Source organism: Halomonas sp. QHL1, from assembly GCF_001882345.1.
Lineage (GTDB): Bacteria > Pseudomonadota > Gammaproteobacteria > Pseudomonadales > Halomonadaceae > Vreelandella.
On the sequence record NZ_MINL01000001.1, the window covers coordinates 1,449,705 to 1,506,479 of the forward strand.

Here is a 56,775-nt window from a genome sequence, read left to right on the forward strand (position 1 = left end):
CGGACGGTCATCGTCTGGGTTGGTGCCGGGGCCACTGCCATCATCCACGATGGTGGCGTTGCCGGTATCGCTGGCACCGGATTCGGTGGTGGCTTCTAGCTGGAAGGTCTCTTCACCTTCGTAGACGTCGTCTTGGGTGGTTTCAACACTCACGCTCAGCGTGGTAATACCCGCCGGAACGATGTAGTTGCCTGCCCCGTCGGCGGTCAGCGTTTGGGTCTCGCCCTCGGCATCTTGGTAGGTAACGGTCATCGCACCGATGTCGCTGGCTTCCGCCGTGTTGTCACCGCCGGTCAGGGTCTCGAAGGAGATCGCATAGTCTGTCTCCGCCGCTTCATCCAGCGTGACGGTAAAGACCGCGGTGCTACCTTCATTGACGGTGCCCGCATCACCCACGGTAATGCCCGGACGGTCATCGTCTGGGTTGGTGCCGGGGCCACTGCCATCATCTACGATGGTCGCGTTGCCGGTGTCGGTCAGGTTGTCAGCTTCACCTAAGGCATCGCCCGCAATGGTTGTGCCGCTAAGGGTGGCGCTCAGGGTAAAGTCTTCACGCCCTTCAAAGACACTGTCGTCGGTGGTCGGCACGTTGATGGCGATGCCGTCCGCAGTGCCCGCGGGGACGTCGAAGCTGAAGGTGCCGTCACCATTGTCGGTCACGGCGACGGTTTCGCCGCCGATGGTGGCCGTCAGGCTGCCAATGTCGTTAGCTTCGATCTCACCGTTGAGTTCGAAGGTCAGCGTTGTGACATTGTTAACGGCGTTGCCCAGCGAGACGTTGAACGTGGCGGTGTCGCCTTCGTTGATGGTGCCAGCGTCAGTTACGGTTAATTGGACATTATCGTTATCAAGGACAACCGTAGTCACCCCAGATCCAAAAGCAGTATTTTCGTAATTACCGCCAGTGGCACTCTGGATACTAATCTCCTGAGAAGCATCACCTTGAACTAACTCATCATCTTCACGAGCCGGATAAGTTACAGCACCTGACACTTCGCCTATATCAATAGTGATCTGTTCGCCATTACTAAGCGTAATCACTAAAGGTTCACTTTCTGGAGCATTATCAACGCTAGCAGTGATAGTTATTGAATCACCTTCAGTGACCTGCTCAGGACCACTCAGCGTTATAGTCGTAGTATCGTTATCATCTACCACATTTACTGTATCGGTAGCTGTGGTATCGAGAGTGTCGTACCCGCCGCCAGAAGCATCAGAAATAGTTAATAATTGAGGCTCGTCGCCTTGAAGGTAAACATCGTCTGGGCGGCTATCGAAGGTTACACTGCCCGTGGTTTCACCAACGGCAATAGTAATCAACTGGCCATTACTCAGTGTGATTACCAGCGGGCTATTTTGGGGAGCGTTATCAACACTCGCCGTTACTGTAATAGGTTGACCTTCGATGACCTGCTGCGGAACACTAAGTGTGATGGTGCCAGACAAGCCCGGACCCGGCTCTGGTGTCGGCTCAACCACCTCATCTTCAGCAGCTACCGCATCGGGAGCACCGCCAAAATCAACGAACTCACTTTCTTCAAGACCACCTGAAGTTTCAAAACTTAACGGGTCGGTTTGTTCGGCAATACGTGCAAGACGCACGAAATCATGCCCCTCACCACCGCCGCCAGCGCCACCACCCGCGGCAGTTGCGTCAAGAATATCGAGAAGGTCACCTTCCTCATCTTCAAGGGCAGCTAACAGCGCTTCAAGATCCTCATCCTGTGCACTGGCATCTTCAGTGGACACAAGCTGGTCGCTGTCAAGTTCGGAAGAAACAACCACTTCTTGGCCGCCCTCCACGAAACTGCTGCCCGCGCCATCAGCAAAATCCAGTTCTACACTGCCATTACTGGAAGTAATGAGGACTTCACCTTCCTGCAACACATCACCAATACTCAGCTCACGCAGGTTACCTGATTCATCCCGTGCCCAAGCCTGACCAGAAATTGCAATAACGGTTGCAGTTGCCATGTAGATCTCCCGAACGAATAAAGAAGCCGCTTGCTAGCCCTTTGCACTAGGGAATTAGCGGCATATACCATCATCGTAGGCGGGTGAACTACAAAAAAATATTGTACTGATGGACAGAAATAGGCTTAGAGCTGCCTATGCCCAAGAAGGGAGGGGAAGCGCCCTTGTTTGCTTGATCTAGCACAGCTAAGAGCGTTGTAATTAATTAGTAGCTAGCAAGCTCTCTCGTCGAAGAGAGCTTGAGCATTAACTGCAGACGGTCACGTACCGCTAGCTTTTTGAAAATAGCACTTAAGTGAGCTTTTACCGTGCGCTCTGTGATCTCTAGCTGACGCGCGACCTCTTTATTGGTTGCACCCCGTGCAACCGCGAGGGCAACGCCTCGCTCGCGCTCGGTCAGCAAGTCCAGATAATCACTTCCGGCAGTTGATACCTCTTCTGTGCGCCGAGACAAAGCCTTAAAGGTTCCGCCAATAACCTTCGCAAGCAACTCTTGACCAACCCACACTCCTTGGTTGGTCACCACAAGAGCCACTTGCTTTAAAACATCGGCCGTCGCCAGCGTATGTACATAGCCACGTCCGCCTAAGTCTAATGCTTTAAGCGCCTCTTTATCGTTAGGCGCATAGCTAAGAATAACCACCGTTACTCCCATCAAAGCTAAGCGTTGGGTCAACTGCTGCCAAGATACAACGGTGGTTGCCACCCAAACTAAATCACCAGATCGGGCATTTTTCTCAATCACGTTGGGCGTTGACGGCTGAGCATTGGGGAAAGCCTTTTCCCAGCGTGCCTTGAGGCTACCATCCATTGTCACAAACCAATGATCCATTACCGTTCCCCCATCGAATCACGCCATGCCCGCAGAATAGGCTTGAGCAGAAACTGCATCACGGTTCGCTTACCGGTTATGATATCTACCTGCGCGGTCATGCCGGGAATCACCTGCAGTGAATCCGCTACATTTTCGTCGGCAAGGCTGCGAACTCGCACTAAATAGAAGGTGTTGTCGTCGTCATCTGTAATGGTATCGGCGCTAATGTGATCCAGTTCAGCTTTTAAACCACCATAGATGGCGTAGTCGTACGCTGTCAGCTTGATAGTGGCTGCCTGACCTGGGTGTAAAAACGCAATATCCTGAGGTGCAATACGTGCTTCGACCAACAATTGATCATCGCTGGGAACAATATCGACCACCTCTTGCCCAGGTTGAGCAACGCCACCAATGGTGCTGATATGTATTCGCTGAACCACGCCATCTACCGGCGAACGAATTTCGGTCAATCTCACCCTATCCTGAAGACCGGTACCGGATTGTTGAAGCGCATTCAAATCACCCAGCGTTTCGGCAAGATCATTACGCCATTCACTTCGGCGCTCTGCACCTAGTTCCAGCAATTGCCCTTCTGACTCTTCTACTGCCGCTTCTAAACGTGAAACAGCAGCATCAGCCTGGTTACGCTCACCGGTCGCACGTGATAAATCTCGCTGCAGCCTCAGCACTTCAACTTCTGAAACTGCGCCTGAATCCAACAATGGCCGCGTTAAATTAAGCTCCTGGCTGGACATATTGGCTTCACGTTGAGCGGTATCGCGCTTGGCAACGGCTTCTCTTAACTCTTCTCTACGCTGGCGTATACGATCATTTAAAACATTTTCCTGTTCACGCAGCTCTTCGCGACGGCTCTCATAAACCTCGCGTTCCTGAATGACAATGGTGGGTACTTCTTGGCGCAACTCTTCATCAGGCTCGAAAGGTGAGTCTGTGACTAAAGCGCGCAGCCGCTCGGCTTTTGCTTGCAACGCATAACGTTGAGCTCGATTTTCGCGAAAATCCGACACAAATCGGGTCGGATCAATTTGCATTAATACTTGTCCCGCTTCGACCACTTGACCTTCGCGGATCATGATCTGCTCAACGACACCGCCATCAAATGACTGTATCTGCTGCAACTGGCTAGCTGGAATAACGCGACCGCTACCCCGGGTCACTTCATCAATGGGCGCGTAGCAAGCCCATATAATGAGAGCCACAAAAGCCAAGCAAACGCCGTAGAGAAAAAGTCGCGCTCGCATTGGGTCTTGTTGCAACCGCGCCCAGTCAGTATCACTCGCCCAGTCGCGGCTTAAATGCGCCGAGGTAACTCGCCGTGCAAACAAGCGATCCATAAAGGGACGGAACGGTTTTTTGCCCTTTTCTGAGAACCGACCAATGGCCTCGAAGCCTTTCTGTTCAGCGGTCTCAATGTTTTTCTTAGCCATTAAGAAGCCCTCCCGATCTGACCTTTACGGAGCGCTTCAACCACCGTATCGCGAGGCCCATCCGCTACGACCTTGCCAGCATCCATGACGATAATACGGTCTACCAAGGAGAGCAGAGACGTTCGATGCGTCACTACGAGCACTGTTTTGCCTTGCGCCACCTTACTGAGATTCGTTTTAAAGGCTTCCTCACTGGCGTTATCCATAGAGCTGGTTGGCTCATCCAATAGCAATATGGCGGGGTCATGCACCAATGCCCGCGCAATGGCCACAGACTGCTTTTGACCTCCCGACAGAGACTGCCCTCGCTCGCCTACTTGCAAATCAACGCCGCGAGGGTGGCTATTTACCAAGGATTGCAAACCTGCAATATCTAATGCTTTCAGCAACTCCTCATCATCGATACGCTCACTGCCACCACCCGCGACAATATTGTCGCGCAGCGACCCAGAGAACAGACTGACGTCTTGGGGGACATAGCCAATATGGCGGCGCAGCTGTATAGGATCGATCTGTCGGATATCAACGCCGTCGAGTAAAACGGCACCCGCGCTGGGCTGATAGAACCCCAGCATCAGCTTATTGAGTGAAGACTTGCCGCAGCCTATTCTGCCTAGCAGTGCGACTTTTTCACCTGCCTTAATAGAAATTGAGACATCGCGCAACGCATCGCGCTCTTCATTGGGGTAGCGCAACGTCACTTTTTCTAGCTGAATGGCGCCAGCAACACTGGGCTTTTCAACATAAACCTTGCCTTCGTGACGCTCGACGCGCTTATCCATCACCTGATTGAGCGAATCTAACGCTGTTGATGACTGGTGGTACTGCGCCAGTAGCGCTGCCGCCTGGCTAATCGGCGCCATGGCCCGCGAGGAGAGCATATAAGCGGCAATTAGACCGCCTTGAGAAAGGTTGCCTTCAATAATCTGATAGACGCCGACGATAATGACGCAGACCGCCACACTGTGCTGCGCCCACTGCGCCACATTCGAAACGGAAGTGCTCACCAATCGCAGCTGGGCACTGGTGCGTGATAAGAAAGCCGTGGCTTTTTCCCAGTGGCGCTGAATGCGGCTTTCAGCGCGCAATGCTTTGACATTCTCTAACTGCGAAACAGACTCGACGAGCAGGGCATTACGTTGAGCACCCACTTCCCAAGTTGTCTGCGATAGCTCATGAAGCTTGCCCTGAGCGGCCAACGCATAAAGCAATACAAACAGGATTCCAGCTATAACAGGCAATACAAGCCATGGATTAATCAGCACGATAATCGCCGCAAATAACAGCACGAAAGGCAGGTCGACGATACCTAGAATGGTAGCCGAACCTATGAATGCTCGTATTGACTCAAAGGATTGCAGCGTGGAGGTGAACGACCCGGTTGAAACTGGCCTATCCTCTAAACGTAACCCTAACGTTTTAGCCATAATAGAAGAGGAAAGTTTTACATCCGCTCTGCTAGCGGCTAAATCGACAAAACTACTGCGCATGAGACGCAGCGCCAAATCAAAACAAAGCACAATGAAAACACCGCCAGCAAGTACCCAGAGTGTTTCAGTCGCTTGATTGGGAACTACGCGATCATAGACGTTCAGCACAAATAGCGGCATGGCCAAGGCGAATAGATTAATAGCAACTGACCCAATAAGAATATCGCGGTACAGTTTTCTATTTTCCTGAATGACACTCCAAAACCAGTGTCCGCCCTTCTTTTTCTTAGTTTCGGGATTATTGTCTAATCGAAGACGAGGACGAACGTAAATAGCGTCACCCGAATAGCTAGACGCCAGCTCATTGAGCCCAACTTCAACTTCCGCTTCATTCAGTTCAGGAAATACAGCTTTGACGAGCCCTTTTTTAACATCAATGGCGTTGACGATGCATACCCGTCCAGGCTCAAGAAGCACAATAACGGGAAACAGTTCTGGATTAAGATTTACTAGCCCACTCTTAACAATTTGTGCCGTCATACCCGCGCGCGCAGCAGCCCGGGCAAAAACGGAGGGTGTCAGCTTACCGTTTTCGAGTGGCAATCCCGCAGTTAACGATTCGGAAGAAACTTCATGTTGATGCATTCTAGCCACTGCCTGTAAGCAGATAAGAAGCTCATCATGATCCAATGAAGAATCTTGCGACTCCTTACCAGACAGCGTTTGATCATGCTCTAACAATGTCCACCTCTTATAATAAAATAGCACATAGCATATTTTTCAACGCTATGTGCCACATACGCTTATCCAAACAGTCTCAGCATTCGTTCAGATCAAGGAATAAAAATGTGTCATTTAAGTATTGATCTCATCAAACCGCTCTAAGGTAATTTCTACTCGCCGATTTTGCCCGCGACCATCTACCGTGTCATTTGAGGCTATAGGCCGATTAGACCCATAACCCTCTGTTTGGATTAAAGTCGGCTCAACGCCTTGGTCTGCAAAAAACCGAGCGACGCTATCAGCGCGCTGTTGAGAAAGAGGATCATTAATTGCATCTGAACCTGTATTGTCCGCATGACCAGCTATAAAAACTCGCGCAATATCATTACGCGCATTGATATCGGCAGCTAACCCAGCGAGTTCTTGACGCGTATCTGCCCCTAGTTCAGCACTATTGATCGGAAATAGTGCATCTGCAGACAGCGTGACATCTGGCGCTCTGGTGGGGGCGGGAGTAGAGAAGTCACCGCCAATAAAATCTTCCAGTGTAAACCCACTTGGACCTGACACCGGACACACAATCTCTGGCGTAATGGCAACGCCATCGTTGCCCATCTCGGCTAACGTCGGCATATCATCACGCATAATTTCAAGTGACTGCATTAGCTGACCCGTTGCTGCCAGCGTTCTTGCATCCGCCAGGGTAATGTCATATTGGGCATTTGCATAAGCACGGCTGGCATCGAAATACTCGTTCTCACTATCCAGCACATCTAAGAGAGTACGCTCGCCAATATCAAACTGTTGCTGATAGGCGCCTCTAACGCGATCAATAGATAAGCGATGCTGATTTAAATAATTGAGCTGTTCGCGAAGTCGTTGAGCATCGTTATACGCAATTTGCGTAGTTTGACGCACATTGGTACAGGCCAGTTCGCGCTGGTCAACAGCTTCTTCAATGCGATCACTGGCCGCTCGGAAGGCCGCTCGATCGCTACCACCATTGTATAAATTCATGCTTGCCACTAGCTGAATACTGGTCTCATCACGTCGCCCAGCAATGGCATCATCTTGATTGTTGGTACCTGTTCTACCTTGAATTTCTAGACGTGGCATAAATACTGCGCGCGTGCCTTCTTTTTCAGCACGCTGCACATTGATGTTTTCGATGGCAGCATGAAAATCAGGATTGCCCTCAAAAGCTAAATTGACAGCCTCACTGACGCTTGAAGGTAAACTCTCATCAAGCTCGGGAGCGGGCATCAGGTTTTGTGCAGGCAGTTCACCAACGATACGCATGTAACGCGCGGTAACATCGTGCAAATTTGTCGCTTCGGTCATCAAATTCGATTCAGCCAATGACAACCGGCCACTTATTTGCTCAAGGTCTACCCCTCTCCCTGCGCCAGAACGAGTGCGCTCTTCAATTTGTTGGAAGACTTCCTGGTGCTTGGCGTAGTTCTCTTGAGCCAGCCTGACTAACTCACGATAGCGTGCAACGTCCAGATAAGCTTCTGATGCTTCCAGCGCTATATTTTCACTGGCACCAATCAACTCATAATAGGTAACTAGCTCAGCCCTATCTAACCTCTCGACTTCACTTCGCGTTGCAAAGCCATCGAACAGCATTTGAGTCAGCGTCAGCTCTGCAAAGTCAGTTTCATAGCTACCACGGCCGTCGCCCTCTTGAGCTTCCCGACCAACGCCTGCGGATACATCAATGCTGGGCAAGTAGTTTCCACGCGCCACACCAATATCATTTTTCGCAGCGCTGAGGCGCGACCATGCGGCTTCGACTTCAGGATTGGTAGAAATAGCCTTTTGAACAACGCTCTGTAGATCGTCATTACCAGGTGCGTAAAGACTTTGTGGAAGCGTCTGAGCGATTGCGCTGTTCAGTGGCGTAAAAGCCAGAGTAACAGCCATGAGTGGCGTTGAAATGCGGCAAAGGTAGTTTTTGATCGTACTTGTAGCGACTGCATGTTCCATTTATGCGTTCCCTGTAGCTGATATCACTTTACTGGTCATCCAGCTAAGCATTTAGCCTCCATGCTTTTTTATAAGGCTAACCAACCCAAGCCTAGCACCTAATTGGAAAAGTGATAATTTGAAAATAGGCACAGTTCATTAGGCATACCTAGTCGATATACTTAAGACGACCTTATTAACCGCCGATCGTAACACAAAAACACAAAAACACACTAAAATGTCACAGCTAATTATAATGTTCCCTAATTTAGGTACTCTTTTGCGTCTGCTGAAGCCCCAATCCCAACAAAATCAGCACCAATCCCACTAGGGTCGAAGGTAATATGGGCTCTCCTACCACCAAGAAAAGCAGCAATAGTGATACGGGAGGTGAGAGAAAAATCAGGTTGGAGACTTTGGCCGTGCGCGACACTTTATGCACCGCCAACTGCCACAGAATGAAAGCGACCCCCATCTCAAATAGCCCCACATACACGCCAGCTCCAAAAGCGGGCCAGCCGTGCCACTGGAAACCAGGACCGAGCAGTAACAATAGGGTCAATACAGGTAGACCAACGCTAAAATTTTGCCATTGGCCAACGAGGGGCTGTCGACTATCCCGCGCATTGAGCAGCCAATAAAGCGCCCATAGCAGCGTCGAAGCGAGCGCCAGTACGACCCCTAGCGGGTCGGCGAAAGCGACATTAAAAACCGCGCCTCTCGTAGCTATCACCCAAACGCCTGCGTAGGCGACCAGCCCAGCCACGATATCCATACGCGTCAAGCGCTGCCCAAGTAAAGGCACAGCTAAAAACGCCATTGCTAAGGCCCAGGTGTAATTCAGAGCCATCGCTTCCTGCCCAGGGAGGCGGTCATAGGCGGCGAAAAGCACCAAATAGTAGGCCACGGGGTTCATCATTCCTGCCCACGCAGCTGTTTTCCAACCGGTGCGTAACGCTGTGGTGATATTTCCCTGCTTGATGACCAACGCCCCCATCAACGCCCAGGAAACAAATGCTGCAATCCACATGAGCTCCAAAGGGCTCATCCATGCGAGCGCCACTTTGAAGGCCGTTGCCACCGTCGACCATAATGCAACGGCCCCTAACCCAAACAGGATCGCTTGCCGATCCTGATTCATCGGTCGATATGCCCTAAATCTCGCCCCGGCTCTAACTGGTCGCGTACACGCTGCTTGAGAAGCTTGATATCAGGAAAACCACCATCGCGCTTGCGCTCCCACAACAGCACATCATCACACCAGATCTCGAACGTGCCGCCATGAGAAGGTGCTAAAGATACCTCACTTAAACCTTCGCCAAAGGTTGAGAGCAATTCCTGTGCGTACCAACCACTTCGCAGCAGCCATTGGCATTGTGTGCAATAACGGATTTGAATACGCGACATCCCTGACCTCCAAGGCAAGTTAATATGGCATCCTAAGAAGATATTCTGTCATTTTGAGATGGCTTGAGATAGGTCGCTTGAAATAGGTCACTTGAGATAGGTCGATTAAGAAGGAGTCCCGATGGCCGAAAACAACGTTTCGCAAACTCGCCTGTATGAGTGGCTTACGGGCGATGACGACAGCCGCATGTGCGACGACATACCTGAAAGCGCCTGCGACGAGCAACCGCGCAATTTTTTCCTGCACGTATGGGCCTCTTTGGGCAATAAGTTAGCTGACGAGCTGTCGAGCGCGCGTTTAGTTTTACCCTGGCTGATGGGCATTATTGGCGCGCCAGTCTGGATGGTAGGCCTATTGGTACCCATCCGGGAGTCTGGCGCCCTGCTGCCACAAATTTTCGTGGCTGGTTTTATCCGTTTAAAGCCTAAGCGAAAGTGGGTGTGGGTAGCCGGCGCGCTGACCCAAGCAGCTGCTGCCTTAGCACTTGCTGTACTGGCGTTATTCGCCACCGGCACATTGGGCGGCGCGTTAGTGCTCGCAGCGCTAATTCTGCTCTCGTTGGCAAGGGGTTTATCCTCGATCGCCACAAAAGATGTGCTGGGCAAAACCATTGCCAAGCGCCGTCGCGGCACGCTAATGGGCTGGAGCGGCAGCATTGCGGGCGCTGCCACGCTAGTAGCTGGGGCTGTGTTAATGCTGTTTGAGAGCCGCCCCGGCAATTTAGTGGTGGCGATATTATTGGCCATTGCGGCTAGCGGCTGGCTAGTTAATGCCATCGCCGCCGCCCGTATTCAGGAAGCCCCGGGCGCGATTGAAGGCGGCGAAAACGGCTGGGACAGTATTAAACTGGGCCTGTCGCTGCTAAAAGAGGACCGCACTTTTTTACACTTCAACGTTGCTCGGGCACTGCTACTATCAAGTGCGCTTGCTCTTCCCTACATCGCCCTGCTGGGGCAGAACCAAAGCGGCACCGACCTAGGGGGTCTGGGCATACTAATTGTGGTATCAGGGCTTGCCGCAATGATAGCAAGCCCGATCTGGGGGAAGCGCGCGGATCAGTCGAGCCGTGGAGTGATGCGCGACGCGGCGATAGGTACCGCTATTTGCTGTGTCCTGGGCGCCAGCTTAGCTTGGTTACCCGGCGGGTGGACACAGAGTATATGGCCCTATGCGGCGGTTTACTCACTACTTGTCATTGTTCACCACGGCGTACGCTTAGGGCGTAAAACCTATCTCGTCGATATGGCCAGCCAAGATAATCGTGCGCTTTACGTTGCCCTCTCCAATACCTTAACCGGCGTATTAATGCTGATCGTAGGCGGTGTTATTGGCGCCTTTGCACAGTGGTTTGGTAGCGGCGTATTGCTACTCATTCTAGCGGCTACCGCCGGTGGCGCTATACTAAGCGCGCATCATTTACCCGAGGTCGAGTGACACCCCATTGGCAATCACTATGAAAATCAAGGTTGCTTTTGATAGGCCTGCCAACGTTATGAGAGCGTTCAAGATTGCAATGCATGGCAACGCTCGCCATGATAGAGCCAGATAGCAGTGATGCCTTGGCGCATTTGCTATGCTGCCTATAATAAGTGATTGGACATTCCGCCGGTTCACAGGTGAAGAAACGGCTGTGGACCATGGAAAGGACTTGGAGCTGCAACAGGAACCCCTTGATGAAACGATCCCCTTTGATCAGCCCGGAGCTGCTTGAACGTATTGTTGACGCGTCGGAAGACGGCATAGTCGTTGCCGAGCAGGAGGGGGATGAAAATATCCTCATCTACGTCAACAAAGGCTTTGAGCGCTTGACGGGTTACAGTGCGGATGAAATTTTGTATCGCGACTGCCGCTTCTTACAAAACGAAGACCGCGACCAGGATGCGTTAGCCGTTATTCGAGATGCGCTCAAAGATGGCCGTCCTTCCCGAGAAGTGCTGCGCAATTACCGCAAAGACGGCACCATGTTTTGGAATGAGCTGTCTATCACGCCGGTCTACGACGAAGCAGATAAGCTGATGTATTACATTGGCGTGCAAAAAGATGTGACGGAGCGTGTAGAGGCGCAGCTTGCACTGGCGGAGTTACAAAAGCAGCGAGAAAACAGCTAATCATTAACTTTCTCACTAAAAAAAACTATAAAGCTTGAACTTCATCCCATCTGGCGTTATATAGCGGCAAGGCGCTTGAATTGCGCTAGGCGCTTCACTTTGCATTTGGCATGTGTTTGATGAACTGCACATGTACTCGCGTGAAGCCGTTGTTACGCCGGCACGCCGGCTGGGTTGGAGGACATCACATGAGCCGTGATCCCCTAAGTCGTGAAACCCTAAGTCATGAAACCTTAGGCAACGAAACACTCGACTCGGACGAGTTCGAAAGCTTAGACGCCGTCAATGACGACCACTACGGCAAGAGCAAACCGAGCAAGGCTGACAGTTTACGTGCTCGACGCCAAGTCGAAGCATGGCTGGAAGAGCGCCGTCTTCAGCGCGCCATTGAAGATGACTGGGACGAAGAAGAGTAATCCTTGTGCGGCTTGGCCTTCTCAGCAAATGAGTAGGCCTGGCTAGCCAAACACCTCCAGTAGCCTAGCCTTTCCTGGTGCAGACCACTATCATCACTCTCTAGCCAGCAATAAGAGCCAGTAGCCTACTGCTGTCGCTTTCTTCTTTTCAACAACTTAACGGATCTCCATGGCGCAATACGTTTTCACCATGAACCGGGTTGGCAAAGTAGTGCCGCCCAAAAAGCAAATTCTCAAGGATATTTCGCTCTCGTTTTTCCCTGGCGCCAAAATCGGCGTTCTGGGCCTTAACGGTTCGGGTAAATCCACACTGCTGCGCATTATGGCCGGTGTCGATAAAGAGTTTGAAGGTGAAGCTCGTCCGATGCCCGGCATCAATGTTGGCTACCTTCCCCAGGAGCCGCAGCTAGACGACGAGAAAAACGTCCGCGATACCGTCGAAGAAGCGCTGGGAGCGATCAAAGACGCGCAGGAGAAGTTGGATGGCGTGTATGCGGCCTACGCAGAGCCCGACGCCGACTTTGACGCGCTGGCCAGCGAGCAGGCACGGCTTGAAAACATTATCGAAGCCGCGGATGCTCACAACCTGGAGCGTAAGCTTGACGTTGCTGCTGAAGCGCTGCGTCTGCCCCCCTGGGATGCCAAAGTGGGTAATCTCTCGGGTGGTGAACGCCGCCGCGTAGCACTCTGCCGCTTACTGCTCTCCAGCCCCGATATGTTGCTGCTTGACGAGCCTACCAACCACCTTGACGCAGAGTCGGTGGCTTGGCTTGAGCGCTTCCTGCACGACTACAACGGTACAGTCGTGGCAATCACCCACGACCGCTACTTCCTGGATAACGTGGCGGGTTGGATTCTCGAGCTTGATCGTGGCCAAGGTATCCCGTTTGAGGGTAACTACTCCCAGTGGCTGGAGCAGAAAGATCAGCGTCTGAATCAAGAAGCCAAGCAGGAAGCCTCGCGTCAGAAAGCTATCAAGCAAGAGCTTGAGTGGGTGCGCAGTAACGCCAAAGGCCGCCAAGCAAAAAGCAAAGCGCGTCTTAACCGCTTTGAAGAGATGCAGTCAGGCGACTTCCAGAAACGTAATGAAACCAATGAAATTTACATTCCGCCTGGCCCTCGCCTAGGCGATAACGTCATTGAGTTTCGTGATGTAGCCAAGCGCTTCGATGACAAGCTGCTCTACCAGAACCTCTCCTTCACCATTCCCCAGGGTGCGATTGTAGGCATCGTCGGTGGTAACGGTGCGGGTAAATCGACGCTCTTCAAACTGATCACCGGTAAAGAGCAGCCGGACGAGGGCGAAGTTGTCGTCGGTGAAACGGTCGATATCGCCTACGTCGAACAGCTACGCGATGGCTTGGACGACAAGCAGAGCGTCTGGGAAGCCGTATCGGATGGTCAAGACATCCTCAACATTAATGGCTACGAGGTCTCCTCGCGTGCCTATGTAGGCCGCTTTAACTTTAAGGGTAACGACCAGCAGAAGCGTTTGTCGGAGCTTTCCGGTGGCGAACGCGGCCGTCTGCAGCTTGCCCAAACGCTCAAGCAAGGCGCTAACGTGCTGCTGCTCGATGAGCCCTCTAACGACCTGGATATCGAAACCCTGCGGGCACTGGAAGACGCGCTTTTGGCCTTCCCAGGCTGCGCCATGGTGATCTCACACGATCGTTGGTTCCTTGACCGTATCGCCACGCACATTATGGCCTTCGAGGGTGACTCTGAAGTGGTCTTGTTTGAGGGCAACTACGCAGAGTACGAAGCAGACCATAAGAAGCGGGTTGGCAGCGATACACCGAAGCGCATGAAGTACAAGCGCATTGATGCCTGATATTAGCATCAAGTTAACTATTACTGTTAGCAGCCAAAAGGCCCCGCAATGCGGGGCCTTTTAGTTTGTGATTGCACTGACGCCAGCGCAAAGCCCCCAACGTCTGCGACCAGTAAAAACAACATAAGAAACAGCACCAACAAAATTTGCGGCTTCTCTTAAAGCACCTCTCTATGCCCTATTATTCAGCGTGGTTATCTATCAAATATGATAGACGCTTTTAGCCATCACTTTAGAGGCCAGACGCATCCCCCACTTCACCGGCGCCGGAAAGCGAACGCCCCCTGCTTCCAAGGCAAGCTGAGCGTGGTGGGCTTCATCAATGGCCATTCGGCGCAGTATGGCGCGTGAGCGATTGTCGCCGCTAGGTAGCGACTGTTGGTGTGATTCAAGATGCTTGCCTACCTGCTCTTCGGTCGCAGCTACCAAACCCAAACTAATGCGGTCACTGACCGCCCCCGTGGCCGCACCAATGCCAAACGAGGCGACATAGAACAGAGGATTTAAGTAGCTCGTTCGGCTCTGTAACTGCGCCAGACGCTCATCACACCAGGCGAGATGATCAATCTCTTCCTGCGCAGACTGCTCCATTTGGTGACGCACATGAGGCAGTTTAGCGGTTACCCCCTGCCCCTGATACAGCGCTTGAGCACACACCTCACCGGTATGATTAATACGCATTAAACCTGCCGAATGGCGACGTTCGTGATCGTCGAGCGCTGCCTCGGCCACGCCTTCAGCAGGACTGGTACGCTGCGACGAGGCCGCGTGGGGCATCAGCGTTCGTAAGACGGTATCGAACTGATGTATCAGGCGATCTGAACGACTCTGTTGACGATCCATGGCAACACTCCGTTGGCTTACGTTAGCGGCCTGCTGAGCTTAACCGGCAGGCCAGGTGAAGGCGCGCCCACCCATTAAATGCATATGAATGTGGTAGACCGTTTGTCCGCCCATTTCGTTGCAGTTCATCACCACGCGGTAGCCATCTTCAGCAAAGCCCTGCTCACGGGCAAGCTTGGCAGCGGTAAACTGAAGCCGCCCCACGGTGGCAAGGTCGGCTTCATTGATATCATTGAGCGTCGCGATATGCTTTTTAGGAATGATCAGCTGATGAGTCGGTGCCTGGGGGCCAATATCATTGAATGCCAATACGTGGTCATCTTCGTAAACGATATCAGCGGGAATTTCACGGTTAATGATTTTGCAAAACAGACAATCCATACAGCTCTCCTTTATTTTGGCGTCACATGGTTTGCTCGCGACACTCAGCGAAAGCGCCGTTGCGATAACAAATGACGCACCAAGGGGGCGAGGATTAACTCCATCGCCAACGACATCCGCGCGCCCGGCACGACCAACGTGTGCGGGCGTGTCATAAACGAATCCTTAATCATCGCCAGTAGCCAAGGGAAATCAACGGTGGAGGGATCCCGAAAACGGATGACCACGAACGACTCAGCGTCGGTGGGAATATCCTGCACCTCAAAGGGGTTAGAGGTATCGACGGTCGGCACACGCTGAAAATTGATGTGAGTACGCGAAAACTGCGGCTGGATGTAGCGCACGTAATCATCCATCCGACCCAGGATAGTGTCGATGACTGCTTCTTGTGAGTAGCCACGCAGCTTGGTGTCACGGTCGATCTTTTGAATCCACTCAAGATTCATGGTCGGCGCCACGCCTACCAACAGATCCACATGGCGGGCAATATCATACTCTTCAGTAACCAGCCCGCCGTGTAAGCCTTCATAAAACAGCAGGTCGGTGCCACAGGGCAGCGACTGCCACTCGGTAAAAGTACCTACCCGACAGCCCGCTTCAATTTTCTGCTTATCTTCAGCGTGGATATAGTGCCGAAAAGTACCCGAACCGTGCTCACCATACTCGCTGAACAACCCTTCCAAGCGGTCCAGCAAGTTCGCCTCAACGGCAAAATGAGAAAGCTCATCTTTGCGCTCTGGCTCTTCCCTGAAGATACGGTGCAGATCATCTCGGGTATAGCGGTGAAAGGCATCCCCATCGACCACCGCCGCATGCACATCTTCGCGCAGAAACATACGCTCAAAGCTGCGCCGTACGGTGGTGGTACCCGCCCCTGAAGAGCCAGTCACCGCGATAATCGGATACTCCCGTGACATCAGCCACACCTCGCATGGGAAAGCGCTTGTTTAACCTGCTCTGGCACCTCGACAGGACGCCCTGTGGCAAGATCAATCAGTAGCTGGTTGATCCGCGCTGTGGCGACTACCTGCTGAGACTCCGCCTGGTAAATACGCTGATAAATCGTCAACGCTTTGCCTTGCGGCTCTGGTACGGCGGTGGCAATCATTAACGCATCGGGCCAGCGTGCTTCACTTTGATACTGTACGGCGATATCAGCGACGACTGAAGGGTGCCCGTGCATATCCCACTCGGGCAGATCCAGTGCAGAGAAAGCTTGAATACGCGCCTCGTGGAGCAGCGACACCAGCGCATCATGCCCCAAGTGGCGGCCGTAGTTCATATCGGTTACCCGCACCGTCAAAGGGTGACGATGAATGACCTCTTCAGCGGGAAAGTCCAGCTTGACACGCTCCATGCCTGTTTCCTCGTCAGTATTTGCGTAGCGTAAGGCTTACTTACTCCTCTCGGGCAATCGCTCTGAAGGCGATATCGCGGCGACACTCGACGCCATCCCAGTGAATAGCATTAACACCCTGATACGCTTGCTGCTGCGCCGCTGAGACGCTATCGCCTAATGCCGTTACACACAGCACACGACCACCTGCCGTGGTGATCTCGCCCTGGGCATTTTGCGTGGTGCCTGCGTGAAACACCTTGCAGCCCGTTCCTTCAGCCACAGCTAAGCCGGTAATCACATCACCCTTGCGGTAGCTACCAGGGTAGCCACCGGCCGCCAGCACCACGCCCACCGCGGCGCGAGAGTCCCATTCGCAGCGTTTGCCGGCCAGGTTGCCCTCTGCACCCGCTAAGCAGAGCTCAGCGAAATCAGAGGTTAAGCGCAGCATAATCGGCTGGGTTTCAGGATCACCAAAACGGCAGTTGTACTCGATAACCTTGGGGTTGCCCGCCGCATCGATCATCAGGCCTGCATACAAGAACCCAGTGTAGGCATTGCCCTCTGCGGCCATGCCCCGCACGGTGGGCAGAATGACCTGCTCCATGATACGTGCGTCAACTTCGGGGGTAACCACCGGCGCTGGCGAATAGGCACCCATACCGCCAGTATTGGGGCCGGTATCACCATCATAGGCGCGTTTGTGGTCCTGGCTTGTGGCCATGGGGACGACGTGCTCACCGTCCACCATGACAATGAAGCTGGCTTCTTCGCCTTCCAGAAACTCTTCGATGACCACGCGCGCGCCTGCACCGCCGAAGGCATTAGCTTCAAGCATGTCACGAATAGCGGCCTCAGCTTCGGCTTCGCTAAGTGCCACAATCACGCCTTTACCCGCGGCTAGGCCATCCGCTTTAATTACAATCGGCGCGCCCATTTTGCTTAAATAGGTAAGTGCAGGGTCTACTTCCGTAAAGGTTTGGTAGTCAGCTGAAGGAATATCATGGCGAGCCAGGAAGTCCTTGGTAAAAGATTTTGAGCCTTCCAACTGGGCGGCCGCTTGAGTAGGGCCAAAGATAGTTAAACCAGCCGCTTGGAAACGGTCAACAACGCCCTCTACCAAGGGGGCCTCTGGACCCACCACGGTTAGGCCAATCTGCTCATCACGGGCAAAATCGACCAGACTGTCGAGATCCGTTGCAGCAATCGCTACGTTGGTCAGCTTTGCTTCTGTCGCGGTGCCCGCATTGCCGGGCGCGACAAACACCTGCCCAACCTGGTTAGATTGCGCCAATTTCCAAGCCAGGGCGTGCTCGCGACCACCGCCACCTATCATCAAAACCTTCATGTGCATCCTTCTCAAACGGGAGAGCGTATATCGGCGGCATTATGCCACAGCGCAGTACCAAGTGGGATCAGGAGGAGGGTTTGTTATCATTGCTGGCGTCGCTACTATCGTCCTCATGCGGCTCCGCATCACCCGACTCGTCAGCTTGACCAGGCTGGTTCAAGGTCTTTTGCCAAAAACGCATGTTTTCTTCGGTTAGCTCACGCATAAATTCCAACGGCGTGTTGCGCATTGCCTGTTTCCACTGGCTCTGCAGACGTTTCTGTTGCTCTAACATCAGCTGGGTACCCTGCTCGAGATAACGCGACAGCGGCAGTGGCGAGGTCATATCGTAAACACGGATTAACTGCGCTAGCAGGTCGTTAGAAAACACTTCCGCTTCGCTGTCAGCCTGTTCCTGCTCGATAATGATAGAGAGCAGAATAGTACGCGTTAGGTCTTCTCCGCTTTTGGCATCTTCAACCTTAAACGGCTCTTCTTCGATGATTAAACGGCGCAGGTCCTCCAGCGTCACATAGCGACTCTGTTGAGTATCATAAAGCCTGCGATTTGCATACTTGCGAATTACGCGCACGGCGCATCTCCTTAAACGCGATAGGGACTTTTTATTCCCGTTACTGGTATTGTGCCTGCACCACGCGCCCATGCAAGCCACCTTAATAGTTTAGCAAGACGTACCGTGCCTGCTTTGTGACCAATAGACCACCATTTTGACTGCTCCTCCCCCTGAAGGAAGAGGATTCCCAATTCAACGAGAACCGGATATGGAGGCTTGCCCCATGCCACTTACATTCTCTCCAAGGGCTAACACCGCCAGCCCGGCGGCTTTGATGTTGACCGCTGCGTTCACGTCGCGGTCGTGTTCGGCTGCGCACTCAGGGCATGACCAGGCGCGAATCTGCAACGGCATCTCGGGCATCACATACCCGCAGCCGGAGCAGCGTTTGCTGGACGGATACCATTGGTCGATGGTCGACAGTTGTCGGCCTGCCCAGGCTGCCTTGTACGCCAACTGGCGGACAAATTCTCCCCAGCCGGCATCGCTGATCGACTTGGCCAGAGAGCGGTTGCGCACCATGTTCTTCACCTTGAGGGACTCGACGCAGATCACTTGGTTCTCGTTGACGATCTGGCGAGACAGCTTGTGCAAGCTATCCATCCGGCAATCGGAGATTTTGGCGTGAAGTCGCGCCACTTTCTGCCTAGCCTTGGCACTATTCTTCGAGCCGAGTTTCTTTCTGCTCAGGCGTCGCTGTGCCTTGGCCAGACGGGGCGCGTATGTTGCCGTATGGCGGGGATTGCCGATTCGATCCCCGTCGCTGGTGACGAACAGGTCTTTCAATCCGAGGTCGATGCCCACCATCTTAGGGGTACTGGGCAACGCGTCGGGCGAAAACTCGCACAGGCAACTGACGAAGTAGCGGCCTGCCGAATCCTTGGACACGGTAATGGTAGTCGGCTCGCTGGGCAATGGTCGGCTCCAGCGGATGGGCAGTGGCGTCTTGGACTTAGCCAGGAACAGCTGGCCGTCGCGGTATTTGAACGCCGAGCGCGTAAACTCCGCCGACTGGTGGTGTCGCTTGCTCTTGAAGCGAGGGTAGCGGGCTCGGCCATCAAAGAAGTTCTTGAAGGCGGCCTGTTGGTGACGCAGGCATTGCTGAAGCGGGACGGAGCTGACCTCGTTGAGGAAGGCCGTTTCTTCGGCTTTCTTCATGCGCGACAGCTCAGCGTTCGCCGCGACGTAGCCGATCTTCTCTCGGCGTTCGTAGAAGGCATCGGTGCGAAAGCGAAGCACCGCATTGTAGACAAAACGCACACACCCGAACGTTCTGGCTAGGAGCTTCGCCTGTTCAGGTGTCGGGTAAAAGCGATATTTGTAGGCGCACGTTGTCATTGCTCACAAATTAGCGTGAAAAATGTAAGATAGCAACCACCTAAGAAGGAGGCAGCGAGAACAGGGTCGTCCTGGCGGACGACGCGCTATCCCTCCCCGCACTAAAAGTACGGGGTATCTCGCGCAATCTGATGAATTTGATACTGCTTGATCCCAACGACCTCACCGACGATGGCCATGTCTGCATCACCGATCCGCGCCGACTGACACACTTGGTCAATGTCCATCGTTCAGCACCCGGCGACCTGCTAACCGTGGGCGTTCAAGGAGGCTCAATGGGTAAAGCGATGCTAAAAGAACTCACCGCCGAGCGCGCGTATTTCCAATTGGAAACCCTCGACGAGCCTCCGCCGCCACCGCTACCCGTACATTTGGTAATGGCCCTGCCCCGCCCCCGTATGTTGGCGCGGACGTTAGAGCACGTGACCGCACTGGGCGTCAAAGAGATCACCCTGCTGCATACTAAACGGGTTGAGAAGAGCTACTGGCAGTCTCCTGAGCTACGCACGGATAAAATCTACCAGCACTTGGTACTCGGGTTAGAGCAATCCCGAGACACCCTGCTACCCTCGGTAACCCTAAGTAAGGGATTTCGTCCTTTTTTGGAGCAGCAGTTGCCTGGCTTACTCAGCAAACGCCGCGGACTGGTAGCCCATCCCGGTATGCCGAATGCCTGCCCAAGAGACATCAGTGACCCTACCTTGCTACTGGTAGGCCCAGAGGGCGGTTTTATCGCTTGGGAGGTAGAACAACTAATGTTGGCAGGCTGCGAGGGAATGCATCTTGGCCCGCGCATTTTACGCGTTGAAACAGCCGTGACCGCTCTTCTGTCACGGCTGTTCTAAGCCTCATTGTTGAGATAGGTCTGTATAAATCAGGACTGCTGCTCTTTCGGGTCGTGGGGAACAAGGGTGGCGTTTTCCCCACATCCCGGCTCTTGCAAAAAAGTTTCACGCACATCCAGCAAACCAAGGTGGCCAATGGTACGGCGGCCGAGCAACAGCGGATAGTTCATCTCTTCACGGTCGCGCAGGCTAAACTGCTCTTCGTAAATGGTATCGCCCATACAAACTTCCAGCAGCACCACAGGACGCTCGTCGCGGCCACCCGCACCGCGAACAGCCAATTCTCGATAGAGCGGCCGCTCAATTTGATCGCTGAACACTTCGCCACTTGCCTGGTCTTCCAGCTTCAACCGAAAGCGAACCCACTCCTCTCCATCCTGCTCGAACATCTCAATATCGCGGGCGTCAAGCGAAGAGGTTAATGCGCCACTATCAAGCTTGGCTTTTACCTCGATGTCCCAGGGTTGCAGCGTGGCTTTTTCAACCCAGCCGAATACCTGGTCATCATCCGCCATAGCCGTCGAAGCAGACAGCCCAGCACCTAACAACGCGGCACCTAACACCACACTGCTAAAAAACATTTTACCAATTAACTGCATAACATCATCCTTGGAAAGTAAGAGCACCTTTTAAACACTGCTTACTGCGAACGCTGACGTAGCTGTTCAAGCAGCTCTTGGGTGGCAAAGCCATCCGGTATTAACCCTTGATCACGCTGAAAGTTCCGCAAGCCTTGCCGCGTATTGGGTCCCATGACGCCATCCGCACCGCCTACAGAGTAGCCTACACGGTTTAACGTGCGCTGAAGCTCTTGCACATCATCACGGGTAAGTGGCGCTTTATCTCGCGGCCAGCTTTGCTGAATCCCATCACGTCCGGCAATCGCATCCCCTAGCGTCGCGACGGCCAGTGCATAACTGGTGGCATTGTTATAGCGTAAGATTGCACGGAAATTAGCGCCTACCAAAAAGGAAGGGCCTTCCGCGCCAGCGGGTATCACGATGGCGGCGCTATCAAAATTCGGCAATTCGCCCTGCTGCGCCTGTACGCCTTGGCTGCGCCACTCGGCGCTGCTGCGTCGCTCGGTCTGGGCGTAATCAAAACCTTCGGGCAAGCGTACCTCGACACCCCAGGGTTGGCCGGTTTGCCAACCAGCACGGTCAAGATAGTTGGCGGTTGATGCCATTACGTCAGGAATACTACCCCAGATATCGCGCCGTCCATCACCATCACCATCCACCGCGTAAGCTTCAAAGCTACTGGGAATAAACTGGGTATGGCCCATGGCGCCAGCCCAGGAGCCTTTCATCTGCTCAGCGGCGATATCACCTTGGTCAATAATTCGTAACGCTGCGAGCAGTTCTCCCCGGGCAAAATCACGACGCCGTCCATCGTAAGCCAGCGTGGCAAGGGACTCCAAGGTCGAAAAATCACCAAAATTACTGCCGTAGTTACTCTCGATGCCCCAAATGGCGACAATAATTTCGGCGGGCACCCCATAACGCTGCTGCATTTGCTGCGCGGTATCGCGGTGGTCAGCCAGCTTTTCCCGGCCGTTATTAATACGCGTAGATGAAACCGCGGTATCCAGGTATTCCCAAATAGGTCGAACGAATTCGGGCTGGTATCCGTCGAGTTCAATCACACGCTCACGATAACGAACGCCATCTAGCGCATTACTTAGTGTTGCTTCGCTGATCCCTTGGCCAGCAGCATACTGACGAAAGTCTTGAAGCCACTGCTGAAAGTTAGCGTAGCTAACCTCTGTGGCAGCTCGGCTATCCACTTCTGACATCAGCTGAGGATTAGCGAGTGCAACACTTGCGGCAAAAGGAGTGCTTATTGCGGCAATTAATGAGACACACAAGAGGGGGCGGCAACGCCGCCCAATAGAAAAATCACGAGACATTATTTCGATCCTTGGGCAGTCCTTGGCATAACGAAGATGATGGCCTAGAAATGAGGCAGATACTAGCCTCCACGACTGGTCGCAGGTGACGATTACTTTATAACGCTCGCCACACTAGGCCGCTCGGCTAAACTGCCTGTCTCACAGCAAGGAATCAACCAACGCTCCCACTGCTCGGGCACAACGCAGGGAACTTCAAACGCCAAGGGGTCTGCACGCCACGGCTGATGACGCGCTAAACCATGGGGAAGCTTTTCAAGCGACTTCAGCCAATGCGCTACATACAGGCCCTGGGGATCGTAATGTCCTGCCTGCTTTAGCACGTTAAAGTAGCGATCTTGGCGTGGATCGCGCCCAACACCGGCAATATAACGCCAGTTGCCCCAGTTACTGGCCACGTCATAATCAATCAGGCAGTGCTCAAACCATAACGCCCCCAAACGCCAATCTACCTTCAAGTCTTTAACCAAAAAGCTGGCCACGTTTTGCCGGGCACGATTGGATAGCCAGCCAGTGTGGAGAAGTTCACGCATCGCTGCATCTACAAATGGCAGTCCCGTGTTGCCATTACGCCAGGCATCGAAAGCGGCACATGGCTTGTCAGTCTGGCGGAAGCCAAACATTGTCTCTCTTTCCAACTGGGCGGCGCGGATAAAATACTCTCGCCAGAGTAGCTCGAAGGTAATCCAGTAGCTCGATTCATTACTGCCGTTTTCCGCTTCCCACGCCTTAACCGCGTCATTGACTTGGCGAGCAGACAAACATCCCCGCGCCAGCCACGGTGAAACACGGGTTGAAAAATTAGCCCCCAACAGCCCGTTGCGGGTTTTCTTATACGTTTCACCGCCCTGCTGACGCCACAAGTAATCCTTCAGGCGCCCATGCGCCGCTGACTCCCCACCCCGATATGCGTACCCTTGGCGGGGATCGGGCTGCCAATTAGCGCTCTGCTCACAGACCGACTTTAGCGGTGGAAAACCCCTAGGTGCCTCTGGCCAGGGGGGCAATGTTACTGGGGCGCTGCGACTGGCTGGGACAATGCATTCGCCCTCCACGCTGCGCCTAAAGGCAGAAAAGCTCGCGGGCAGACCTTCGCGTTCAAAAGGCAATGCCTGTCGATCAATGAGCCGTCCACTCTCTATGCAATCAAATGCGGTGTGGCTAGACAGCCCTTGCTCAACCGCATGAATATGTGCGCTTTCCTCAACTCCTGCATGGTCAGCAACGCGTACCTGCCGTGCGTTAAGCGTTGACGCCAGCTCAATCACCACATCGCTGGGCTTCCCAATTCGCACCAGCAAATCACTGCCGCGCCGCAGAAGCTCGCCACGTAACTCCATTAAACTTTGCCATAGAAAGCGCAAGCGCGCAGGCCCAATACGCGGTGTCGATTCGCCGTCAAATAACGGCGAAAACCACTGCTCATCTACGACGTACAGACACAGCAGGTAACAAGGAGAGGAGGCAAAGTGTAAAAGAGGATTATCAGCAATGCGCAGGTCGTCTTGCAGCCAGACAATATCAATCGTGCTGTTCATGCTCGTGCCTCCTTGAGGTGCTTTGATGCCCTGTGCTAGTTGATAAGCGCTTTGGTTGCCTAGCACTACGACGGCACCGCTCGCTGCAGTAGCGCACCTCGTCCCAACAGCGCGCCCATTTTTTCCGCCAAGTAAACGGTCGCTGGCAATGAACACAGTTTTTTTGCGGCAGGTGTTGTTTGCGTCGCATGGTCACGTTTATTCACACTTCTCGCGGAACATGGCGTAATACATGGACACAATACCTTATCAAGTATAACTATTGTATATTATTTTATTGTACATGATTTGTTAAGGCCGAATTAATCACTCGCGTCTTAATCCCCTCTCCAGACGCAAAAAAGCCACCCGAGGGTGGCTCAATAGTGGTTCTCAAAATGTTGGGCACGGCTGGACTAGTCAGGGTCAGTCTCACGGGGTTGGCGCTTGGCGTTTTCCTGGGTTTCCAGGCCGCTTTTAAGTTCATGAGTTAAAGGATCATAGTTAGGGCGTAACTCGTCCTTCACGGTACCGCTCCACAGCTTCGAGCCAACAAAGTACCCAGCACGGCCAATCACGTGGGCCGCAACGGGGGCGGTCATCAAAATAAACACGATGATGGCAAATGAGCGGGCCACGATACCCACTTCCGCAAAGTGCATGGCGGCTGCCAGCATAATTAAGATAACGCCTAATGCCGCGGCCTTGGTAGTGGCATGCATACGCGTTAACAAATCGGGCAACCGCAACAGCCCAACGGAGGCCAGTAGCATAAACAGCGCGCCACCGATAATTAATGCGCCCTTTATGAAATCAATCATCCCGTGGGCCTCCCCTTTCTAAAAAGCGCGCAAACGCAATGGCCGCTAAGAACCCCATCAGAGCAATCACAATGGCAGCGTCTAGAAAACTAGCGACGTTCGACTTAATCGCATAAACCCCAACTAGCCCCACCACGGTGGTCGAAAAAAGCTCTAAAGCCACGACGCGGTCGGGCAGACTCGGGCCGCGCACTACGCGAACAAAGGTGAGAATCAGCGCCACGCTCATAATCACCTGGCTGATAAGAATAACGGTATCCATTAGCGAAACAGCTCCAAAGCCCGGTGCTCCATCTCTTTTAAATTGCGCCGCAGCTCTTCCTCGTTGTCTAAAAACATCGCATGGATATACAGCACCTTACGATCATCAGACACATCAAGGCTCAGCGTGCCGGGTGTCAACGAAATGAGATTAGCCACCATGGTAATTTCCATTTCGGTGCGTGCAGAAAGCGGCATCGCAATGACCCCAGGCTTCATATGCCAAGGGGGGGTGACAATATCAAAGGCGACACGCAAGTTGGCTTGTACCAGTTCTTTAAGAAAAAAACCGATAAAGCCGATAAAACGCGGTACACGTGCCGGGTAGCCTTTTAGGGAGTCAAGCTGAGGCTCAATAAGTATCAGCGTGATGTAGCCAAATATTAGTCCGACAAGAAGGTTTAAGCCGGTGAAATCACCACTTAACAATACCCATGCAAGACCTAGCAGTAGGTTCCAAATGGCTCCGGTCATGGCGCTGCCTCCCCGGCGTCCGCCTCAGGTTGATCTTCTGCCGTCTCCGTTGGCTGCAGCAGCACATCGTCTGCACTGGCTGAAGCACCTAGTACGGCTTCAATATACCCCGAGGGTTCGAACAGTTGATCACCAATCCCCATCATCACCCACATGATCGGCTCTGCAAGAACACCAATGAGCAGTGAAAATAACGCCAACACCATGACGGGCAAATACATCATCCATAGGCTGGGCTTTAATAGCCGACCGTCGTCGCCAGTGGGTGTGGCGGTCTCTGGCACGTGATTATCTTCGGGTAACGACTTCCAAAACACTTCATTCCAAATTTTCACCATGGAGTAGAGCGTCATTAACCCGACCGCCAGTGCAATACCGGTCACCACATAGGCTTCAACTTCTAAACCCGCACGCACAATCACGAATTTGGCAAAAAAGCCCGACAGTGGCGGTATGCCCGCTAGCGAGAAAGCCGAGAGAAAAAACGCCACGGCAAGCCAGGGGCGTTCTCGGTACAACCCGCCCATTTTTTTAAGCTGATAGGTTCCCTGCAAACGGTGGGTGATACCACTGATCAAGAACAGATTGGTCTTCACGACCATGTTATGCACGATGGCAAACACGCCACCAGCGATCGCCAAAGGGGTATAAAGTGCTAAGCCTAGGATCATGTAGCCAATCTGGCTAACGATATGAAACGACAATATTCGCCTAAATTCATATTGGGCCGCCGCGCCGAGCACGCCCGTTACCATGGTGAATGCAGCGCCCCAGAGCATAATATCCTGGAGATAGCCCATGGTTTGATCGAACATCAGCGTGAAGACGCGGAACATCGCATACACACCTACCTTGGTGAGCAGCCCGGCAAACAGCGCAGAAACGGCAACCGGCGGGGTGTGATACGAAGCTGGCAGCCAGAAGAACAGCGGAAAGGCGGCGGCTTTGATCCCAAAGGCCACCATAAACATGACCGCCAGCACTTCAACCATACCGGTGTGCTCTGCCTCATCCATGCGCAGCGCAATGTCGGCCATGTTGAGTGTACCCACCATGCCATAGAGTAGACCCACCGCGGTCAGGAAGATGACCGATGCCAACAGGTTCAAGGTGACGTACTTAATCGCCCCCTCCATCTGCGCACGCTCACCACCCAGAATCAGCAGCGCAAAAGAGGCAACCAACATTACCTCAAACCACACATAAAGGTTAAAGATGTCGCCGGTCAAAAAGGCCCCCATCACCCCGGCGAGCAGCAAATGCATTAACGGGTAGTAGCCAAATTTTTCGTGACCGCGGCCAGTGGTGGCCAGCGAGTAAATACCCATTGCCAAGCCGATAATCGCGGTCATCAACACCATCACCGCACTTAACAGATCCGCAATTAAGGTAATCCCGAAGGGGGCTGGCCAGCTACCCATTTGCATGGTGACATAGCCATCTGACAGCGTGGATACAAACAGCCACAGGCTAACAATCAGCAGTGCCGCATTGCCTGCCACCGCCAAAAAGCGCTGCATGGGACGCGAGCGCCAAAACAACAAAGAGACGGCCCCGGTCAGCAGGGGCAAGAGGACGGGAAGAGCAACTTCAGGCCTCACGTATCAGTATCCTTCATCTTATCGAGATCATCAGCCTTAACGACTTCGTAGGCACGTCGAATCAACACCACGGCAAAGGCAAGCACCCCGAAAGCAATCACAATCGCCGTCAGCACAACCGCTTGCGGCAAGGGGTCGGCCACGCCACTGGGCGGCAGCATCATGCCTTCTGCAATCAATGGTGGCACACCCCGGGTCATGCCTGCGGTGGTAAAAATCAGTAAATTGGCGGCGTTAGAGAGCAGCATCAAGCCAATCACCAGTTTGACGATAGAGCGACGCAGCATCATAAAAATAGCTGTTGCATAGAGTAGACCTATCGCCAGCGCCATTAGTGGTTCCATGCTGTGCCTCCTAGTAACTCAAGGTTCATCCTTGTCGACCTCCATCAGCGTCATCACCATGCCCGTGACCGAACCCAGCACGGCAAAGTAGACGCCTATATCAAAAATCAGCGGCGTGGAGGCCTTAAAATCAATAACCGGAATAGTCCACCACTGGGCGGTCAAAAAGGGTTGGCCCATAAACCAGGCCGGCACTACCGAGATCATTCCCAGCAGCAGGCCAACGCCTATCAGATCGCGGGGATCAACCATCCGCAGCACCTCCTTCGTAGCACTAACGCCGAAGGCAAATAGATAGAGCGTAAATGCCCCCGCTGCGACTAGCCCGGCAATAAATCCTCCACCCGGCTCATCGTGGCCACGCAGCAGTAGGAAAATCGAAAACATCAATTGCAGCGGCATTAAAAACCGTGCAGCGGTGTTAAGAATAATCGTGCCTGACTTAACCATCGTTAGGCTCCCTGGTTGTCACTTTGCTGCTATCGGCGGTTCTTGCGCTATTGCTTTCCCGATTGCCGTTTTCACCCTGACGCCCATCTCCATGGCGTAGCTTTAACATGGCGATAACGCCGATGGCAGCCAGCGCTAACACGAACATCTCACCTAACGTATCCAGGGCCCGGTAATCGACCAAAATGACGTTGACGATATTGCGGCCATACGCCAAGGGCGCACTGTTCTCGATCATGTAGGTTGAAATGGGCTCAAACTGTTGAATGCTCCAGGAGGTCATAATCAGTAGGCAGATCAAGGTACCCACCATAGCGGCCACAACACCGTCTCGTATGCGCTCCAAGCTGGTGGAAAGATTTGAAAAGCGCGGCAGGCGGAACAGCACCAGTACCAGCAAAATAACCGTCAAGGTCTCTACCAGCAGCTGGGTAATCGCTAGATCTGGTGCACTGAATAGAATAAAAATTAACGCAATGGAGAAACCCATGACACCTACGGAAACCACTGCCCCCAGCCGCGATCGAGAAATGGTCGCAAATAGTGCCCCCATCACCATGGTGCCCGCCACAACCACCTCGTGGAAACGCACATCCAGATCAAAGGTAAACACTGGCGAATGGCGCAGCAGAATTGAATTACCGATCAGTGCAATGAGCGTGATTAACATCACCAGGATGTAGTTCCGCATATAGCCGTTTTGCAGTAGCCGTGTTTGCCACTCTGAGAAGTGCACAATGCCATTCATCATGCTTTCATAACCCGCCTCTGGGCCATGTCGCATTATCGGTGCCAACACAGTGAGCTTGCCACGCACGCTGTCCCAACGCTTAAACAGCAAAAAACCTAAACCAAGGCTAATAATCGACATTATCAACGCGACGTTGATGCCGTACCAAAGCGACAGCGCCACCTCTACTGTTTGCCCGGATATAGCCGTGGCGGTAGCGGTCAGTAATGCATCAGCTCCCAGCACAGCGGGCATCAGACCTAGCAGGAGCGACCCCAACGCGAGCAGCGCAGGCCCTATTAGCATGCTAAGCGGCGCTTCATGTGGTTCAAGCGGGGTGTGATGACGTTTACCGTAAAAAGGGCGTAACGCCACGATAAAGGCAACGGCAATAGTCAAAATGGATGCCAGAAAGGCAAACAATATTAGTAGCGTTCGGAAGCTATCGGCGCCGAGTACTGATTCAAGCATCAGCTCTTTGCCGATAAAGCCGAGTAGCGGCGGCACACCGGCGAGCGAAAGTGCTGCCACCAAAGCAATGGTGGCGGTTACCGGCATCAGCGAGCGTAGCCCCCCCATCTGGGTGACATCTTTAGTGCCGGTTTCATGATCGAGAATACCGGCGACCATAAACAGCGCCCCTTTATACAGCGAGTGCGCCAGCAGGAAGGTAACAAACGCGGTCATTGCATACTCGGTGCCGATGCCCAATAGCATCGTCAACGTGCCCAGCGCCATAATGGTCGAGTAAGCGAGCAGCTTTTTGATATTGGTGTGGTGAATCGCTAAAAACGCACCGACCAGCATCGTGGTCGCCCCCACCACGGAAAGAACACCAACCCACATCGCCGTGCCGCCAAGCTCCGGGTGTAAGCGTGCCAGCAGATAAATACCCGCCTTCACCATGGTGGCCGAGTGCAGGTAGGCAGAGACCGGCGTCGGCGCTGCCATGGCGTTGGGTAACCAGAAATGAAACGGAAACTGAGCCGATTTGGTGAAGGCGCCCAGCAGCAAACAGATCAGCATGGGTGTGTAGAGCGCATGCTCACGCAGGTCAGCTTCCTGACTCAGAATCTCCGCCAGCGACCAGCTGCCGCTGGCAATTCCTAGCAGTACCAGCCCAGCCATTAATGCTAACCCGCCCGCCACGGTAACGAATAAGCCCTGCCGCGCTGATTTACGTGCATTAATATCGGCGTGATTAAAACCAATCAGCAAATAGGAGGTAATGCTGGTCAGTTCCCAGAAAATAAATAGCGTAAAGAGTCCGTCAGCTAACACCAGCCCCAGCATCGACACCATGAAAGCGACTAAGGCGATATGGAATCGAGCAAGATCAGGATGATCTTTCAGGTAGCCACCGGCATACACCAGGACACAGGCGCCCATAACGGTAATCAACAGCCCAAAGAGCAACGATAAACCGTCCAACAGGAAGGTAAGGCTGATCCCCAGCGAAGGCACCCACTGCCACTCTAAAAGCAGGCTGCCGTTCTCTATGACCTCTGGAGCCTGGAGTGCCAACCACGCCGCAAGCCCGGCAGGAAACAGGGCCAGTACAAGACTGGTGCGCTGTCCAAACCAGCTGTTTAACATCGGCGACAGCGCGGCCAGCACGAAACCCATTAAAACGGCGAGTTGTATCAAGCGAAACCTCCTGAATAACGAAAGGCTCACCATCAGACAGTGGCTAAAGCCCAGGCATCGTGCCTTATCACTGGCATGCCAGCATTGGATAATAGTGATTCTAAAGTTGTACACCTTATATCAGTCAGTTTTGGCTGACCAGTCAAACCCTTAAACGCAAACAGCCGCAGGCGACTTAACGTGCATTGCGGCTGTTGTTAGCTGGCATTTACGTCAAATAGTGCGTTAGGGAACTGATAGCCATCCTGCTAGCTCGTTGTTGATAACCGCTAGCAGAGCATCGATATGGTCGTCGCGATCATTCAAGCAAGGTATATAACTAAACGTTTCGCCACCCGCTTCCATAAAGCTATCGCGGATCTCCTCTTCGATCTCCTCCAGAGTTTCAACACAGTCGGATGAGAAGGCAGGCGACATAATCGCAATGTGTTTATGCCCCTGTTCGGCGAGTTCCGCCACATGCTTAACGGTTTGCGGGCCGACCCATTTTTCGGGACCGAACTGCGACTGGAAAGCGGTATCCACTTCCTCTTTGCTAAAACCAAGCTTCTCGCGGAGCAGGCGCGTGGTTTTCTGGCACTGACAGTGGTAAGGATCACCTTCCATTAGGTAGCGCTCGGGGACGCCATGGTAGCTGGCAACCAGTTTAGTAGGCCGGGACGAAAAACCGTCGTAGGCTTCTTGCACCGAATTGGCCAACGCCTGAATGTAAGCAGGATGTTCAAAATAAGCGGGCACCGTTCGTATATATGGCTGCCACTTCATTTTCATCAGGGTGCGAAACGCCTGATCATTCGCCGTTGCCGTGGTCGGTGAACCGTATTGGGGATAGAGCGGAAAAAACACGATTCGCTCACAGCCCTTCTCTTTTAATCGTGTCAGCACGCTTTCAGTCGAGGGGTTGCCATATCGCATGCAGAAATCGACTTCAACATCGTCACCGTAAAGCGCTTTTAACCGTGCGGTCATTTTTTCAGTCTGAGCGCGCGTCGTCGTCAGCAGCGGGCTTTCGTTTTTTTCATTATTCCAGATACTTCGGTAGGCCTTGCCCGATGAGAATGGACGCTTAGTCAAAATAATCAGCTGTAGTAGCGGCTGCCATTTCCAACCGGCATAGTCGACCACGCGCTTATCAGAAAGAAATTCATTGAGGTAGCGACGCATTGACCAGTAGTCGGTGGCATCCGGGGTTCCCAAGTTCGCTAGCACCACACCCACTTTTGCACGCGGTACCGGCGGATGATCGCTGGGTGCATGGGCCAAGCGGCCCTCGCCCGGCTGGTCCTTGACGACATTTTCGGTCATTAATCATGCTCCTGAAAAATAGCGGTGGCACTAAAACCAATAAAAACTAACTAAATGCTACCACTTTTCGGCACAGCGACGGCATAAAGTTATACTATCGACATTATTTGTACAGCTACAGGTTAACTCATGTCCAAGCCTTTGCTTTTGGTGCTCGGCGATCAGCTCTCTTTTTCACTTACAACGCTGCAAAACCCGCCCGACAATGCCGTGGTTGCCCTGTGCGAAGTCGCCGAGGAAGCGCGCTATGTGCCCCACCATATTCACAAAATAGGCCTCTTTTTGGCCGCCATGCGTCACTTTACCCAGGCTCTGCGCGAAAAGGGCTTTCAGGTGCACTACAGCGCTCTGGACGATGCGGATAACTGCCACTCTCTCATAGAGGAAGCCGAACGCATCGCTCAACAGTATGGTTGCGATGAGATACGCGTTGCCCGACCGGGCGAATGGCGGCTATGGCAGGCGATGCAACCACGCCAACACGCAACGATTCCGTGGCGGCTACTTGAGGACGAGCGCTTTTTCACCACCCCCGATGATTTCGCTAACTGGGCCAAAGGCCGCAAGCAGCTGCGCCTTGAGTACTTTTACCGGGAACAGCGCAAGCGCACCGGGTACTTGATGGAGGGCGACGAACCCGTTGGCGGCAAGTGGAATTTTGACCACGACAATCGCCAGCCTATCAAAGCTTCACTGGATTTCCCTGAGCTACCTCAACATCGCCAGGATGCACTGACAAAAGCCGCTCTGGCTGATGCCGAACGCCACTTTAGCGATCATATGGGCACATTGGCGAACTTTAACCTTCCGGTGACACGGCGGCAGGCATTAGTGGATCTCAAGCATTTTATAAACCATGGACTGGCTGATTTTGGCCGCTATCAGGATGCGATTAGCGATTCAGCGCCCTATCTTTATCACTCGCGGCTCTCAGCCGCGATGAACATCGGCTTGCTGTCGCCTCATGAAGTCTGCGCAGCCGCCGAGCAGCGCTACTATGACGGCGACGTGCCGATCAACGCCGTCGAGGGGTTTATCCGCCAAATACTTGGCTGGCGCGAGTACGTGCGTGGGCTCTACTGGACACAGATGCCCAGCTACAAAAGCTCGAATCAGCTAGGTTTTGAGCGCGATCTGCCCGCGTATTACTGGGATGCTGATACCGATATGCGCTGCCTGCAGCGCGCTATTCAGATGACCATCGATAATAGCTACGCCCATCATATTCAACGACTGATGGTCACGGGCAATTTCGCCCTACTGTGCGGGGTTAAACCCGAAGCGCTTTGCGACTGGTACTTGGCGGTTTATGCCGATGCCAGTGAATGGGTGGAACTGCCTAATACCTTGGGTATGGTGTTGCATGCCGACGGCGGTTTAATGGGCTCAAAACCCTACTGCGCCTCGGGTAAGTATATCGACAAAATGTCCGATCATTGTCAGCACTGCCGTTATTCACCCAAGCAGGTCACTGGCCCCAAGGCCTGCCCTTTTAACAGTCTTTACTGGCACTTCCTTGAAACCAACGCTGAACGCCTGAATAAGAATCCGCGCATGAAGCTGATTTACGGCTCGCTTAACCGCATGGCCGATGAGAAGCGCGAGGCTATCCGCCAACAGGCTGAGCACTTTTTGGATCGACTGGAAACATCGCCGGGCTACGGGCAACCCTGCCATACCGCAGGCTATGCGAACACCACGATCAAGGCCAGTACGATCGATACCAATAAGGAGTCACAATGAGCCGCTACACACCGCTAAACGCTGCACCACCGGTGACGCTATTTCACGACGGCCACTGTCCGTTCTGCCAGCAGGAAGTCGCGTGGCTGGAAAAGCATCGCCATCGGGAACACATCGCGCTGGTGGATATTCAGGCCAGTGATTTTAACGCCCAGGCGTATGGGCAAGAATTTAACGCCATGATGGGGCAATTACACCTACTTGATAGCCAAGGAAATTGGTACATCGGCATGGATGCCAGCCGTGCCCTCTATGCAGTGTTGGGCTACCGGCGGCTGGTGAGGCTTTCGTGCTTACCGGGAGTACGCGGCGTAATGAATGCCGGTTACCGATTTTTTGCCCGTCGCCGAATTCGGCTTGGGCAGTGGTGGGAAAAGCGTCAGACTAAAAGTTGATGGGTGTGAATAGCATTAAAAAACAAGCGGCATACGCGATGTCAGCGGCTCACTGTAGTGCGCATCGCGGCCAATCACTTCATCGTGTGGCACATGCTGTACCAAGTAAGCACGGTGAATTCCGGCGCGCTTGAGATCCATATAGGCATCATCCAGCGAGCGAAACAGCATCGGCTTGCCACGCTGCGTCAACATATGGCGCTCGCCTTCAACGTCTTCCAGCTCAACCTGATAAAAACGGCTCCCCGAATGGGTAATCACGCGAATTTCAAAGTTGTCGTGACTGGCGACAAACTGCTTAAGATCCTTAAGTTCCATGGTTCCCTCCTATTATTTGGCTATTTCATACATTATGACATCAGGGCACAGCATGGCTGCACCCCGTGACACTTCAATTGCCCTATCATTGCAATGTAATGACAATAAGCAATAACCAGACATTAATAGCTAGGAGGTCAATAGTGCAAGAGAGTTCCTGACCGTAAGGTCAAGACATCAATCGATTATTGGTATTCAGAGGGGTCGATGGCTTTACCCAGCGAATTGCGATCAATCCAGTTGCCGCCTTTAGTCTCTTTGTAGCGGAACACTACCTTGTCCCCCACCGTAACGGGTAACTCGCCGTCTTCGGTCTGGTAGCTATACTTCTCGCCTGCCACAACCAAATGGTAGCGATACAGGTCTGGCATACCCAACCACTCTTTAAAAGGGCCTTCCCGCTCTATCGCCTCTAGTTCACCGCGACCTTCTAACTTAGGAAGACGCTGCCGGTTACCGCGCCGAAATCCACCTGCCATTTGCTGCTCCCGTTTTTTACATATCGTGGGTGGGGCATTATACGAACTCGCTCCCCACCCTCAAGTGACTCATTACAAAGCTAGTCGCCAAACGCTTGACCGTAGCTATCCGGGGCCAAATCCTCAAAGCGGGTATATTTGCCGATAAACGCCATATGCACCGTGCCGATAGGGCCATTACGCTGCTTACCGATAATTAACTCAGCAATACCCTGATTGTCGGGATTATCTGGATTATAGACTTCATCGCGATAAACGAAGGCAATAACGTCCGCATCCTGCTCAATCGCTCCAGATTCCCTAAGATCCGACATGACCGGACGCTTGTTGGGACGCTGCTCCAAGGAGCGGTTCAACTGAGAAAGTGCCACAACAGGGCAATTAAACTCTTTCGCCAACCCCTTCAAGGAGCGCGAAATCTCGGAAATCTCACCGGTGCGGTTTTCGTTAAAGCCGGGAATCTGCATTAACTGCAGATAATCGATCATGACCAGCGCGATATTGCCATGTTCACGCACCACACGGCGCAACCGTGAGCGCATCTCGTTAGGCGACAAGGCGGCAGTGTCATCAATAAATAGCTGCTTGTCTTTGAGCAGATTAACCGCGGAGGTTAAGCGCGGCCAATCCTCATCTTCCAACTGGCCGGTACGCACGCGGGTTTGATCAATTCGGCCCAGCGACGACAGCATCCTCAGCATAAGCGATTCTGCGGGCATCTCCATGGAGAACACCATGACCGGCTTGTCGCTGGAAATAACCGCATGCTCAACCAGATTCATGGCGAAAGTGGTTTTACCCATTGAGGGACGGCCTGCAATCACCACCATATCCGAAGGCTGTAAACCGGTGGTCATTTCATCCAGGTCACGGAAACCCGTGGAAAGCCCGGTCATCTCACCTTTAAGGTTAAACAGCTCGTCAATGCGATCAACGGCTTTGGTCAATAGATCACTCATGCCGATAGGGCCGCCCGTTTTAGGACGCTCCTCGGCAATCTGGAATACCAGCCGCTCGGCTTCGTTGAGCAACTCATCCGCCGGGCGCCCCTGGGGGGTAAAGGCACTATCGGCAATTTGATTAGCGGCACGGATCAGCTTACGCAGCGTTGCCCGCTCACGCACAATATCCGCGTAGGCGCGAATATTACTGGCGGAGGGCGTGTTACGGGCCAATTCAGCCAGAAACGCCAGACCGCCTACCGTATCCAAATGATCACGCGCTTCTAGCGCTTCGGAAAGAGTCACCACGTCTAATGGCTGACCGGCTTCAGCCAGATGAATCATCACGTTGAACACCAAACGGTGCTCATAGCGGTAAAAATCATCAGCGACTAACCGCTCTGAGACGTTATCCCAGGCCTGGTTGTCTAGCATGAGCCCGCCGAGTACCGATTGCTCTGCCTCCAACGAATGCGGCGGCAGTTTTAACGCTGCCGTTTCTTTATCAGCAGAAGGCTGGTCCTGCATAGCGCGCTCCTTTAAACACTACTGCGTAGCCGGTGAAAATGCTTATCTTAGCCGCCGACATACAGTGCGACTACCAGCATGATGAAGACATTGTCTTAAAATACCCAGCCGAGATGAACTAGATAATTTAGGCAACACCCGGAAATAGCTAATACCCAGAAAAACAAAAGGCGCGGGAAAATACCCGCGCCTTTTGAGGCAGCTATATTAGCTACAGCTAGTAACCACGTTACGTCGTTACTAACTTACTCTCTCTATTACTCTGCAACTACCACGACGCGTACAACAGCATCCACTTCAGCGTGCAAGTGAAGGGTGATGTCGTATTCGCCGGTTTGGCGAATCGGGCCAGTCGGCATACGAACTTCGCTCTTGGCAACATCGATGCCAGCAGAGGAAATAGCGTCAGCCAGGTCACGCGGACCGATAGAACCAAACAGCTTGCCTTCATCGCCTGCTTTGGAAACCAAAGACAGCTCGATGTCGTTTAGCTGCTCAGCGCGCGTTTCGGCTTCTGCCTTACGCTCAGCGGCTTGCGCTTCGAGCTCAGCACGCTGTGCTTCAAACGCTTCGATGTTGTCTTTGGTGGCCGGTACGGCTAAGCCGTAAGGCACCAAGTAGTTACGACCATAACCAGGCTTCACGGTGACCTTGTCACCCAGGCCGCCCAGCTTACCAATGTTGTCGAGCAGAATGACTTCCATCTCGTAAACCTCTTGTCAGTTGCTGCGGGCAAGGCGTGCGCGAACGTTCGCGAATGTATCAATCAGCCCCAACAGCAGCACAATGAGAATCGTGGGCCAGGTCGTGATCAGTAGCACATAAAATGCTACCAGCCACAGCCCGTTCATCCCCTTTATTCCAATAAACCCGTGCACTAACGCAACGCCAGCTACCAACAGCGGAATCCAACCAAGCATCGCCAGCGCATGAGCGCCTAGCAGCATACCTATCACCCCAATGACGACTAGCACGGCCAGCTCTTTAGGGGTCAAGCGCAGTGCGTGGAACTCTTCGCGAAAGCCACCTGGGTTGTACAACCCAGCCTGCCAACTACGCGCAAGTGCCAAACACACGATGGCTGCCAACAGCACCACAAGCCCGGTCACTCCACCCACCACCAGTGCGGCAATGGTTGAAGTATCGTAGCCTTGATTGGCAAATTCCGTGAGCATGCGATCCACTTCTTCTGAACCTTCCCGCAATTGCTCAAGCATTAGCTCAGTGCCACCTGGCGGACTGAAGATGCCGAGCTGAACCATGACGGCGGCGACTAATGTCCCCACAATCAAGGTTTCACCCCAACGCATCCTCTCGCGCAGGATAACGGCCATCAGCGTTACCAGCAGTATGCTAGCAAGCGGAATCACGTCACCCTGAGCCCACCACCAGCCGGCTGGTAGTGCTGCAGCGATGATGACTGGCAGCGCAGGTGCAAAACCTTTGCGTAGAGTCATCAACGCAGCGATAGCTGCTCCTAACCAGAACAGCCAAGGCACTAGCGTTGCCAGGGCCGCCCCGCCTGCAGCGTAAGGCGTGCCCCGCATTAGCCATCGGGCTAGTGCCAGCATCACGTTAAACGCTTACTGGTGGCTATCGGAGTAGGGCAGCAGTGCCAGATAACGCGAACGCTTGATAGCGGTCGCCAACTGACGCTGATAGCGTGCTTTGGTGCCGGTAATACGGCTTGGAACGATCTTGCCGGTTTCGGTGATGTAAGCCTTCAGCGTGTCCAGATCTTTGTAATCGATCTGCTTGATGCCTTCAGCGGTGAAGCGGCAAAACTTACGGCGACGGAAAAAACGTGCCATGGACTAGCTCCTTAAAACGTGCAGTGAATAAAATCAGGCAGTTTCTTCTTCTTCAGCGCGCGGTTTTTCTTCGCGACGCGGACGTTTTTCTTCTGCCGGTTTCATCATCGGGGAAGCTTCAGTAACAGCTTCTTTGCAGCGAACAACCAGGCTGCGGATGATGGCGTCGTTGTAACGGAAGATGTTCTCGATCTCGTCGAGAGTCTCGCCGCTACATTCAACGTTCATCAGCACGTAGTGGGCTTTGTGGATCTTGTTGATCGGGTAAGCCAAGTGACGACGGCCCCAATCTTCTAGACGATGCACAGTGCCGCTGTTTTCGGTAACGATGCTGGTGTAGCGCTCAACCATCGCCGGCACCTGCTCGCTTTGATCCGGGTGGACCATAAACACGATTTCGTAATGACGCATGGGATCTCCTTGCGGTTTGACAGCTTCCTTTGTGTGCTATTGCTAAAGGCAATGAACGACGACAGGGAAGCAAGGAGTTAACTGAAGTGCTCCATCACCGCGCTAGGCGGTCACCGGGGCATCAAACAGAACTTTTATTTCAACAACTGTTTTCAAAGACAGTTTCAATTACTAATTCTCACAGCTAACGCCCGCTTGCAGACAAACGGGCGCATGCATCTTAGTAGGGTAGTGGCTAACTTGCAAGCTGACGCTGACGAACAGCCTCAAACAGGCAGATACCGGTGGCCACTGACACGTTAAGACTTGATACTTCACCCGCCATGGGCAGCTTAGCAAGGTTATCGCACGCTTCTCGAGTTAAGCGCCGCATGCCCTTGCCCTCTGCCCCCATCACCAGTGCTGTGGGGCCAGTCATATCGATGTCAAAGACACTGGCCTCAGCCTCGCCGGCCGTACCAGTTATCCAGACGCCGGCATCTTTCAGCTTAGCAAGGGTGCGCGCCAAATTCGTCACTTGATAAACCGGCACCACCTCGGCGGCGCCACACGAGACTTTGCGCACCGTTGCATTGAGCGGTGCGGCTTTATCCTTAGCCACAATAACCCCGTGAGCTCCGGCGGCATCCGCGCTGCGCAGACATGCGCCAAAATTATGCACGTCCGTCACCCCATCCAGAATGAGTAGAAGCGGTGGTGTAGACGAAGGCCAAGCGCGCAGCTTAAGCCAAAGCGACTCTTCACCTTCAGGAGTTAGCGGCGGACAAAACGCCACCACTCCCTGATGAGCCGCACCCTGGGTTAACTGATCGAGCAGGTCGCGTGGCTGCTCTTTCACTTTAGCGCCTTGCGCTTGAGCGTGGGAGACCAGCTCTTTTAAGCGACTCCCTGCCCCCTGCTGTACCCAAAGCTCCCGGGGCGCTTCGCCCCTGTCTAGCAGGCTTTGCAGTGCATGAACGCCATATACCTGATCCAGCCCATCAGGGGTTTTGAGCCCCCGCCGTGAAGACGCCGACTTCATACTCAGCCCTTATTCGGTGATGGTTTACGTGGGCCATTGCGCGTACGGCGTGGGCCGCGACGTGTAGCGGGCTTCTCGCCATTGGATGGTTTGTCACCAGAGGCTTTGGCACCACCTGTTTTGGCACCAGCTCCCCCTTCCCCACCGCGACTCTTACGCGGCTGACGGCGCGGGCGTGGCTTTTCATCATTCAGACCGAAGTCAATCTTACGGTCATCCATATCGACACGCGCGACCTGAACGGTAAGACCATCGCCTAAGCGGTAGGTCGTGCCGGTGCGCTCGCCTTTAAGGCGGTGCTTCTCAGCCTCGTAATGGTAGTAGTCCGAGGGCAGCGACGTGACATGCACCAGGCCTTCCACATAGAACTCATCAAGGCGTACAAACAGACCAAACTGAGTGACCGAAGCAATGGTGCCTTCGAACGTCTCGCCGAGCTTGTCGGACATAAACTCGCACTTCAGCCAGCTCTCTACATCACGGGTGGCCTCGTCGGCACGACGCTCAGTCATTGAGCAGTGTTCACCCAGCTCAAGCATCTGCTCGAAGGTATACGGACACCACTTGCTTGGTGGCTCAACTGGCGCACCCTCGACGCGAAGCACCGTATTGGTCTGACGCGGACCGCGGATCACCGAACGAATGGCGCGGTGCACTAGCAGGTCAGGGTAGCGACGAATCGGCGAGGTAAAGTGGGCGTAGGCCTGGTAGGCCAAACCAAAGTGACCTTCGTTTTGCGGTGAGTAGACCGCCTGATTCATCGAGCGCAGCATAACCGTCTGGATAATATCGAAATCAGGGCGGTCGGCAATCGTCTCGCGTAGCGCCTGATAATCCTGCGGAGTGGGCATATCGCCACCGCCAACCGCAAGGCCTAGCTCATTCAAGAACAGACGCAGCTTATCAAGCCGCTCAGGTGTCGGCCGCTCGTGAATACGGTATAGCGCCGGCAGGTCATGCTTATCCAGGAAGCGCGCGGTCGCCACGTTGGCTGCCAGCATGCACTCTTCAATTAACTTGTGCGCATTGTTACGGCTACGCGGAACGATTTTTTCGATTTTGCGCTCATCGTTAAAGATGATCGCCGTTTCAGTGGTATCAAAATCGATCGCGCCACGTTCAGCCCGCGCTTCGCGCAACAAGTAGTAAAGCTCTTCCAGATTTTTCAGCGGTTTAACTAGCTCGCTGTGCTCTGTGCGTAGCGCCTCGCCCTCTTCGCTCTTCTCGTCGAGAATCGCGGCTACCTTGTTATAGGTAAGGCGAGCATGGGAATTCATCACGGCTTCGTAGAAGCGGTAGCGGCTAATCGCACCGGTTTGCGAAATATTCATCTCGCACACCAGCACCAGGCGATCCACATGGGGGTTCAGCGAACAGAGCCCGTTAGACAGCAGCTCCGGCAGCATGGGGACGACTTGGCCTGGGAAATAGACGGAGTTGCCCCGAGTGCGCCCTTCATTATCCAACGGCGTGCCCGGGCGGACGTAGTGGGAAACATCCGCGATGGCGACGAGCAGCTTCCAACTACCCGATTTGGTTTTCCAGGCACACACCGCATCGTCAAAGTCTTTTGCAGACTCATCATCGATAGTGACCAGCGGTACATCCCGCAGATCGACGCGGTTTTGCTTATCCTCTTCCAGCACTTCTGCTGAAATACCGGCGATCTGATCGAGCACTTCAGGCGGAAACTCTGCAGGAATATCGTAACTGCGAATCGCAATATCAATTTCCATACCGGGGTCCATACGCTCGCCCAGCACTTCAACCACTTCGCCCACCGGCTGCACACGGGTGGCCGGCTGCTGGACGATCTTAGCTGAGATCACCTGGCCATCTTTAGCGCCACCGCAAGCACTATGGGGAATAATCACTTCCTGAGTGATACGCGGATTTTCCGGGATCAGAATGCCAAACTCGGGGGTATTGCTGCGGTAAACGCCGACGATGGTCTGCGTGTTGCGAGCTATAACGTCGGCGATGGTCGCCTCATCACGGCCACGCCGATCACGCCCGCTAATGCGCGCCAGCACATGGTCACCGTGAAAAACGCGGCGCATTTGGCGCGGAGGTAACACCAGGTCTGGCTTTTTGCCATCATCGCGCAGCAGAAAACCAAAGCCGTCGCGGTGCCCGAGCACCTTACCTTTGACCAGGTCGAGCTTGTCGATCAGCGCGTAGGCGCCTCGACGGTCACGCAGCACTTGGCCGTCGCGTTCCATTGCCGCCAAACGGCGCCTAACAGCTTCTATAAGGTCTTCGTCTTCCAGCCCCAGCATGCGGCTCATATTTTCGTGGGTGATCGGCTTGCCATAGCTTTCTAACGCAGCAAGCAGATACTCCCGACTCGGTGCTGGGTTGCCATATTTATGCGCCTCGCGCTCGGCGTGCGGATCATCACTTAACGTCCAATACTTCATGCGATCAACATCCTTAATGGCGTCATTTGCGAGAGGCATAAAAAAGGCGCAAACGAGGTACGTTGCGGGCTGGATATTTCAACGCTTGATAGGCTGAAATGAATAGGGTTTTGTTTAGTCATGGGCGCAGTATAGCGCTGCACGTTCAATCACCCAACCGTCTTAGGCGTTGTTTATACATTTTGCTTTATAAAAAGCGCATGCGAGGTCTTGCATTTAACCATCACCCCGGTATTATACGCGCCAATTGCCCAGATGGCGGAATTGGTAGACGCGCTAGCTTCAGGTGCTAGTGTCCTTATGGACGTGGAGGTTCAAGTCCTCTTCTGGGCACCAAACTGTTTTTATACTATCTATTTGTATAAGCAGTACGGTGCAGGCAGTTAAGGTTTGTGTTCGCCCAGGTGGCGGAATTGGTAGACGCGCTAGCTTCAGGTGCTAGTGTCTGTATGGACGTGGAGGTTCAAGTCCTCTCCTGGGCACCATACGAACACAAACGGCAAGTGGTTAAAGTCAGAGTTTATCGACTACGCTTCAAATGATGCGCCCAGGTGGCGGAATTGGTAGACGCGCTAGCTTCAGGTGCTAGTGTCCGTATGGACGTGGAGGTTCAAGTCCTCTCCTGGGCACCATGACTTACATGGGCCAGTCCGCATCATTATTATCTCCCCTACTGTAAACCTGTCCGCACTATCCCCCTTTTAGTAGTATTCCCGGTTTATTGATATCGCCCTGGGCGTTTTGCCACTTCTTCAAGCGCCCAACCTTGTAAACGTAATTCACCTTCTAATACAGACTCTACTTCCGTTGCTAGTTCTGGGAAGAAGTTAAGCCCTGTGCGCGCTTCAATCTCATCGATGGTCACTAAATAGTCATCAAGCGGCTCATTGCCGCGCACGTCCTGCGGCATAATAAACGCCAGCGCTAACGGCACTTCACTATGCGGCGCGACAATAATCTTATAAAACGCCTCGGGCACTTCGACCATTCCTACCCGGTTGAACACATTATCCATAAAGCGTTCTGGAAAAACGGGGCCAGTAATCACCTGTAAGCGATCAAAACGCGGCGCAAAGTGATCCATGACTGTTTCTTCCAACCGCTGCCAGAGCTGTCGGTTCAGGTTGGGCCGCTGCGGGGTCATATTGCTCATAAGGAAGGTGTCGACCTGGGCACTACGCCCATGTACGGCGGCGATCGCATAGTTGGGCGCTAAATGGCCTCGGTCATAGCCGCTACCCGCGTAGCTATCAGTGCCTACAGGCCATAGCATGCGCCAATCGGCTTGAAAATTAGGCCGCGAACCAATTCTCGAATCGTCTACTGCTTCTACCTGATAGCTTACCCATAGCGGATTAACCCGCACATCGGACCAGCCCACTAAGTAGCCATCATTACGCAGCACCCGGTGCATCGTAGTAGGGCGAAACCCTTCCCATGTAGGAACCCCCATCCAGGTGTAGGCATCTTTATGCTGACGCTCCTGAAACTCCCATAGCCCTGTCCCAACAACAACAAACAGCACGGCAATGCCTAATCGTCGACCCTGCCGACGCCAGCTCGAAAGCGATATTCCCAACACTCTTACTCCATGGCTAACGCTTACCAGCGCCTATCGTTTTATGTCATTTTTATAATGAATATAACTACCGCAACGGCGGCATTAGCTGTTCAGACTACCAGCCTAGTGAAAACATCGTTTCTAGATCATGGCGGGAGTGAACCTGCATGGCATTTAGGGTTTCCGTATCGCTAACACCTTCCACGGCGTTTAAGCGCTCGGTCACAAGCTCAGCCAGGCTTTCAAAATCGCGAGTACGCGCGATCGCCACCAGGTCGTAGCGGCCACAGGTCGAGTAAACCTCACTAATGCCCTCCACACCGGCCAGCCGCTCGGCCACAGCCTTGACCTGCCCTTTGTCGGTATTGATTAAAATGACTGCGTTTTGCATGGCGCGCCCCCTAAGAGAAAGTGGTCATAAACAGAAGTGTCTAAGCAGCGCAGAGTATAGCAGCGACGAGTCAGCGAACGCAGCACCCGGCGACAGCGTGACCAATTGTCGCTATACCGACTAGGGCATTCGCACAACCCTTGTACATCCGCTAGCATGTAGTTGAAGAGCAAGATTTAGAAACGTAGCAAGTTGAAAAATGTAGCAGAGAGCTCCAGCTTAGATGATTATGCGGAGCACAAAGAGGTGGATAACCACCCGGTAAACGTGACCAAACGTCAGACCGTGACGATAAGGAGAAATCATGGCTAATAAGAGCCGTCGTGACTTTATGCGCAACAGCATGTTGGGCCTTGCGGCCCTTCCACTGGGAGCTGGCATTCTTTCTAAAACAGCTTTCGCCCAAGAGCTGCCGCGCCTTGATCCTTCCGCAAGCAATGCCCAAGCACTTAACTACGTAGAAGATGCCAGTGAAGCCAGCGATCACCCGGCCTATGAAGAGGGCGAACGCTGCGATAACTGCATGTTCTGGATAGCAGATAAAGAAGGCTGTCAGCTATTCCCGGAGAACAGCGTTGAGCCCGCTGGCTGGTGCCAATCCTGGACCGCTCAAGCTTAAGCGTTTAAAACTGCTAGCCGTACAAGCACCTCTACCCCGCCTAATGTGCGGGGTAGTTTTGTTTAAGACACGCTAGCGGCTAAGAGGTCGGGCTCTCGTCCTCTACCGGCCAGTGAAACCGCCGCGTTACCCGCCCCTCTTCCAAAGAGACAAGATGTACGGGAAACCCCCACAGCTGCTGCAAATGGCGAATGACCGGATAAACGCTGCGTCCTAATGGACGGCGGCTATCCTGCACGTGATGAAGCGTTAAAGAACGATCCCCGCGAATAGACGCTTCGACCACTTGGATATTGGGTTCCCGGACAGAGAGCGCGTACTGGGTGGCAAGCGCTTCTCGAACCTGACGGTAGCCCTGTTCGTTATGAATGGCAGCGACTTCCAGATTCTCCATCTGATCGTCATCCACCACCAAAAACAGCTTATGATCACGCATCACCTTCGGCGATAAAAACTGCTGAATAAACGACTCATCCTTAAAGTTGCGCATCGCAAACTCCAACGTTTCCCGCCACGGGGTGCCCGCTATATCAGGAAACCACTCTTGATCCTCATCGGTGGGAGCTTCACAGACCCGCTTAATATCCATAAAGATGGCAAAGCCAAGTGCATAGGGATTAATCCCACTGAAATGAGGATTATCAAATGCTGGCTGGTTAATGACCGCCGCATGGGACTGCAAAAACTCCAGCATTAACCCCTCATCGACATTGCCATCGTCGTAGAGCCTATTCATCAGTGTGTAGTGCCAAAAACACGCCCAGCCCTCATTCATTACCTGGGTTTGCCGCTGGGGATAAAAATACTGCGCCAGCTTGCGTACAATCCGCACGATTTCACGCTGCCAAGGCGCCAGCAGCGGAGCATTTTTTTCAATAAAGTAAAGCAGGTTCTCTTGAGGCTCCGGAGGGTAGTGGCCGCCGCTGTGTAAGCCCAACGGGTCATCATCGGCATGCAGGCTACCCGCCGCCAGCGGTGAATCGCTGATAGGTGCCTCTGGAATAGTACGCCAGAGCATATTGACCTGGGTTTGCAGGTAGCTCTCACGCTCCTCCTGGCGCTTTGCTTCCTCTTCGGCTGAGATCGGCGAGGGCCGCTTGTAACGGTCTACACCGTAGTTTTGTAGCGCATGGCAAGCATCCAGTAACTGCTCAACGGCCTGCACGCCGTGACGCTCTTCACACTGGGCGATATATTTGCGCGCAAACACCAGGTAATCGACGATTGATGAGGCGTCGGTCCAGGTACGGAACAGGTAGTTACCTTTAAAAAAGGAGTTGTGACCGTAGCAGGCGTGAGCCATCACCAACACCTGCATCATCAGCGTGTTCTCCTCCATTAGGTAGGCAATGCAGGGGTCAGAATTGATCACCAGTTCATAGGCCAGCCCCATCTGGCCGCGCTTGTACGCCTGCTCCACGGCTAGAAACTGCTTACCGAACGACCAGTGATGATAGCCCACCGGCATGCCCACACTGGCGTAAGCATCCATCATCTGTTCGGTAGTGATGACTTCTATCTGATTGGGATAGGTATCCAGCCGATACTCATCGGCGAGCCTGGCCAGCTCCGCTTCAAAACGCTCCAGCACACTGAAGTTCCAATCGGAGCCGGTAGCAATCGGCTTACGCTTGCGGGTCGCACTCATAGCCCACTCCTCTACACGCGGTCACTAACCTGTATATAAGGTCACTGGGACTGGCTTAAGCGACGCTTAAACAGTTCACGAAAGACCGGATAAATATCGCCCGCCTCCACGATTTGGCGCATGGCAAAGCGCTCGGGGAACTCTTTCACCACACTTTCGTATTCATGCCACAGTGACTGATGGTCGTGAGGCGTGATCTCAACGTAGGCGTAGTATTGCAGCTGCGGCATTAGCTGTTTGATCAGTAAGTCGCGGCAAATATTCGAGTCATCGTCCCAGTTGTCGCCATCGGAAGCCTGGGCCACATACAGATTCCATTGACCAACGGGATAACGCTTTTCGATGATTTTATTCACCAGGTTCAACGCACTGGAAACAATCGTACCGCCGGTTTCCCGCGAGTAGAAAAACTCCTCTTCGCTGACTTCCCGGGCGGCCGTATGGTGGCGCACAAAAACCAGCTCGACTTTCTCGTAGTGCTTCTCTAAGAACAGATAGAGCAGCAGGAAAAACCGCTTGGCGATGTCTTTGTGGTTTTGGGTCATCGAACCGGAGACATCCATGACGCAAAACATCACAGCTTGATTGGAGGGCTGCGGCTGTGCGCTTAGCTGGTGGTAGCGCAGGTCGTAAGTATCAATAAACGGCACGCCCTCAATACGCTTCTCCAGGCGCTCAATTTCGGCTTTCAGCTCGGCAATGCGGGTTGGGTTACGCAGTACGGTGTCCTTGCGCTCTTCAGCCTCCAGCGCTTCCAGCGCCTCTTTTAGCGCCCGTTTAATCGGCGCGCGCATAGCAATCCGCCGGGCATAGGCTTCGCGCATCGAACGGGTAATGCTTATCCGCGACGGTACACCGTCCCGGGAGAGCCCTGCCCGCACCATTTTGACCTCTTCCAGCGACTTCAACGGCTTGCGCTGCAAATGAGGCAGCTCTAAGCCATCAAACACAAACTCCAAAAACTCCTCGCGGCTCAGCGTAAAGGCGAACTCATCGACGCCTTCCCCCTGGTTCGAAGCACCGCCCTCGCCTGCGCCGCTGCCGCCCCCCTGCCCGCTGGGGCGGCGGATCTTATCACCGGCGACAAACTCTTTATTCCCGGGTGAAACGATATTACGCGCCCCACCCGGACCATGCTGGAAGACCGGTTCGGAGATATCCTTCGCCGGAATCGAGACTTTTTCACCGCGCTCCATATCGGTAATTGAACGGCGGTTAACGGCCTCTTCAACCGAACGCTTGATATGCTTACGGTAGCGCTCCAAAAAGCGCTGGCGGTTTACCGCGCTTTTATGTTTCGCGTTTGGCCTTCGATCAATAAAGTAGGTCATACGACCTCCTTAGACACCCATCCTAAGCACGCCACCCGTTACTGGGACTTGCGCACGCGCAGATACCACTCGGATAGCAACCGCACCTGCTTTTCGGTGTAGCCGCGATCGACCATTCGCGCCACAAAGTCTTCGTGCTTTTTCTGATCCGACCGGGAAGCCTTGGCATTGAACGAAATCACCGGCAACAGCTCTTCGGTATTGGCGAACATTTTGTGTTCAATAACGCCTTTAAGCTTTTCATAGGACTGCCAGCTCGGGTTCATACCGTTGTTTTGCGCCCGCGCCCGCAGCACAAAATTGACCACCTCGTGGCGGAAGTCTTTGGGGTTTGAGATGCCCGCTGGCTTTTCGATTTTCTCCAGCTCTTCGTTAAGCGACTGACGGTTTAGCAGCTCGCCGGTTTCGTGATCACGGTACTCCTGATCCTGAATCCAGAAATCAGCATAAGTCACGTAGCGGTCAAAGATGTTTTGGCCGTACTCGCTATAGGATTCGAGGTAAGCGGTCTGTATCTCCTTACCAATAAAGTCCACGTAGCGGGGCGCCATATACTCTTTGATAAAGCCCAAGTAGCGCTCAAACACTTCCGACGGCAGCTGTTCCCGCTCCAACGCCTGCTCCAACACATACAACAAATGCACAGGGTTGGCGGCCACCTCGGTGCTGTCGAAGTTAAATACCTTGGAGAGAATCTTGAACGCAAAGCGGGTGGAGAGGCCCTGCATGCCCTCGTCCACGCCTGCGGCGTCGCGGTACTCCTGAATCGACTTGGCGCGGGGGTCGGTGTCTTTCAGATTTTCACCGTCGTAGACGCGCATTTTCGAGTAGATATTGGAGTTTTCCGGCGCTTTTAGCCGTGACAGTACCGAGAATTGGGCCAGCATGCGCAGTGTATCCGGGGCGCAGGGCGCAGCGTTAAGCGACGAGTCCTCGAGCAGCTTTTGATAGATTTTGATCTCTTCGGTAACCCGCAGGCAATAAGGCACTTTGACGATATAGACCCGGTCAAGGAACGCTTCATTGTTGCGGTTATTGCGGAACGCCTGCCACTCCGACTCGTTGGAGTGAGCCAGAATCACGCCATCAAAGGGAATCGCCCCCATGCCTTCGGTGGGGTTGTAGTTGCCCTCTTGCGTCGCGGTAAGCAGTGGATGCAGCACCTTGATCGGCGCTTTGAACATCTCCACAAACTCCATCAGCCCCTGGTTGGCACGGCATAAACCGCCGGAGAAGCTGTAGGCATCCGGATCATCCTGGGAATAGAGCTCCAGTTGGCGAATATCGACTTTACCCACCAGCGACGAAATATCCTGGTTGTTCTCATCCCCCGGCTCGGTTTTGGAAATAGCGATCTGGTTAAGCCGTGATGGGTACAAACGCACTACCCGGAACTGGGAGATATCGCCGCCGTACTCTTTCAGTCGCTTCGCCGCCCAGGGCGACATCACACTGCGCAAATAACGCTGTGGAATACCGTACTCTTTCTCAAGCAGTTCGCCGTCCTCTTCGGGCGAGAACAGGCCAAGCGGCGACTCGTAGACCGGCGAGCCCTTAATGGCGTAGAACGGAATTCGCTCCATCAGCAGCTTAAGTCGCTCAGCCAGCGACGATTTACCACCGCCCACAGGGCCAAGCAGGTAGAGAATCTGTTTGCGCTCTTCAAGCCCTTGGGCCGCATGGCGGAAGTAGGAGACAATTTGCTCAATGGCCTCCTCCATGCCGTGAAACTCGGCAAAGGCTGGATAGCGACGAATCACTTTATTGGAAAAAATACGTGATAGACGCGGGTCTTTCGCCGTGTCGATCACTTCAGGCTCGCCTATGGCTTCCAGCATGCGCTCCGCGGCGCTGGCATAAACCTTCGGATCACGGCGACAAAGCGCCAAGTACTCCTCCAGGCTTATGTCCTCTTGCTGAACGCGGGAAAAACGGTCTTGAACGTGATCAAAGATGCTCATGGAACTCTCCTGTGGCCCATCCCCAGGCAGTCACCGTCAAGCCAAGTGTTTCGCAACGGCGTGCCAAACGAGGTGTCGCTTTTTTTAGCGTAGTCAGCATTAGCAAAAAGTGATGACTAAAACCTTCAACGCAGCAGCGATATAGATAAGAGAATTATTCATACGAATAGTTGCGTTAATCTGGGCATCTCAAATAAACGCAAAGGGCCAAAGCAGTGACGCCGCTGCGCTATGCAGCGGCGTCGCTAGGTCGAAGGTGCCAAACAGCGGCAAAAAGCAGAGAACTAGCGCCTTTAACGCTCAAGTACCGCGCGCATATCGGCTAATAAAGCATCTAACAGTTCAACGGTGGTGTTCCAGGCACAAACGAAACGAGCGCCACCGGCGCCAATAAAGGTATAGAAGGTCCAGCCTCTGGCTTTCAACGCTTCAATAGCCGGGGGCGGTAATTCAACGAACACGCTATTGGCCTGGGTAGGGAACATAAGCGATACGCCGGGTAGCGCCTGCAGCCCTTCCGATAGGTAGCGCGCCATCTCGTTGGCGTGCTGGGCATTGGTTAACCAGGCGCCGCTTTCTAGTAGCCCTAACCACGGGGCAGATACAAAGCGCATTTTAGACGCGAGCTGCCCCGCCTGCTTGCAGCGGTAGGAAAAGTCTTCGGCTAATTCACGGTTAAAGAACAGGATCGCTTCGCCAAACGCTAAGCCGTTTTTGGTACCCGAAAAACATAGTGCGTCCACGCCGACCTGCCAGGTAAGTTCGGCCGGGGTGGCATTTAGGCTGGCGCAAGCGTTGGCAAAGCGGGCGCCGTCCATGTGCAGGCGCAGGTCATGTTTATCGGCAATGGCGCGAATCGCCATGAGCTCTTCGCGGGAGTAGAGCGTGCCCACTTCGGTGGCTTGCGTGAGCGACACCACTTTCGGTTTTGGATAGTGAATATCGCTGCGCTTGGTTACCAGCGCCTCGATGCCTTCTGGTGTAAGCTTGCCGTCGGCACCCGGTGAGGTCAGCAGCTTTGCACCGTTAGAGAAGAACTCGGGACCACCGCATTCGTCGGTTTCGATATGCGCCAGCTCGTGGCAAATAACGCTGTGGTAGCTGCGTCCCATTGCAGAGAGCGCCAGTGAGTTGGCGGCGGTGCCGTTGAAAACGAAGAAGACATCGCAGTCGTAGTCAAACATCTCGCGAAAGCGATCCGCGGCGCGGGCTGTCCAGAGATCGTTACCGTAAGCCAAATCATCGCAACGATTGGCTTCTAGCAGATATTCCATCGCCTCCGGGCAGATACCGGAGGTGTTATCACTGGCTAAAAAACGCGGGCTACACTCCGAGGTCATGACGACAGTCCTTTTATCTGGCGATCAAACGGCGCAAGCTGGGTGCCACTCGCGCCTTTAATATCTAGCTATTCTTAATAGCTAGATTAGTCATTTAGTCTATCGCCATTTATGGGCTAACGTCACCCGCGCTTTTAAGCGCTTACTTATCAACCTGTCCGTGTGCTCTTTTTTACAAACCCGCCGCTAATCGAGTGCCCTGCTCAATTGCCCTCTTGGCATCCAGCTCACTGGCTTCATCCGCGCCGCCGATTATATGTACCGCCGCCCGCGCGCGCTCCAGCGGGGCCAGCAGATCACGCACCGACTCTTGCCCGGCGCACACCACCACGCTATCCACGGCGAGCACTTGGTCAACGCCATCGCGGCGAATATGCAGCCCCTCGTCGTCAATTTTCAGGTATTCGCAGCCGGTGAGGGTTTTCACCCCCCGCTGCTTAAGCGATGCGCGGTGAACCCAGCCGGTGGTTTTCCCCAGGTACTTGCCGGGCTTGGAGGTTTTACGCTGGAGCATGACAATTTCGCGGGGAACCGCGGGCGCCGTCGGCGCTTTTAAACCGCCCCGCTCGCCGACTGCCAAATCAACCCCCCACTCGTCGCACCACGCGGCAATGTCCAACGCTGGGTGGCCTTGGTGGGCCAGCAGTTCGGAGACATCAAAACCTATACCTCCCGCGCCAATCACCGCCACTTTACGTCCAACGCGCTCTGGGGATTCAATCGCTTCGGCGTAGCTCAGCACCTTGCCGTGATCGTAACCGGGCAGACTTAGCTCGCGGGGCTGAACGCCGGTGGCCATGACCACCTCATCGAAGTCGGCAAGGGTTTCTTCAGTCGCGGTGGTGTTCAAACGCACCTCTACCGCATATTTTTCCAGCATCACCCGGTAGTAGCGCAGGGTTTCGTTAAACTCCTCTTTACCGGGAATCTTACGCGCGTAGTTAAACTGCCCACCCAGCTCGCTGCGCTGCTCAAACAGCACCACGCTATGCCCACGACTGGCCGCCGTCACTGCGGTTGCCAACCCGGCCGGCCCACCGCCCACTACGGCGACGCGTTTAGGGGTTTGTGCGGGCTCTATCACCAGCTCGGTTTCATGACAGGCACGGGGGTTGACCAAACAGGAGGTCAGCTTTCCGGCAAAGGTGTGATCCAAGCAGGCCTGATTACAGGCAATGCAGGTATTGATCTCTTCCGCCAAGCCTTCTTCGGCTTTGCGAATCCAAGCAGGATCGGCCAGGAAAGGCCGCGCCATGGAGACCATATCCGCATGGCCCGCCGCCAGTACGCGCTCGGCTACCTCAGGCATATTGATACGGTTTGTGGTAATCAGCGGGATCGACAGCGCTGATTTGATCCGCCGGGTCACCTCGGTAAAGGCGGCGCGGGGCACGCTGGTCACAATGGTGGGAACCCGCGCTTCGTGCCAACCAATACCGGTGTTGATCACGTTCGCCCCGGCGGCTTCGATAGCCTGCCCCAGCGTGACGACCTCCTCCCAGGTGCTGCCCTCTTCGACCAGGTCAATCATCGAGAGGCGGAAGATAATCACAAAACGTTCACCCACCGCTGCGCGAACACGGCGCACAATCTCGACGGCAAAGCGCATACGGTTTTCAAACGCCCCGCCCCACTCATCATCACGCTGGTTGGTACGCTGGCAGATAAACTGATTGATCAGGTAACCTTCTGATCCCATGATCTCAACGCCATCGTAACCCGCCTGCTGGGCTAAGCTTGCGCAGCGAACGTAGTCGGCAATTTGCTGCTCAACTTCATCGCTAGCGAGTGCCCGGGGCATAAAGGGGTTAATCGGCGCCTGAATAGCCGAAGGCGCTACCAACTCCGGCGAATAGGCGTAGCGTCCGGCGTGAAGAATTTGCATACACAGATGACCGCCCTCAGCATGCACCGCGTCTACCACTTGGCGGTGCTCTGGCAGTTGTGCCTCATCAACGAGCGCGTGAGCGCCCTGGAATACGGCGCCTTCGGCATTGGGGGCAATCCCGCCGGTGACGATCAGGCTAACCCCTTCCCGCGCCCGCTCGGCATAGAAGGCAGCTAAACGTTCAAAGCCATTGGGCGCCTCTTCCAAGTTGGTATGCATCGAGCCCATCAAAACGCGGTTGGGCAGCGTTAAATGGCCAATGGTCAACGGGCGGAAAAGATGCGGATAGGCGGGCGCAGGGGTCATCACGGTACTCCTTGGTATTATTAGTAACACTGTCAAAACACATTCAAACAAGCGTATGACATACTTGCCGCAACGTACAGACCTTTACCTATCTGAATATTGCTAGGTTTGCCGGTCTGCCTCTTGCCCAGCGTGCGAATCCGCGTCACATTAACCGGCTGACGATAAGGAACCGTTGCTATGCCCTTGATGTATTTTTTGCCGCCGCTCGCCACCGTGCTTATCTGGTCGGGCAATATGACCATTAATCAGCTTAGCGTAGGCGCCATCGCACCCAGCAGCATCGCTTTTCTACGCTGGCTGCTCGCCCTCGCCGTGATGACCCCGTTTGTGCTGCCTGCAGCGTTACGCCACCGTGACGAAATCCGCCGCCAGTGGCCTAAATTGGCGCTGCTAGGGCTACTGGGCATGGGTCTATGGCAAGGGCTGGCCTATGTGGCGGCAGAGACAACGACCGCTACCAACATGGGCATTCTCGCCGCCATGGTGCCGTTGCTAACGGTACTGCTTAGCGCGCTGATTCTACGCGAGCCGCCGACCGTGGGTGGCATCGTGGGCGGTGTGCTGGCCTTCGTGGGGGTGACCGTTCTACTAGGGCGCGGTAATCCGCTCTCGCTGCTACAGCTAGAGGTTGCCCTCGGTGATGCGCTGATGGTGGTAGCCGCCACTTGCTACGCGCTATATGGAGTGATGCTCAAGCGCTGGTCGATGAATTTACCGCCCTGGGTGATGCTCTACGCACAAGTCTGTTTTGCGGTGCTGCTGTTGTTACCGCCTTATTTGATGGGGCCAATGACGCCTATTGATGGCCAGAATATCGGGCTGATTGTCTACGCGGGCATTCCCGCCTCCGTCATTACGACCTTTTTATGGATGCGCGCGGTGCGCCAGATCGGTGCTAATCAATCGAGCATTTTCATCAACTTAATGCCGCTATTTAGCGCGTTAATTGCGATGGCCTTCTTGGGAGAACAAGTGGCGGGGTTCCACTTTACCGGTGGGCTGCTGATTCTGGCTGGGGTCATTATGGCGCAAACGCTGACACGCCCGTTAACACGGGTTTTAACTTCGGATAAGCCGAGCAGCGCCCGATAATGCTAGAATGGCCGTCGATTTCTAACGCTGGGAAGCCCTGATATGTCCCTGGAAGAACTGCATCTTAATCTGCGCAACCTAATGAGCGATGACTACGATCAGCTCAAGGCATTGATGGACGCCGTCTATCACGATATTGGCGGAGCATGGCCGAAGCGCACCATCGACAAACTAATCCAGGAATTTCCCGACGGCCAAATCGCCATTGAAGACGATGGCCTTCTGGTGGGTGTAGCACTCACCGTTCAGGTGGATTACGACGAATTCTCCAACCCGCATAAGTACGATGACCTGATCGGCCATCGTGAGATCATCCTCAACGACGAGGATGGCGACGCTATGTACGGGCTGGATGTGCTGATTCACCCGGATTACCGCGGTTATCGCCTGGGCCGCCGCCTTTACGAAGCGCGTAAAGAGCTGTGCCGCTCCATGAACCTGCGGGCGATTCTAGCCGGTGGACGTATTCCTGAGTACCACCAGCACGCCGATGAGCTCACCCCGGCCCAATACATTGATAAAGTATCGCGTAAAGAGATCTACGATCCGATTCTCTCTTTTCAGCAAGCCAATGACTTTCAGGTAAAGCGCCTTTTGCGCAAATACCTACCGGAAGATGAGCAGTCGCGTGGCTACGCCACCCTGTTGGAGTGGAACAACATTCTGTTTGAGCCCGCTGCCAGCGTACTCGACAACAAACCGACCCAAGTGCGGGTGGGCGCGGTGCAGTGGCAGATGCGTGAATTTTCATCGGTGGAAGCCGCGCTTCAGCAGATCGAATATTTCGTAGATGCGCTCTCCGACTACCAGAGTGACTTTGCCGTTTTCCCAGAGCTGTTCAACGCGCCGCTGATGGGCCTCCAGGACCGCGCCGCCCAGCAGGATCAAATGGGCGCGATTCGCTTTTTGGCCGGTTTTACCGAGCGCTTTAAGTCTGAACTCTCGCGTATGGCGGTCTCCTACAACATCAATATTGTCGGCGGCTCGATGATTGAAGTGGGTGACGATGACCGACTCTACAACATCGCCTACCTGTTCCACCGCGACGGCACCGTTGAGCGCCAGGCCAAGCTGCACATTACCCCTCAAGAACGCCGCGATTGGGTGATTGAGGGCGGTGACGAGCTACAGGTGTTTGATACCGATGCTGGCCGCGTGGGTATCTTGATTTGCTACGACGTGGAGTTTCCGGAACTTGGCCGCCTGCTGGCCGACCAGGATATGGACATTCTGTTTGTACCCTTCTGGACCGACACCAAAAACGGTTACCTGCGCGTGCGCCATTGCAGTCAGGCGCGAGCGATCGAAAACGAGTGCTACGTAGTGCTCTGCGGCAGCGTCGGCAACCTGCCCTCGATTGAAAACCTGGATATCCAGTACGCCCAATCAGCGGTGTTCTCACCGTCTGACTTCGCGTTCCCCCACGATGCGGTACTGGCGGAAACCACGCCTAACACCGAGATGATCTTCTTCTCGGACTTGGATCTCACCCGCCTAACGGTGGTACGTGCCGAAGGTTCGGTAACCAACCTTAAAGACCGCCGCAAGGATCTGTTTGATCTACGCTGGCGCGACTGGTCGTGGAAATCCGGTGCCAATCTGGAAGATTGAAGTGTGAGATGTAAAGCAAATTAACAACGCCGCCCAATTGGGCGGCGTTGTTGTGTTCGCGTCAGATTCCGCTAATGTCATTGTGACCGAAGCGTTAATGTCATTGCGAGCGAAGCGAAGCAATCTCAGGGTTATGGCCACCTCTGCCTAGATTGCGTCGTCGCGGGCTCCTCGCAATGACAGCAGCTTAATCAGGCCAGACGAGGTGCGCGGGCACGCGGCCTTTGGCGTCGAATAGGATACCTTCATCACGCAACTTGCGATGCTGGCGCTCGGCGCCACCGTGATCGGCAAGTTTCAACGACGATGCAATCACGCGATGCCAAGGCAACTGGTGGCCATCCGGCAGGTGGCGCATCGCCGAACCTACCATGCGTGGGGTGGCGCCTTCGGTCATGGCGGCAATTCGGCCATAGGTCGTCACCCGGCCCGGCGGAATTTGATCGACAATGGTGTAGATCTGTTCGAGTAATTCCGGCCGAGCCATATGACTATCCTTTTATTTCTGGAGGGCGCTTCTGAATGTGCTTAAAGCCCCTCAACCAGTTGATCGATCGCCTGGAAAGCTTCTTTAAGGGCAGCGTCGCGCTGCTGCTCGCCCATATTCAAGCCTTCAGCATAGACCAAGTGAGTATCTTTAATTCCCATCAGACCCAGCATGGTTTTCAGGTGGGGCGTCTGGCTATCCATTTCGGTGCCTGCGTACTGACCACCGCGCGCTGCCAGAATAATCGCGCGCTTGCCCTCTACCAAGCCTTGCGGGCCGTTTTCGGTATAGCGGAACGTTTCTCCGGCACGCAGTACACGGTCAAACCACGCCTTCAGCTGTGAAGGAATACCCAGGTTGTACATCGGCACCGCAATCACCAGCACATCATTGGCGCGCAGCTCAGCCAGCAGTTCGTCCGAGCGCGCGGCTAACGCCTGCTGCTCAGCGGTACGCTCTGCGGCCGCCACTTGCCAGGCGCCCAGCTCGTTGATATCCAGGTGAGGCAGCGAGTTTTTCACCACATCACGCTGGGTAACGTCGATATCGTTGCGGGCGCTCGCCTGCTCGATAAAGCGATTAGCCAGCGCATTGGATTGGCCGTTTTCAGCCAGAATAGAAGAGGTAATAACTAGGGCACGGGT

54 protein-coding genes and 3 tRNA genes (1 of these 57 cut by a window edge) are annotated in these 56,775 nt (G+C 53.9%); 13 read left to right on the forward strand and 44 right to left on the reverse strand.

Features of this window, described 5'->3' with window-relative positions; genetic code table 11:
- From QHL1GM_RS06610 to QHL1GM_RS06640, 7 genes are all read right to left on the reverse strand, one after another.
- On the reverse strand, positions 1-1,974 hold a 1,974-nt coding region (locus QHL1GM_RS06610), incomplete at its 3' end, for a retention module-containing protein (RefSeq protein ID WP_139245641.1).
- Between the two features lie 205 nt (positions 1,975-2,179).
- Entirely contained in the window at positions 2,180-2,806 is a 627-nt protein-coding gene (locus tag QHL1GM_RS06615) for a response regulator transcription factor (protein WP_071693756.1), read from the reverse strand.
- A complete protein-coding gene (locus QHL1GM_RS06620; protein WP_071693757.1) occupies positions 2,806-4,236 on the reverse strand; it encodes an HlyD family type I secretion periplasmic adaptor subunit in 1,431 nt (476 codons plus the stop codon). The genes QHL1GM_RS06615 and QHL1GM_RS06620 overlap by 1 nt, the downstream gene beginning before the upstream one ends.
- Positions 4,236-6,386: a type I secretion system permease/ATPase gene (locus QHL1GM_RS06625; RefSeq protein ID WP_139245642.1), complete on the reverse strand. Its 2,151-nt coding sequence runs from the start codon at positions 6,384-6,386 to the stop codon at positions 4,236-4,238. Before QHL1GM_RS06625 ends, QHL1GM_RS06620 begins: the two co-directional genes overlap by 1 nt.
- 135 nt (positions 6,387-6,521) lie before the next feature.
- Positions 6,522-8,378, reverse strand: coding sequence for a TolC family outer membrane protein (locus tag QHL1GM_RS06630; RefSeq protein WP_083570983.1), 1,857 nt, complete (start codon positions 8,376-8,378; stop codon positions 6,522-6,524).
- Between the two features lie 247 nt (positions 8,379-8,625).
- Complete coding sequence (locus QHL1GM_RS06635; RefSeq protein ID WP_071693759.1) at positions 8,626-9,498, reverse strand: DMT family transporter; 873 nt, start codon at positions 9,496-9,498, stop codon at positions 8,626-8,628.
- A complete protein-coding gene (locus tag QHL1GM_RS06640; protein ID WP_071693760.1) occupies positions 9,495-9,764 on the reverse strand; it encodes a SelT/SelW/SelH family protein in 270 nt (89 codons plus the stop codon). Before QHL1GM_RS06640 ends, QHL1GM_RS06635 begins: the two co-directional genes overlap by 4 nt.
- Before the next feature lie 121 nt (positions 9,765-9,885).
- On the opposite strand from QHL1GM_RS06640, the gene QHL1GM_RS06645 reads away from it, so the two are divergent.
- The 4 genes from QHL1GM_RS06645 to ettA all read left to right on the forward strand — a co-directional run bounded on the left by QHL1GM_RS06645 (position 9,886) and on the right by ettA (position 14,120).
- Positions 9,886-11,199, forward strand: coding sequence for an MFS transporter (locus tag QHL1GM_RS06645; RefSeq protein WP_071693761.1), 1,314 nt, complete (start codon positions 9,886-9,888; stop codon positions 11,197-11,199).
- A gap of 239 nt (positions 11,200-11,438) precedes the next feature.
- Complete coding sequence (locus QHL1GM_RS06650; protein ID WP_071693762.1) at positions 11,439-11,873, forward strand: PAS domain S-box protein; 435 nt, start codon at positions 11,439-11,441, stop codon at positions 11,871-11,873.
- 188 nt (positions 11,874-12,061) lie between these two features.
- Complete coding sequence (locus QHL1GM_RS06655; RefSeq protein WP_007113308.1) at positions 12,062-12,289, forward strand: PA3496 family putative envelope integrity protein; 228 nt, start codon at positions 12,062-12,064, stop codon at positions 12,287-12,289.
- 169 nt (positions 12,290-12,458) lie between these two features.
- Positions 12,459-14,120 (forward strand): energy-dependent translational throttle protein EttA, encoded by a 1,662-nt coding sequence (gene ettA, locus QHL1GM_RS06660; RefSeq protein WP_071693763.1) that lies wholly within the window; start codon positions 12,459-12,461, stop codon positions 14,118-14,120.
- A 201-nt stretch (positions 14,121-14,321) separates the two neighbouring features.
- Here ettA and coq7 read toward each other — a convergent pair whose 3' ends face one another.
- The 7 genes from coq7 to QHL1GM_RS06695 all read right to left on the reverse strand — a co-directional run bounded on the left by coq7 (position 14,322) and on the right by QHL1GM_RS06695 (position 19,922).
- Positions 14,322-14,963 (reverse strand): 2-polyprenyl-3-methyl-6-methoxy-1,4-benzoquinone monooxygenase, encoded by a 642-nt coding sequence (gene coq7 / locus QHL1GM_RS06665; protein ID WP_071693764.1) that lies wholly within the window; start codon positions 14,961-14,963, stop codon positions 14,322-14,324.
- Positions 14,964-15,002: 39 nt separating this feature from the next.
- Positions 15,003-15,344: a histidine triad nucleotide-binding protein gene (locus QHL1GM_RS06670; RefSeq protein ID WP_071693765.1), complete on the reverse strand. Its 342-nt coding sequence runs from the start codon at positions 15,342-15,344 to the stop codon at positions 15,003-15,005.
- A 44-nt stretch (positions 15,345-15,388) separates the two neighbouring features.
- Complete coding sequence (locus tag QHL1GM_RS06675; protein ID WP_040480705.1) at positions 15,389-16,261, reverse strand: phosphoribulokinase; 873 nt, start codon at positions 16,259-16,261, stop codon at positions 15,389-15,391.
- Positions 16,261-16,701, reverse strand: coding sequence for a thioesterase family protein (locus tag QHL1GM_RS06680; protein WP_071693766.1), 441 nt, complete (start codon positions 16,699-16,701; stop codon positions 16,261-16,263). The genes QHL1GM_RS06675 and QHL1GM_RS06680 overlap by 1 nt, the downstream gene beginning before the upstream one ends.
- 40 nt (positions 16,702-16,741) lie before the next feature.
- Positions 16,742-18,028 (reverse strand): phosphoribosylamine--glycine ligase, encoded by a 1,287-nt coding sequence (purD, locus tag QHL1GM_RS06685; protein ID WP_071693767.1) that lies wholly within the window; start codon positions 18,026-18,028, stop codon positions 16,742-16,744.
- 67 nt (positions 18,029-18,095) lie between these two features.
- A complete protein-coding gene (gene phaR, locus QHL1GM_RS06690) occupies positions 18,096-18,602 on the reverse strand; it encodes a polyhydroxyalkanoate synthesis repressor PhaR (RefSeq protein WP_071693768.1) in 507 nt (168 codons plus the stop codon).
- Positions 18,603-18,776: 174 nt separating this feature from the next.
- Positions 18,777-19,922, reverse strand: a complete 1,146-nt coding sequence (locus tag QHL1GM_RS06695) for an RNA-guided endonuclease TnpB family protein (protein WP_071693769.1) — start codon at positions 19,920-19,922, stop codon at positions 18,777-18,779.
- 131 nt (positions 19,923-20,053) lie between these two features.
- Here QHL1GM_RS06695 and QHL1GM_RS06700 point away from each other — a divergent pair, with 131 nt between their 5' ends.
- A complete protein-coding gene (locus QHL1GM_RS06700; protein ID WP_071693770.1) occupies positions 20,054-20,767 on the forward strand; it encodes a 16S rRNA (uracil(1498)-N(3))-methyltransferase in 714 nt (237 codons plus the stop codon).
- Positions 20,768-20,796: 29 nt separating this feature from the next.
- Here QHL1GM_RS06700 and QHL1GM_RS06705 read toward each other — a convergent pair whose 3' ends face one another.
- From QHL1GM_RS06705 to hemH, 12 genes are all read right to left on the reverse strand, one after another.
- On the reverse strand, positions 20,797-21,366 hold the full coding sequence (locus QHL1GM_RS06705) for an ATP-dependent zinc protease (protein ID WP_071693771.1): 570 nt from the start codon (positions 21,364-21,366) through the stop codon (positions 20,797-20,799).
- A gap of 41 nt (positions 21,367-21,407) precedes the next feature.
- Entirely contained in the window at positions 21,408-22,676 is a 1,269-nt protein-coding gene (locus QHL1GM_RS06710; protein ID WP_071693772.1) for a lytic murein transglycosylase, read from the reverse strand.
- A 92-nt stretch (positions 22,677-22,768) separates the two neighbouring features.
- Positions 22,769-24,214, reverse strand: a complete 1,446-nt coding sequence (locus QHL1GM_RS06715; RefSeq protein WP_071693773.1) for a DASH family cryptochrome — start codon at positions 24,212-24,214, stop codon at positions 22,769-22,771.
- Positions 24,198-24,404: a DUF2256 domain-containing protein gene (locus QHL1GM_RS19900; RefSeq protein WP_071693774.1), complete on the reverse strand. Its 207-nt coding sequence runs from the start codon at positions 24,402-24,404 to the stop codon at positions 24,198-24,200. The genes QHL1GM_RS06715 and QHL1GM_RS19900 overlap by 17 nt, the downstream gene beginning before the upstream one ends.
- A 205-nt stretch (positions 24,405-24,609) precedes the next feature.
- Entirely contained in the window at positions 24,610-25,014 is a 405-nt protein-coding gene (gene mnhG / locus QHL1GM_RS06725) for a monovalent cation/H(+) antiporter subunit G (RefSeq protein ID WP_071693775.1), read from the reverse strand.
- Complete coding sequence (locus tag QHL1GM_RS06730; RefSeq protein ID WP_071693776.1) at positions 25,007-25,276, reverse strand: monovalent cation/H+ antiporter complex subunit F; 270 nt, start codon at positions 25,274-25,276, stop codon at positions 25,007-25,009. Before QHL1GM_RS06730 ends, mnhG begins: the two co-directional genes overlap by 8 nt.
- Positions 25,276-25,749 (reverse strand): Na+/H+ antiporter subunit E, encoded by a 474-nt coding sequence (locus tag QHL1GM_RS06735; RefSeq protein WP_071693777.1) that lies wholly within the window; start codon positions 25,747-25,749, stop codon positions 25,276-25,278. Before QHL1GM_RS06735 ends, QHL1GM_RS06730 begins: the two co-directional genes overlap by 1 nt.
- On the reverse strand, positions 25,746-27,350 hold the full coding sequence (locus QHL1GM_RS06740) for a Na+/H+ antiporter subunit D (protein WP_071693778.1): 1,605 nt from the start codon (positions 27,348-27,350) through the stop codon (positions 25,746-25,748). The genes QHL1GM_RS06735 and QHL1GM_RS06740 overlap by 4 nt, the downstream gene beginning before the upstream one ends.
- A complete protein-coding gene (locus QHL1GM_RS06745) occupies positions 27,347-27,694 on the reverse strand; it encodes a Na+/H+ antiporter subunit C (protein ID WP_071693779.1) in 348 nt (115 codons plus the stop codon). The genes QHL1GM_RS06740 and QHL1GM_RS06745 overlap by 4 nt, the downstream gene beginning before the upstream one ends.
- 18 nt (positions 27,695-27,712) lie before the next feature.
- Positions 27,713-28,144, reverse strand: coding sequence for a Na+/H+ antiporter subunit B (locus tag QHL1GM_RS06750; protein WP_071693780.1), 432 nt, complete (start codon positions 28,142-28,144; stop codon positions 27,713-27,715).
- Positions 28,137-30,518, reverse strand: coding sequence for a putative monovalent cation/H+ antiporter subunit A (locus QHL1GM_RS06755; protein ID WP_071695936.1), 2,382 nt, complete (start codon positions 30,516-30,518; stop codon positions 28,137-28,139). Before QHL1GM_RS06755 ends, QHL1GM_RS06750 begins: the two co-directional genes overlap by 8 nt.
- A gap of 228 nt (positions 30,519-30,746) precedes the next feature.
- Positions 30,747-31,826 carry a ferrochelatase gene (gene hemH, locus QHL1GM_RS06760; protein ID WP_071693781.1) on the reverse strand — a complete coding sequence of 360 codons (1,080 nt, stop codon included), beginning with the start codon at positions 31,824-31,826 and terminating at the stop codon, positions 30,747-30,749.
- 129 nt (positions 31,827-31,955) lie between these two features.
- Here hemH and QHL1GM_RS06765 point away from each other — a divergent pair, with 129 nt between their 5' ends.
- Together QHL1GM_RS06765 and QHL1GM_RS06770 are read left to right on the forward strand one after the other, a co-directional pair.
- Positions 31,956-33,569: a cryptochrome/photolyase family protein gene (locus QHL1GM_RS06765; RefSeq protein WP_071693782.1), complete on the forward strand. Its 1,614-nt coding sequence runs from the start codon at positions 31,956-31,958 to the stop codon at positions 33,567-33,569.
- Positions 33,566-33,964 (forward strand): thiol-disulfide oxidoreductase DCC family protein, encoded by a 399-nt coding sequence (locus QHL1GM_RS06770; protein ID WP_071693783.1) that lies wholly within the window; start codon positions 33,566-33,568, stop codon positions 33,962-33,964. The genes QHL1GM_RS06765 and QHL1GM_RS06770 overlap by 4 nt, the downstream gene beginning before the upstream one ends.
- 15 nt (positions 33,965-33,979) lie before the next feature.
- Here the strand turns inward: QHL1GM_RS06770 and QHL1GM_RS06775 are convergent, their stop codons facing one another.
- The 9 genes from QHL1GM_RS06775 to rnr all read right to left on the reverse strand — a co-directional run bounded on the left by QHL1GM_RS06775 (position 33,980) and on the right by rnr (position 41,893).
- A complete protein-coding gene (locus tag QHL1GM_RS06775; RefSeq protein WP_071693784.1) occupies positions 33,980-34,282 on the reverse strand; it encodes a DUF6482 family protein in 303 nt (100 codons plus the stop codon).
- Positions 34,283-34,467: 185 nt separating this feature from the next.
- A complete protein-coding gene (locus QHL1GM_RS06780) occupies positions 34,468-34,761 on the reverse strand; it encodes a hypothetical protein (protein WP_022522725.1) in 294 nt (97 codons plus the stop codon).
- An 80-nt stretch (positions 34,762-34,841) separates the two neighbouring features.
- Positions 34,842-36,230, reverse strand: a complete 1,389-nt coding sequence (dnaB, locus tag QHL1GM_RS06785; RefSeq protein ID WP_035584124.1) for a replicative DNA helicase — start codon at positions 36,228-36,230, stop codon at positions 34,842-34,844.
- A 257-nt stretch (positions 36,231-36,487) separates the two neighbouring features.
- A complete protein-coding gene (gene rplI, locus QHL1GM_RS06790) occupies positions 36,488-36,934 on the reverse strand; it encodes a 50S ribosomal protein L9 (protein WP_071693785.1) in 447 nt (148 codons plus the stop codon).
- Positions 36,935-36,949: 15 nt separating this feature from the next.
- The gene (locus tag QHL1GM_RS06795; RefSeq protein WP_071693786.1) at positions 36,950-37,801 is read right to left on the reverse strand and encodes a hypothetical protein; all 852 of its coding nucleotides are present in this window, start codon (positions 37,799-37,801) and stop codon (positions 36,950-36,952) included.
- A 12-nt stretch (positions 37,802-37,813) separates the two neighbouring features.
- Positions 37,814-38,041 carry a 30S ribosomal protein S18 gene (rpsR, locus tag QHL1GM_RS06800; RefSeq protein WP_008958980.1) on the reverse strand — a complete coding sequence of 76 codons (228 nt, stop codon included), beginning with the start codon at positions 38,039-38,041 and terminating at the stop codon, positions 37,814-37,816.
- Between the two features lie 33 nt (positions 38,042-38,074).
- Complete coding sequence (rpsF, locus tag QHL1GM_RS06805; RefSeq protein WP_007113338.1) at positions 38,075-38,452, reverse strand: 30S ribosomal protein S6; 378 nt, start codon at positions 38,450-38,452, stop codon at positions 38,075-38,077.
- A gap of 235 nt (positions 38,453-38,687) precedes the next feature.
- Entirely contained in the window at positions 38,688-39,473 is a 786-nt protein-coding gene (rlmB, locus tag QHL1GM_RS06810) for a 23S rRNA (guanosine(2251)-2'-O)-methyltransferase RlmB (protein WP_071693787.1), read from the reverse strand.
- A 2-nt stretch (positions 39,474-39,475) separates the two neighbouring features.
- Complete coding sequence (gene rnr / locus QHL1GM_RS06815; protein ID WP_071693788.1) at positions 39,476-41,893, reverse strand: ribonuclease R; 2,418 nt, start codon at positions 41,891-41,893, stop codon at positions 39,476-39,478.
- Positions 41,894-42,142: 249 nt separating this feature from the next.
- Between rnr and QHL1GM_RS06820 the strand changes: the two genes are divergently transcribed.
- From QHL1GM_RS06820 to QHL1GM_RS06830, 3 genes are all read left to right on the forward strand, one after another.
- Positions 42,143-42,229: transfer RNA gene (locus QHL1GM_RS06820), tRNA-Leu, on the forward strand.
- Positions 42,230-42,291: 62 nt separating this feature from the next.
- A tRNA-Leu gene (locus tag QHL1GM_RS06825) sits at positions 42,292-42,378 on the forward strand.
- Between the two features lie 60 nt (positions 42,379-42,438).
- Positions 42,439-42,525, forward strand: a tRNA-Leu gene (locus QHL1GM_RS06830).
- Positions 42,526-42,611: 86 nt separating this feature from the next.
- Here the strand turns inward: QHL1GM_RS06830 and QHL1GM_RS06835 are convergent.
- Together QHL1GM_RS06835 and QHL1GM_RS06840 are read right to left on the reverse strand one after the other, a co-directional pair.
- Positions 42,612-43,472, reverse strand: a complete 861-nt coding sequence (locus tag QHL1GM_RS06835) for a DNA/RNA non-specific endonuclease (protein ID WP_071695937.1) — start codon at positions 43,470-43,472, stop codon at positions 42,612-42,614.
- 97 nt (positions 43,473-43,569) lie between these two features.
- Entirely contained in the window at positions 43,570-43,845 is a 276-nt protein-coding gene (locus QHL1GM_RS06840; protein WP_071693789.1) for an Lrp/AsnC family transcriptional regulator, read from the reverse strand.
- 304 nt (positions 43,846-44,149) lie between these two features.
- Between QHL1GM_RS06840 and QHL1GM_RS06845 the strand changes: the two genes are divergently transcribed.
- Positions 44,150-44,464, forward strand: a complete 315-nt coding sequence (locus tag QHL1GM_RS06845) for a high-potential iron-sulfur protein (RefSeq protein ID WP_071693790.1) — start codon at positions 44,150-44,152, stop codon at positions 44,462-44,464.
- 79 nt (positions 44,465-44,543) lie between these two features.
- Here QHL1GM_RS06845 and QHL1GM_RS06850 read toward each other — a convergent pair whose 3' ends face one another.
- The 5 genes from QHL1GM_RS06850 to QHL1GM_RS06870 form a co-directional block, all read right to left on the reverse strand.
- Positions 44,544-46,112 (reverse strand): SpoVR family protein, encoded by a 1,569-nt coding sequence (locus QHL1GM_RS06850; RefSeq protein WP_071693791.1) that lies wholly within the window; start codon positions 46,110-46,112, stop codon positions 44,544-44,546.
- A gap of 41 nt (positions 46,113-46,153) precedes the next feature.
- The gene (locus QHL1GM_RS06855; RefSeq protein WP_071693792.1) at positions 46,154-47,443 is read right to left on the reverse strand and encodes a YeaH/YhbH family protein; all 1,290 of its coding nucleotides are present in this window, start codon (positions 47,441-47,443) and stop codon (positions 46,154-46,156) included.
- A gap of 38 nt (positions 47,444-47,481) precedes the next feature.
- Positions 47,482-49,404, reverse strand: coding sequence for a PrkA family serine protein kinase (locus QHL1GM_RS06860; protein WP_071693793.1), 1,923 nt, complete (start codon positions 49,402-49,404; stop codon positions 47,482-47,484).
- A 293-nt stretch (positions 49,405-49,697) separates the two neighbouring features.
- On the reverse strand, positions 49,698-50,744 hold the full coding sequence (locus QHL1GM_RS06865) for a low specificity L-threonine aldolase (protein ID WP_071693794.1): 1,047 nt from the start codon (positions 50,742-50,744) through the stop codon (positions 49,698-49,700).
- Positions 50,745-50,916: 172 nt separating this feature from the next.
- Complete coding sequence (locus tag QHL1GM_RS06870) at positions 50,917-52,938, reverse strand: NADPH-dependent 2,4-dienoyl-CoA reductase (RefSeq protein ID WP_071693795.1); 2,022 nt, start codon at positions 52,936-52,938, stop codon at positions 50,917-50,919.
- Positions 52,939-53,118: 180 nt separating this feature from the next.
- On the opposite strand from QHL1GM_RS06870, the gene QHL1GM_RS06875 reads away from it, so the two are divergent.
- Both QHL1GM_RS06875 and QHL1GM_RS06880 read left to right on the forward strand, forming a co-directional pair.
- Positions 53,119-54,033 (forward strand): DMT family transporter, encoded by a 915-nt coding sequence (locus QHL1GM_RS06875; RefSeq protein WP_071693796.1) that lies wholly within the window; start codon positions 53,119-53,121, stop codon positions 54,031-54,033.
- Between the two features lie 42 nt (positions 54,034-54,075).
- Complete coding sequence (locus QHL1GM_RS06880; RefSeq protein ID WP_027960135.1) at positions 54,076-55,644, forward strand: bifunctional GNAT family N-acetyltransferase/carbon-nitrogen hydrolase family protein; 1,569 nt, start codon at positions 54,076-54,078, stop codon at positions 55,642-55,644.
- Positions 55,645-55,831: 187 nt separating this feature from the next.
- Here QHL1GM_RS06880 and QHL1GM_RS06885 read toward each other — a convergent pair whose 3' ends face one another.
- Positions 55,832-56,131 (reverse strand): MGMT family protein, encoded by a 300-nt coding sequence (locus QHL1GM_RS06885; RefSeq protein WP_007113353.1) that lies wholly within the window; start codon positions 56,129-56,131, stop codon positions 55,832-55,834.
- Between the two features lie 41 nt (positions 56,132-56,172).
- Positions 56,173-56,775 carry the 3' portion of an FMN-dependent NADH-azoreductase gene (locus QHL1GM_RS06890; protein ID WP_071693797.1) on the reverse strand. 6 nt of this gene lie beyond the right edge of the window, so 603 of the gene's 609 nt are visible here — the last part of the coding sequence; its start codon lies off the right edge, out of view — the gene reads right to left on this strand; it ends in the stop codon at positions 56,173-56,175.

What these genes read in the sequence shown, in the direction of transcription:
- QHL1GM_RS06615 (WP_071693756.1), bottom strand. Translation starts at nt 2,806, where the DNA reads ATGGATCATTGGTTTGTGACAATGGATGGTAGCCTCAAGGCACGCTGG.
- QHL1GM_RS06620 (WP_071693757.1), bottom strand. Translation starts at nt 4,236, where the DNA reads ATGGCTAAGAAAAACATTGAGACCGCTGAACAGAAAGGCTTCGAGGCC.
- QHL1GM_RS06630 (WP_083570983.1), bottom strand. Translation starts at nt 8,378, where the DNA reads ATGGAACATGCAGTCGCTACAAGTACGATCAAAAACTACCTTTGCCGC.
- QHL1GM_RS06635 (WP_071693759.1), bottom strand. Translation starts at nt 9,498, where the DNA reads ATGAATCAGGATCGGCAAGCGATCCTGTTTGGGTTAGGGGCCGTTGCA.
- QHL1GM_RS06640 (WP_071693760.1), bottom strand. Translation starts at nt 9,764, where the DNA reads ATGTCGCGTATTCAAATCCGTTATTGCACACAATGCCAATGGCTGCTG.
- QHL1GM_RS06645 (WP_071693761.1), top strand. Translation starts at nt 9,886, where the DNA reads ATGGCCGAAAACAACGTTTCGCAAACTCGCCTGTATGAGTGGCTTACG.
- QHL1GM_RS06650 (WP_071693762.1), top strand. Translation starts at nt 11,439, where the DNA reads ATGAAACGATCCCCTTTGATCAGCCCGGAGCTGCTTGAACGTATTGTT.
- QHL1GM_RS06655 (WP_007113308.1), top strand. Translation starts at nt 12,062, where the DNA reads ATGAGCCGTGATCCCCTAAGTCGTGAAACCCTAAGTCATGAAACCTTA.
- ettA (WP_071693763.1), top strand. Translation starts at nt 12,459, where the DNA reads ATGGCGCAATACGTTTTCACCATGAACCGGGTTGGCAAAGTAGTGCCG.
- coq7 (WP_071693764.1), bottom strand. Translation starts at nt 14,963, where the DNA reads ATGGATCGTCAACAGAGTCGTTCAGATCGCCTGATACATCAGTTCGAT.
- QHL1GM_RS06670 (WP_071693765.1), bottom strand. Translation starts at nt 15,344, where the DNA reads ATGGATTGTCTGTTTTGCAAAATCATTAACCGTGAAATTCCCGCTGAT.
- QHL1GM_RS06675 (WP_040480705.1), bottom strand. Translation starts at nt 16,261, where the DNA reads ATGTCACGGGAGTATCCGATTATCGCGGTGACTGGCTCTTCAGGGGCG.
- QHL1GM_RS06680 (WP_071693766.1), bottom strand. Translation starts at nt 16,701, where the DNA reads ATGGAGCGTGTCAAGCTGGACTTTCCCGCTGAAGAGGTCATTCATCGT.
- purD (WP_071693767.1), bottom strand. Translation starts at nt 18,028, where the DNA reads ATGAAGGTTTTGATGATAGGTGGCGGTGGTCGCGAGCACGCCCTGGCT.
- QHL1GM_RS06695 (WP_071693769.1), bottom strand. Translation starts at nt 19,922, where the DNA reads ATGACAACGTGCGCCTACAAATATCGCTTTTACCCGACACCTGAACAG.
- QHL1GM_RS06700 (WP_071693770.1), top strand. Translation starts at nt 20,054, where the DNA reads ATGAATTTGATACTGCTTGATCCCAACGACCTCACCGACGATGGCCAT.
- QHL1GM_RS06705 (WP_071693771.1), bottom strand. Translation starts at nt 21,366, where the DNA reads ATGCAGTTAATTGGTAAAATGTTTTTTAGCAGTGTGGTGTTAGGTGCC.
- QHL1GM_RS06710 (WP_071693772.1), bottom strand. Translation starts at nt 22,676, where the DNA reads ATGTCTCGTGATTTTTCTATTGGGCGGCGTTGCCGCCCCCTCTTGTGT.
- QHL1GM_RS06715 (WP_071693773.1), bottom strand. Translation starts at nt 24,214, where the DNA reads ATGAACAGCACGATTGATATTGTCTGGCTGCAAGACGACCTGCGCATT.
- QHL1GM_RS19900 (WP_071693774.1), bottom strand. Translation starts at nt 24,404, where the DNA reads ATGCGACGCAAACAACACCTGCCGCAAAAAAACTGTGTTCATTGCCAG.
- mnhG (WP_071693775.1), bottom strand. Translation starts at nt 25,014, where the DNA reads ATGATTGATTTCATAAAGGGCGCATTAATTATCGGTGGCGCGCTGTTT.
- QHL1GM_RS06730 (WP_071693776.1), bottom strand. Translation starts at nt 25,276, where the DNA reads ATGGATACCGTTATTCTTATCAGCCAGGTGATTATGAGCGTGGCGCTG.
- QHL1GM_RS06735 (WP_071693777.1), bottom strand. Translation starts at nt 25,749, where the DNA reads ATGACCGGAGCCATTTGGAACCTACTGCTAGGTCTTGCATGGGTATTG.
- QHL1GM_RS06745 (WP_071693779.1), bottom strand. Translation starts at nt 27,694, where the DNA reads ATGGAACCACTAATGGCGCTGGCGATAGGTCTACTCTATGCAACAGCT.
- QHL1GM_RS06750 (WP_071693780.1), bottom strand. Translation starts at nt 28,144, where the DNA reads ATGGTTAAGTCAGGCACGATTATTCTTAACACCGCTGCACGGTTTTTA.
- hemH (WP_071693781.1), bottom strand. Translation starts at nt 31,826, where the DNA reads ATGACCGAAAATGTCGTCAAGGACCAGCCGGGCGAGGGCCGCTTGGCC.
- QHL1GM_RS06765 (WP_071693782.1), top strand. Translation starts at nt 31,956, where the DNA reads ATGTCCAAGCCTTTGCTTTTGGTGCTCGGCGATCAGCTCTCTTTTTCA.
- QHL1GM_RS06770 (WP_071693783.1), top strand. Translation starts at nt 33,566, where the DNA reads ATGAGCCGCTACACACCGCTAAACGCTGCACCACCGGTGACGCTATTT.
- QHL1GM_RS06775 (WP_071693784.1), bottom strand. Translation starts at nt 34,282, where the DNA reads ATGGAACTTAAGGATCTTAAGCAGTTTGTCGCCAGTCACGACAACTTT.
- QHL1GM_RS06780 (WP_022522725.1), bottom strand. Translation starts at nt 34,761, where the DNA reads ATGGCAGGTGGATTTCGGCGCGGTAACCGGCAGCGTCTTCCTAAGTTA.
- dnaB (WP_035584124.1), bottom strand. Translation starts at nt 36,230, where the DNA reads ATGCAGGACCAGCCTTCTGCTGATAAAGAAACGGCAGCGTTAAAACTG.
- rplI (WP_071693785.1), bottom strand. Translation starts at nt 36,934, where the DNA reads ATGGAAGTCATTCTGCTCGACAACATTGGTAAGCTGGGCGGCCTGGGT.
- QHL1GM_RS06795 (WP_071693786.1), bottom strand. Translation starts at nt 37,801, where the DNA reads ATGCTGGCACTAGCCCGATGGCTAATGCGGGGCACGCCTTACGCTGCA.
- rpsR (WP_008958980.1), bottom strand. Translation starts at nt 38,041, where the DNA reads ATGGCACGTTTTTTCCGTCGCCGTAAGTTTTGCCGCTTCACCGCTGAA.
- rpsF (WP_007113338.1), bottom strand. Translation starts at nt 38,452, where the DNA reads ATGCGTCATTACGAAATCGTGTTTATGGTCCACCCGGATCAAAGCGAG.
- rlmB (WP_071693787.1), bottom strand. Translation starts at nt 39,473, where the DNA reads ATGAAGTCGGCGTCTTCACGGCGGGGGCTCAAAACCCCTGATGGGCTG.
- rnr (WP_071693788.1), bottom strand. Translation starts at nt 41,893, where the DNA reads ATGAAGTATTGGACGTTAAGTGATGATCCGCACGCCGAGCGCGAGGCG.
- QHL1GM_RS06840 (WP_071693789.1), bottom strand. Translation starts at nt 43,845, where the DNA reads ATGCAAAACGCAGTCATTTTAATCAATACCGACAAAGGGCAGGTCAAG.
- QHL1GM_RS06845 (WP_071693790.1), top strand. Translation starts at nt 44,150, where the DNA reads ATGGCTAATAAGAGCCGTCGTGACTTTATGCGCAACAGCATGTTGGGC.
- QHL1GM_RS06850 (WP_071693791.1), bottom strand. Translation starts at nt 46,112, where the DNA reads ATGAGTGCGACCCGCAAGCGTAAGCCGATTGCTACCGGCTCCGATTGG.
- QHL1GM_RS06855 (WP_071693792.1), bottom strand. Translation starts at nt 47,443, where the DNA reads ATGACCTACTTTATTGATCGAAGGCCAAACGCGAAACATAAAAGCGCG.
- QHL1GM_RS06860 (WP_071693793.1), bottom strand. Translation starts at nt 49,404, where the DNA reads ATGAGCATCTTTGATCACGTTCAAGACCGTTTTTCCCGCGTTCAGCAA.
- QHL1GM_RS06865 (WP_071693794.1), bottom strand. Translation starts at nt 50,744, where the DNA reads ATGACCTCGGAGTGTAGCCCGCGTTTTTTAGCCAGTGATAACACCTCC.
- QHL1GM_RS06870 (WP_071693795.1), bottom strand. Translation starts at nt 52,938, where the DNA reads ATGACCCCTGCGCCCGCCTATCCGCATCTTTTCCGCCCGTTGACCATT.
- QHL1GM_RS06875 (WP_071693796.1), top strand. Translation starts at nt 53,119, where the DNA reads ATGCCCTTGATGTATTTTTTGCCGCCGCTCGCCACCGTGCTTATCTGG.
- QHL1GM_RS06880 (WP_027960135.1), top strand. Translation starts at nt 54,076, where the DNA reads ATGTCCCTGGAAGAACTGCATCTTAATCTGCGCAACCTAATGAGCGAT.
- QHL1GM_RS06885 (WP_007113353.1), bottom strand. Translation starts at nt 56,131, where the DNA reads ATGGCTCGGCCGGAATTACTCGAACAGATCTACACCATTGTCGATCAA.